The sequence below is a fragment of the Methanosarcina sp. 2.H.A.1B.4 genome (assembly GCF_000979385.1).
In the GTDB taxonomy this organism is placed as follows: domain Archaea; phylum Halobacteriota; class Methanosarcinia; order Methanosarcinales; family Methanosarcinaceae; genus Methanosarcina.
The window spans coordinates 1-55,104 of sequence record NZ_JJOV01000073.1; the positions used below are offsets into that span (position 1 = coordinate 1).

Here is a 55,104-nt window from a genome sequence, read left to right on the forward strand (position 1 = left end):
ATATTTAACAATTGACAGAATCAATAACGGTTAACAGTTTAGGTTGACGCTTATATCCCCTGAGCTAAAGACTCAGGGGTTTTACGCTTCGTAATATAAATAAGAGAAACTTATCTGAAGAAATCCGGAAAACAATAGATAGGTAAATAAACCAAATCACTTAAATAATTACAAAGTGTATTCAGTGAAGAAATTAATACAGTTAGGGAATTACAGGGAGTGAGTACAGGGAAAAACGATAACTGATAATCACCTTCGCGCCCACCAAGGTACAAGAAATTAACCAGGTAATCCGCGAACAGGAAACCCCAAATTTCTACAAAAATAATTGATATGTAGCGTTGATTCGAAGCACTCCGAATGAATTATAAGGTACAGGAGAAAAACGGGGGAAGAATATGAACTCAAAAGAATTCAAAATACACAGTTCTTCTAAGGTTTATGGAACCTCTATAATCGGAAAGGACACAGTAATTCTGGAGAATGTAATACTGGGGTATCCAGAACACAGAGTCCTCATGGAGATCCTCAAAAAGGATGTAGAGATAGAGGCCTTTGATTTTCCGGGTTGCATTATAGGTCCAAACTCGATTATAAGAGCAGGTTCGACAATTTTTTCCAGCGTAAAGACCGGAAAAAACTTCAAGACCGGACATAACGTAATGATCAGGGAAAACACACAAATAGGGGACAATGTACTTATCGGAACGAACGTTATCGTAGATGGAAACGTGAAGATAGGAAACAATGTAAGTATTCAGGGAAACGTCTATATCCCAACGAATGTGGTTATCGAAGACAATGTATTTATCGGACCATGTGCTGTTCTTGCCAACGACAAATATCCCATCCGTAAAAAATACGAACTTAAAGGCCCTGTTTTGAGAAAAGGAGCATCTGTAGGCGCTAACGCGACCCTGCTTCCGGGAGTGGAAATAGGGGAAGGAGCAATGGTTGCCGGAGGAGCCCTTGTGACAAAAGATGTGCCTCCGTGGAAGCTGGCGATCGGTGTACCTGCCAGAATACAGGAGCTTCCTGAAGATCTTAAAGAGTTAAACCGAATATAAACCTATCAAAAAATCAAAGTTAAGTAATATTAAAGTTTTATTAAGATAATTATAAGAGGTCCAAAAATGATCCCAATCGCCAAGCCCCTGCTGGGCAAGGAAGAGATTGATGCAGTAACGAAGGTCCTGAGCTCAGGTATGATTGCACAGGGACCAAAAGTAGAAGAGTTCGAGCTTGCTTTTTCTGAGTACACCGGCTGCGAGTATGCAGTTGCTGTAAACTCCGGCACTGCAGCCCTGCATATCGCACTTCTTGCCCACGGCATTGGAAAAGAAGACGAAGTAATTACAAGTCCCTTCACCTTTATTGCCACTGCAAATAGTATTCTTTACACCGGGGCAAAACCTGTTTTTGCAGATATTGAACCGGATACATATAATATAGACCCCGAAAAAATCCAGGAAAAGATTACTTCAAAAACAAAAGCCATTATGCCTGTCCACCTCTACGGACACTCTGCAGATATGAAAGCCATAATGGAAATCGCTGAAGACCACAAGCTTGTCGTGATTGAAGATGCCTGCCAGTCCCATGGCGCAGAATGCCTCGGGAAAAGGGTTGGCAGTTTCGGGACCGGAGCATTCAGCTTCTACCCGACTAAAAACATGACAACAAGTGAAGGCGGGATGATTACAACAAATGAAAAGGAAATCGCAGAAAAATCACAGATGATCAGGGCTCATGGCTCAAAAGTTCGCTATCTGCATGAAATGCTGGGCTTTAACCTGCGCATGACTGACATTGCAGCTGCAATCGGGCTTGTTCAGCTCGAAAAACTGGACGGGTTTACTGCTACCAGGCAGAAAAACGCAGCCATGCTTTCAGCCGGACTCAAAGGCATTTCAGGGCTTGTACCTCCAGTAACAAAACCTGGCTGTACCCACGTTTTCCACCAGTACACAATCAGAGCTCAAAAGAGGGACGAACTGGCAGCTTTCCTGAAGGAAAAAGAAATAGGAACCGGAATACACTACCCGATCCCCATCCACAAACAGCCCTATTATATGGAACTCGGGTACAAAGATTCCCTGCCTGTCTCGGAGAAAGCAGCAGAAGAGGTTCTTTCCCTCCCTGTACATCCGTCTTTATCCGGAGATGACGTGCAGAAGATAGTTAAAGCAACCAGAGAATTTTATTCAAACGATTGAGTAATTCCCGGGCAGTAACCGCATTCTCAGAAACAGGAAGTGAAACCTTGATTAGAGTAGGAGTAATAGGCACAGGCGCCATGGGACAGAACCACGTCAGAATCTACAGCGAGATGGAGGGCGTGGAGCTTGCCGGAATATCAGATGTAGACCAGACCAGAGTCGAAGCCATGGCCGCTCAGTTTAAAACGAAAGCCTATACAGATTACAAAAAAATGTTTGCCGAAGGCCTTGATGCAGTAAGCGTCGTTGTGCCCACAAAACTGCATAAACAGGTAGTCCTTGACGCCCTGGACGCAGGCCTTCATGTCCTTGTAGAAAAACCGATTGCAGACACGGTTGAAAACGCGAACCTGATGATAGAAGCTGCAAAGAAAGCAGATAAGGTGCTAATGGTAGGGCATATAGAACGTTTCAACCCTGCAGTTATAAGGCTCAAAGAAATCATAGATTCGGGCACTCTTGGCAAGATAGTATCCATCTCTACCAGGAGAGTCGGCCCCTACAACCCGAGGATAAGGGACGTTGGAGTAATTCTGGATATCGGTGTTCACGATATAGACGTCATTTCATACCTTTACGGCAAAAAGATCAGGGGTGTTTACGCCATTGCAGGCGCAGATATCCACTCTTTTGAAGACCATGCCTCAATTATCCTGCGCATGGACCATAATTTTGCAGGCGTTGTTGAAACAAACTGGCTTACTCCCCATAAAGTAAGGCAACTGACAGCAATAGGGGTCAAGGGAGTAGCCTATCTGGACTACATCGACCAGACAGTCGAGCTGCATGACAACGGCTGGATCAGAAAAGCCAAAGTCGAACCAAGCGAACCTCTGAAAAACGAACTCGTTTATTTCATAGATTGTATTAAAACGGGCAAAGAACCTAACCCCTGCGGCGAAGATGGAAAACATGCCCTTGAAGTAGCAATGGCAGCCATCAGGTCCTACGAAGAAGAGAGATTAATTGAAGTCGGGCAGTAAACCGCATAAAAGCCAGAACGGTGATGGAAGTGAACTGCCCCTGGTCTAAACCCGGGGGTTTTACGCTTCGTTCTATAAAAATCCGAATGCATCAGAGAAATGGAAGAATATCTTAAAAACAATACTGGAAAGTGATAAAGCATGAGCAAATTGGAAAAACTTCTAAAGGAACGCGGCCCTATCAAAAAAATAGGAGTACTTGGCATGGGTTATGTAGGAATCCCTGCAGCCGTCTTATTCGCAGATGCTCCCTGTTTTGACAAAGTACTGGGCTTCCAGCGCGACTCAAAAAGCTCAGGCTACAAGATTGATATGCTCAACAGGGGAGAAAGCCCGCTCAAAGGGGAAGAGCCAGGCCTTGAAGAACTCATTGAAAAGGTCGTAAAAGCAGGCAAGTTCGAATGTACCCCCGATTTCTCAAGGATCTCCGAACTTGATGCAGTCACACTTGCAATTCAGACTCCTTTTGCAAATCCCAGAGACCTTATACCTGATTTCAGCGCTCTCATAGAGGGGATCAGAAACGCCGGAAAATATCTGAGACCGGGTATGCTTGTGGTCCTCGAATCCACAATCACTCCGGGAACAACCGCAGGAATGGCAAAGCAGATCCTTGAGGAAGAGTCCGGCCTGAAAGCAGGCGAAGATTTTGCCCTGGCCCATGCCCCTGAAAGGGTAATGGTAGGCAGGCTTTTGAAAAACATCAGAGAACACGACCGGATAGTAGGCGGAATTGATGAGGCAAGCACAAAAAGGGCTGTTGAGCTTTACTCACCGGTGCTCACTGTCGGAAAAGTTATCCCGATGAGTGCAACTGCAGCCGAGGTTACAAAAACTGCGGAGAACACTTTCCGCGACCTTCAGATTGCAGCAATCAACCAGCTTGCCCTTTACTGTGAAGCCATGGGCATAAATGTCTATGACGTCAGGACCGGGGTTGACAGCTTAAAAGGCGAGGGTATAACAAGAGCTATCCTCTGGCCCGGAGCAGGGGTTGGAGGCCACTGCCTGACCAAAGATACATACCACCTGGAAAGAGGGGTCAAGATCGGGACTGGACAGCTGGACTATCCCGAAGGTGCGGATTCAATCTACGTGCTTGCCAGAAAAGTCAATGACTTTATGCCTTCACACATGTACAACCTGACTGTTGCAGCCCTTGAGAGGCTTGGAAAGGAGATGAAGGGCTCAAAGGTTGCAATGCTCGGCTGGGCATTTATCAGCGACTCGGATGATGCCAGGAACACCCCGTCAGAACCGTACAGGGACCTCTGCCTGAAAGCTGGGGCCAGTGTTATGGTACACGACCCATACGTTGTCAATTATCCGGGCGTCGAGATTTCGGATAACCTGGAAGAGGTTGTAAAAGGTGCGGATGCTGTAATCGTGCTTGCAGGACACAGCGCCTACTCTGATGTGACAGCTGATTGGGTGAAAAAAGTAAGTGGGAAAAAGAATCCGGTAATTGTTGATGGAAGAAATGTAGTTGAGCCGGATGAGTTTATTGGAAAGGGGTTTGTGTATAAGGGGATTGGGAGGGGAGATAAGAATTCACATGAGATAATATAAAGGGGAAAAATTCCCCTTTTTAAGAAGAATTTGTTTTTTATATCCGGGAAATAGGGCGATAATTATGTTTGAAAAACTGAAAGAAAACAAGGAACTCTGGGAGCTCTTTACCAGAAAGGAAGAGTACGACCTGATCTTTCGCGACAGGTATGAAAGGTTTCCGTACTATCTAAGCAGCCAGAGAAGTATTTTTGAACCGAGAGTTTCCAAATTTCTATTAGAAAACGGGCTGAAACCGCAGTATCCGGACGGAAAAAAGTTTGCGGTCTGCCTCACACACGACATCGACGCGGTTTACCCGGAAAAATTGTATCCGATTATCGGGTCTATTAAAGCTCTTGCCAGAAAGAATCTGACCGAGACGATGAAAACCCCTTTTTCCAGGATTTGCAAGAAATGTAATCCATGCTGGAACTTCAGGAAAATAGTGGAGCTGGAGGCAAAATATGATGCAAAATCCAGTTTTTATTTTCTTGCCCTGAACCCTGAAGAAACGGACTTTAATTATAACATTAAAGACCTTGAATCTGAAATGGGCTTTATATCCGACAGTGGATGGGAAGTTGGCCTGCATGGGGGGCATGAATCTTACAATAGCCTTGAAGACATCAAAGAAAAAAAAAGTCGGCTTGAGAAAGTCTTGGGAAAAAGGGTTATCGGGTACAGAAATCACTATTTAAGGTTTAGCGTACCGAATACCTGGGAATTGTTGAGTAAAGCGGGGTTCAAATACGACACCACACTGGGGTATCCAGACTGCGCTGGCTTTAGAAATGGGATGTGCCATCCTTTCAGGCCTTTTAATTTGAATGAGGGGCGCCAGATCGACATTATGGAGCTTCCACTGGTGATAATGGACCGCTCACTTTTGAAAGACTACATGCGCCTTGATGTTAAAAAAGCCTGGGAATGTACGAAGTATCTTATCGATACTGTTGAACGGTATAACGGCGTGATTACTATCCTCTGGCATAACAACACATGCATTGAGGGAGAGACTCTTAAATATTACGAGAAAGTCCTTGAGTACTGTGCCAGCAAAAACGCCTGGATTACCAGCGGAGAGGAAATCTATAACTGGTGGACCAGTCAGATTGAGCCGGGGATCTAAAAACAGTGCCATGTTGCTGAATAAATCATAGTTGCTAAATAAATTACGATAATATAAGGATCAATTAAAAGTAAGGATCAATTAAAAGTAAGGATCAATTAAAAGACTAAATTGATCTTCATTCACAAAAAGAATAAAACAACATCAACCGGCAGCTAAAAGAAAATTCTTTTTTGCCAGAGATATGGCTGCCTCAAGTGGATTAACTTGATTGATGTTGGTTCCAGGAACTTCGGCTGTTAAAAAGTTAACAGTGAATTTCTGTTAAAGGTTCAATAATTATTTTACCCTTTGAGCCCAGGGGCTATAATCTCTGGTAAACGGGAAAAGGGAACAAATACCTGGAGATGCCGGCTGGATAAAAATCCCATACTTTATGAGTTTTCGGGGTCCAGGCTGTCACTACTGGGAGAAGGGGACTGTTGAGTCGGATGAGTTTATAAGGATAATTTGTGTATAGGAAATTGGGAAGGGAGAAAAGGCCAGGGTAAAAAGTAAGGAAAGGCCAGGTTACTGAAATTCTGAAGAATCAGGATTCTTAAAAGGGCAAATATAACCACAGGAACAAGTATAACCGCAGGAATTTAAACGATTCACTTCAGAGATTTAAAAGCTTCCAGTTATCGGGCCTGAAAAACAATATCCCTTGCCAGGGTAGTGGCTATGGATGAAAAGAAAGCAGATGTGGCAAAAAAGCCATATAAAAAAGAAAAGAAGGCAAGTTTTGTATCAGATGTGCTGACACTCGCAGGCGGAACAACCTTTGCTCAGATCCTTACGATTCTGTCAGCTCCTGTTCTGACCCGCCTTTACGGACCGGAGGATTTTGGAGTCTGGGCTCTGTATATTTCTATCACGAGCATTATAAGCGTTATTGCATGCCTGAGGTATGAGTTATCTATAATGCTGCCTGAATCAGACGAGGAAGCAATAAACCTTTTAGGGCTGAGTTTCCTCGCAGTCTTTTTTGTTACCGGTTTAACCGTGCCAGTTATCTGGTACTTCAAAACCCCGATAATTGACCTTTTGAATGCCCCGCAGATAGGGGATTATCTCTGGCTTGTCCCCCCGTTCGTGTTTGTAAATGGAGTTTTTCTCGCACTCAACAACTGGAACTCAAGAACAAAACTCTTCAAGAGGCTCTCCTTCTCAAGGGTTTTCAGTTCGGTTTCGACCACTGCAACCCAGATCATCCTCGGGCTTGCAGAACGCCCCCCAACTGCAACTGGTTTAATCGGCGGCAGCCTTGCGGGCCAGTCTGTAGCAACATTCGTGCTTGGAGGGCAGATCTGGAGAGATGATAGAAACCTGATAACAAAGAGCTTGAGCTGGAAAAAGATATATGAAAGCTCTATACGGCACCGCAAACTTCCACTCATAGACAGCTGGTCTGCCCTTATGAACTCAATCTCCTGGCAGCTTCCGGCTTTTCTTCTTTCAGCCTTTTTCACTCCTGCGGTGGTTGGCTTTTATTCCCTGGGATTCCGCCTGCTCCAGTTACCTATGAGTTTTATTGGAGGTTCAATCTCACAGGTCTTTTACCAAAGGGCATCAAGGGCAATATCCGAAGGCACCCTCAGTACTCTTGTTGAAAGTGTATTCAGAATGCTCGTGCTCATAGGCATGTTCCCTATATTGATTCTCACAATTGTCGGAAGCGATGTCTTTACCGTGATTTTCGGGAGTGCCTGGACAGAAGCAGGAGTCTACGCCCAGATCCTGAGCCTCTGGGCTTTTATATGGTTTATCTCATCCCCCTTAACCACAATATACCTGGTAGTAGAAGAACACCATTTCGGCTTCAACTACAATTTCTTCAACCTGACAACCCGCTTCCTGTCCCTCACAATTGGCGGCATGTTCGGAAGTGCCCGTATAGCTCTTGCCCTCTTCTCCATATCAGGCATTGTAGTGTACGGCTACCTGTGCCTGAAAATGATGTACTACTCCGGGGTAAAGACATCAAGAGCCCTGAAAATAGTATTCTCAAACCTGGTCCTCTTTATCCCTGCAGGAGCAGTCCTGATAGCTCTCAAAACCGCAGGAATAAACCAGGTCCTTCTGGTTGTAATCTCCGGTTTGATTATCTGCATTTATTATCTGTATATACTGAAAACGGATAAACAGGTAAAAGAGACAATAGGGGAACTCAAATTTCCGGGAAAAACGTAAAAAGCGTAAGAACTCATCACAGGTAATCAATGGGATCGCATTCAAAAGGTCGCGCTCAATATACACGCCTGATGAGAAATACTGATAACCATGCGATTCCCATTAATAACCAGATTCAGATTCGGCGGCAAGTCGTATAAAAATCAAGGTAAAATATAAATAGACTTTTCTGAGAGATATCATTGTGAATGCCAGCCTGTAGTGAAATTCTTTGCTGCCTGAAGCCCAGGGTATTAAAAAGAAAAACAATATAAGCATGTTGATTTATCTGCAGATTATCTGAAAGTTATGTGATTCAAATTAAGACAAAAATATTGAAAAAGGAGATTCGGACTTTTGCTTTCTGAGGGGATTACATTCGTGAAATTCGCTTCCGCGTTTATCCAGAACCGGAGTAATAGAAAAAAGCTGAAACTGCTGTTCTGTCTTTCGGTACTTCTATGCCTGATCCCCTTTCCCGGGAATGCTGCAACTAACAGCTGGGAACTTATCCCTGAAAACCCGGTAGTTGGGGACACAATAGAGATCAGAGGAGCCGATTTCGCAGGAGAGACAGCAGACGTGTGGGTGTCCTTTGAAAAGGATGTCCGGGTCTCGGACGGCAAATACGAGTATCTGCTTGACGACGTAAAAATCCCGCCCGGGTTCAACAACCGTTTTACTGTGCAGGCAATAGGTGTCGATGACCTGAACGTGAGAGTAAAGATGATTCTCTGGATAACCATAACTGGAACTGCAAAAGAAGGAGAGGCCACGGTTTCCCAGGCAGGCGTCCCCCCGGGGACTTACAAGATCAGGCTTGACGGGAAATCAAATGCCTCTGATGTCAAGCTCAGGATTACAGGTTTCCAGCAGGTGAAGGTGGATTCAGGGAATTTCAGCTATAAGTATGACACTAAATCGATCCCGGCAGGCAATTTTGAGATAAAGGTAGGGGACGTTACAAAGCAGGTTACCCTGCAGCCGGCAGAAAGCCTGCCTTCGGATATAACACCCTCTTCGGAACAAAAAGAGGGCCAAAAAGAAGATTTATCCCGGGACTGGAAGGGCTCAAACATATGGATAGAAGGGATCTTAGCCGGAATGCTACTACTTCTGCTTTATTCAAGGATTAAAAAGCGTTAAAGTTATGGAGTTCTGGAAGACAAAAAGAGTATTTAAACACTTAAAATATTAAACACTTTTAAGATTAAATATTTTAAATGTTCCGGAACCCCTTGCAAATCTCTTTAATGGCGAACATGTATTTTTAAATAAAGATATGAATGTTGAATAATATTTAATTAAAAAAAGATTAACAGCTAAAGCCCTGAAAAAGAGTAAAAAATCTGGAATTAAGCAGGGAAGAGAATAACTAAGGGGTAGTAGTAATGAAAAAAAGAACGGAAATATATAATGGAATTTATGGCAAAACATTCAGGTTAGCCCTGACAGTTTTGATGCTTACTTTTTCACTCATTTCAGTATCAGCGGCATTTTCCGAAGAAGAGCCCTGGATTGCAGTTCTCGAAAAAAATGATAACAGCGTTTTTTTTGCAGACCATAATGAGAGCCTGACGGAAGGCGGCTGGATCCTTCTCAGCGGAGGAGAGGAAATTCAGCTCCCACAGCCTCTTAATTTTACATACAGCGGGGCAAACAGCCTTCAAAGTGCGGGAACTACTCTTGAACTGAAATCAGGGGTATCCGCCGGAGATGATACGGAACTTGTACTTACATACCCATACTCCACCCATCCCTTTTACACTGAAAACAAGAAAGTGAAGATGGATTTCAAAGGACCTGCAGCTTTCGGGAAGCAGAAAGTGAATATTTACCTGGTCCAGGGGCTTGATGTGAATTCCCTTAAAGACGCCTTTACGGATCTCAGGGATGGGAACGCCGGGAGCTTCAAGGAAATCTTCGATAGTAGCACGGGTTCTACAACTCTGGTAACCACCACAGTCCTGAACGAAACCGGGGACCTTTCCGCCCCCCTGACCCTTGACCCCCTTCCAGCAGGCAGTTACGGAGTACTCATAATGCTTGCAGGCAACGAAAATGAAGAGCCTGAGGCGGAGAGGAAGGTCCTTTCGGCAACCTGTTTTGAGGTACTGGAATACGAACTGAAAGTAGATTCCCCAAACAAACTCGAAGAATGCGAAAATCTTGAAGTCAGCCTGAACCTGAAAAAGGCTCCGGCTCAGGGGAGCTACACATACGGGGCCCTGCTGATAAGGGAAGATGCCTACCGCGCAGAAATAAATGTCAGCTCAAACGGGACAGTGCACGGGACCGATATCTTCGTTAACGGAATCGATATCATCAATGAATTCGGCATTAATTCTACAAACTACGATTCCAAATTCAGCAAAGATGAACTCACGACCGAAATCCAGACCATGATCGGAGAAGGCAACGGTACGATAAGCATAGGAGACGAGAACCAGACCACCCTCTCCCTGACAACCTTTGACCTCCCTCCCGGAGACTACCTCCTCTTTGCAGCTGCCTATGAAAACGGCAAAGGCCTTACAGGCATAGCCCAGAAAGAGCTGGCGATATGTGCCCCCAAAAAATCACATGGGTCAGACAAAAAACAAAAAGTGGACTCAAAAGCCACCGACCTTTCAATAGAGGATAAAAGTCCTTCCACCCTGGAAACCGAGCAGTCCATTCTTGATACCGCAAGTTCACTCGGACTCGAAAACCTCGACCCCCAGATTCGGGGAGAAATTCTCCAGGCAGAAAAGGTTATAAAAAATCCCCCTAAACTGGCGTCCTTCATCATAGGCTTTGCGGGAACGCTCATAATAGGGATTATGATACTGAAGAGAAGGCACTGAAGCCGGAAAAAAAGCGGAGGAAAGTTCGGGCCTTGAGAGAGCGACTGAAGAAGATCAGGAGCAATCTAACCGGGAGCCTGCCGGTTTTTATTTTTTATTTTTATTTTTCTCCCGGCCCGGCAACCTCTGCAAACTTGCCCGGAGAGATTCTAGCCGGGTTTTAACGGACTACCTATGAGACCTTGAAAACTGCACAAAAGTAGGTCTCAAGCACCTGTGGTCCTTTCAAACCCTCAACTTTTCAGGCGCCTTCTCCAAAAGCCCTGGCTTTCATAAAACCTCAGCAAGAACCCACAGAATCTTTAGCTCAGAGGTAGTTGACTACTGAGCCAGATGTTTTGCTCAAGCAGTATTTCAGGGAATGACTTTTGCTTTAATAAGAGATAACTCGCGTTCTATGGTGGAAATCCTTTCATCAAGATGGGACCTGAAATTATCCCGGCTTACGCGGATTTCGTATGTTATTTCCACCCTGGCCTGATCGATTTTATTGCCCAGCACATCAATTTTCCCGCCGAGGGATTCAATTTTCCCACCGATGGAATCCATTTTTCCACCGATAACATCAATTTTCCCGCCGATTGAGTCCATTTTCCCGCCGAGAACATCAATTTTCCCGCCGATGAAGTCCATTTTCCCGCCGAGGTTTGAATTCATTTCTCGAATATATCTCGCAGCCGCGTCCATTCTTTCATAAGTTGCGGTGGTCAGATCCTCGTCTCTGATAAGCTCAAATGCTGTATACTCACCTGTTGGCTTTTTGTAGACCACATCAATATTTTCTACACGAATGGGATATTGAGTAATGTTAATTTTTGTGAGCAATTCACGAATGGCGTCTTCGTTTCCCTCACAAACAACCTGTACTGTCCCGTCATCAAGATTTTTAACGTATCCATTGAGATTCAGATTAAAGGCAATCTCATCAATGAAATCTCTGAAACCTGCTTTTTGGACTCGACCATATACTTTGATCTCGGCACGTTTCTCCATATGAGACTTATTTTTCGTAACAGGAGATAAACCTTGTTATCATTTCTCTCTCAAAGTACCCGAGTCCCATACAACCATTCCTGAAGTCTCGAAGGTTCCATGAAAAAACCCTCGATTAACGCGAGTAAGCAGTATCGTGATGCGAAAAACTAACCAGGGTCACGGAATTTTCGTTCTCGTCTACGTTGAAGATCAGGACAAAGCTTTTAAGAATATGCACTCTGCGCAGACCACAAAGGTCGTTTCTCAAAGGTTTGTAGTGAGAGGGATTTTCACAGATTTCTTGTATTTTTTTGGTCAAAGAGTGTTTTAGTTGTGCATTATTCTTACATGCTTTGTTGATCTCTTTTTTACAGGAAGGAACTATAAAAAGGGTGTATGGCATTCCGATCACTCAAAGATGTCAGAAATGTCTTTAACCTTCATGGAGGTTTCTTTTTTCGAATTTTCTAATTTTCGCGCAAAATCCTTTTTGAAAGACATTTCATCTACAGGGTGCCAATCAATTTTATCGCAGAACTCCGCGTCTTCGTCAGATAGTTCTCCGGATCTTAAATATTTCTCAAATATTTCCCTTTTCCGGAGGGAGTGTCTTGCAACCTCAGACCATTTCACCCAGGAAAAATGCTCCATCCTCCTGTAAAGGTCATCTGTAACAGGTATTGTAATCGTTGACATCACAGATCACCTCTTTTTTCAAGGGCTTCAAATTGTTCAAGGTTCTTAAGTTTGTCCTCAATCCCCTTCCTGGCTACCTCTACCCAGTTAATATCAGCCATTGAATCAAGCTCTTTTTTGAGGTTGTCGGGAACAGAAATAGTGAATCTTTTCATAATATTCCTCTTTTACATAGATTTGTGTAATTGCATATACTTAAACATACCCACGGCGTTGCTTAATACCCGAGATTTAAAACTCAGTTTTTATTTTTCTCCAGTCCCGGGCACCTCTGCAAACTCACCCGAAACAACCTTAAGAAAGAAAACACGAAAAAAGAAGAGCCCGGGATTTGCATTACAGCTTCCACGCAGCAATTTTTAGGGAAAGGCCGGCTGCCTGCAGCACCCGGTGAGAGCTCCGGGACAGAAAACGAGGTTAAAAAAGGCTTGCAGGATTGAAATTACCAGCTCTTTTCCCTCTGCACCCGTATTTCATCAACAGCCGGAAAATCAGTCCACCGGTATGAGATCTCCAGAGGCGTCCATCAGGCCATCCCATGTCCACTCAGAGTTTTCAGAGCCCTTTAAGAGGCAGCAAAACCATTACTTTATATACGAATGACCATAAATTCAAAATGCCATGAAACTGCAGGACCAGCGTGAAGTTGATATATACATCAAAAAACTGCAGGAAATGCTTCCTGAATTAAAGAAGAAGTACCCTATCAAATATATGGGAGTTTTTGGTTCATACGTCCGGGGAGAGCAGAGGCTTTCAAGCGATCTGGACATCCTGGTGGAATTCAACGGGTCCATCACGCTGCTGGGTTATGCCAGGCTTGAGAATGAGTTGTCGGATAAACTTGGAATAAAGGTCGATCTTGTATCAAAAACTGCCCTGAAACCCAGAATCGGCAAACACGTTCTTTCAGAGGTGGTTGAAGTATGACTACCCGAGTTGCAGGGGATTACATAGAAGACATACTTAATGCTCTGCTCGATATTCAGGAATTCATCGCCGAATATTCCTATGACCGGTTCGTCAATGATAGAAAAACACAAATATGCCGTGATCAGAGCTATAGAAATCATAGGCGAGGCGTCTAAGAACGTACCTCTGGAGATAAGGGAAAAATATCGGGTTATCCCATGGAGAGAGATGGCTACCATGCGAGACAGGCTAATTCATGGTTATTTTGGTGTGGATCTGATAATTTTATGGGACACTGTACAACAGGATATTCCACCCCTTATCCCGATGTTCAAATCTATCCTTGCTGAAATTGAATGAACAGGATCACCCTATTAAAGAGGGACAAAAAGGCGGATAAGTAGATGTTTCAGCCTAATTTTAAATATACCAATAAAATCGTACGTCTGCTTGCGAGGGCTCAGGCTGCCCGGGAAGTCATCATAAACAGCCCTCTCATCCCGGCCTGGGAAAAGCAGCTTCAGCGAGAAGCCCTGATCAGGCAGACCCACCACACGACAAGCATCGAGGGTAACCCGCTTACTCTTGAAGAAGTGGGGATGGTCATTGATGGAAAGGATATCCTTGCTCATGAGAAGGACAAAAAAGAAGTTTGGAACTATGTTGATGTACTTGAATACATAGACAGCCTGGAAGAAAACCCCAAAATTACCGAAGAAATTCTCCTCGAAATCCACAGGCTTACGGTAAAAGGCGTCCTGCCCGAAGATTCTGCCGGATACTACCGAAAAGTCCGGGTTGTTGTAGGAAATCCGAAAACTGGCAAGGTCACCTATACTCCGCCGGGACCTGAAGAAGTCCCTGCGCTTATGAAAGCTCTTGTCGAGTGGCTGAATAGTGAAGATGCCCTCGACCTCATGCCTGCCGTACAGGCAGGAATAACCCACTACGAACTTGCCCGCATCCACCCTTTCGTTGATGGCAACGGGAGAACTGCAAGAGCTCTTGCTACTCTTATTTTAACAAAAAGGGGCTTTGACATAAAGAAGTTTTTTGCCCTGGAGGAATACTACAATGAGGATCGTCCTGCCTATTACTCAGTCCTTGCCAATGCCGACGCAAAAGCCGGAGACCTTACCGAATGGCTGGAGTATTTTATTTTTGGCATTGCCGTAGAGATATCAAGGGTTGAAAAAACAGTCCTTAAACTCAGCAGTGACCGCTCAATAAAAGAAAAATACGGCCAGATAGGACTCGACACCCGGCAGATAAAGGCTATCGAATATCTCCGGATGAAAGGACAGATCACAAATAAAGAATTCCAGCATATATGTGATGTGAGTGCCTCCACAGCAAAACGTGACCTTCAAGACCTGGTTGACAAAAAAGTCCTCAGACAAGTGGGTGAGAAGGGACAGGGTATTTATTATGTGCTTAATTTTTGACCCTTAGACCCATTAATGACCCATTCATGACCCATTAATGACCCATTCAAGACCGGATTTTGATTTAAAAGAGGGTTTTAAGTTTCAATTATTATTTTTGTCCAGTCCCGGGTACCTCTGTAAACTCACCCGAAGCAACCTTAAGAAAAAATACGCGAAAAAAGAAGAGCCCTGGGTTTGCATTACAGCGTCCAGGTAGCAATTTTTAGGGAAGGACCGGCTGCCTATGGCACCCGGTGAGAGCTCCAGCACCTGAAAACCAAAGAAAAAAAGTTTGCAGGACCGAAATCCCCAGCTTTTTTCCCTCTGCGCCCGCATTCCATCAACAGCCGAAAAATCAGTATACAGATCCGGGATTGCCTCAGAGGTATTCATCAGGCCCTCCCAAACCTGCTTTGAATCTTTTTTGTCTGATGCCATGCTTGAAACCCAGTTTCCTGATTTCGGAAAGTTCACGAGATAGACCCACGTGACCCACTCATTTCCCCTCATTTTAGATGCGTGATCAGGCCAGCTATCGAATGCAGCATAATTCCGGTCAAAGCCATAAAGGACCCGGTGAGGGTCAGCAGGATCATCAAAACTGCGGGCCCGAAGTTAAGGTTCCCACCAAGGTAAAAGGTCCGCAAAAAACCGAAGCCCATGTATAACCCGCCTGCGCTGAGGAGAGAACCGGGCAGGGTGAAGCAGTACAGGGGCTTATTATATTCGATGTCCTTAAAAATCCTGAACAAAACACCCAGGCCGTGCCTTACAGGATGTTCGGTTGAGCCGTCGACGTCGTACCTGACCTGGATCTCCACTTCTGTTACCCTTAACCCGGCCCTGCCGGCGTCTGCGAGCATTTCACTTTCTATTGCCATGCCTGTGGCGTTGAAGCGGAAGATATCTTTTGTGGAGGCGGAAAAGGCGCGGAACCCGCTCTGGGAGTCGGTAATATTGACTCCGGAGTTCAGGACCGTAACCTTGTCAAGGATCGTCTGACCTATGCGCCGGTAGGCTGGAGTGTCGGTGGCGCGACCATTAAGATAACGGCTGCCATTCACCATGTCTGCAACGCCCTCCAGGATGGGAGCAACGAGCTTCGGGATATCGGCAGGGTTGTGCTGCCCGTCCGAGTCCATGGTAACTATAATATCTGCATCCCCGGCGGCCTCAAACCCGGTCTTAAAAGCCATGCCCTTGCCCAGATTGGGGAAATGCACAATCACTTCAGCCCCGGCGTTTGCAGCAACCTCGGCTGTCCGGTCCGAGCTGCCGTCGTCAATAACTATCACCCTGTCAGCATACCTTCTTGCAAGCAGGACAACGCTTCCTATGGACACTTCTTCATTATAAGCCGGCAGGAGCACGGTTATGTTATGGGAACCATCCTGCCTTTCTCTTAAAACCTCATGCGGCATAAGAAATCGATAAGTTCTCCCTGTCGCCAGCTCTGCACCCGTTTTAATACACCCCTTGTTGGAAGAATAAACATGTAATTTAAATTATATATTAGATCTTGTGATGAAAAGCAACACTTTAGTCCAGAACACTATGTAACTCTCAAAAATCGGCACCATGAGACTAATTAGCTAAGACGAAGCAATTTGCAAGTATAAATACTAATCTAAAACGACTAATTAGAATAAATATATATATTACTGTGAGGAGAAATGCTCGTCGCGATTATTGAGATTGCCTCAAGGATAAAAACACGCATAACCTGAGAACCTCATTTAGAGAAGGTTATCTGACGGACAACCTGCCGGGAAAAAATGGAATAAAACCTTTTGAGGAAATAATTCAAAAACGCCTGAAATCTATAAAACGCACCCAAAAACCTCGATTTTGCATTCTTATAAATCATTGACGATTTCTTAAAAACGAATGGTTCTATGTATTTTCCTTTAAAGCGCAATTATTCAGTACAATTCTGAAAAACTTTTCAGGTCCAGGATTTATTTGAGAAAATCATATTGCAATAGCTTTATTAAAAAAGTCACAATGTAGCAAAATTATGACTATGAATTATAAGATGCTATGAAAAAAAATCACGTCTGATAAGTAATACACAAGAATCAAAGAACTTAAATAATTATAAAGTGTAATTCACTAAAAATTAAGAAAGTAAGTGACTATTTCCCGGCAAGGACGCGCTAAAAATATGAAGATTGCAATTATTCTCGGCACAAGGCCTGAGTCAGATATAAGATTTAATCAGAAAAATAGTCACTTAAATTGAAAACTTTTGGAGAAAAAGTTATGTCCTCTCAAATTAAAAATAATTTTATTAGCCCAGAAAGTCTCCAGAATGAAAGGGGCTCACCCATAGATCTTACTTCTCGTATTACAGACTACTCAATTAGCCCAGAAGGAGAAGAATTTCCATTACCTGAACCTGAAGAATATGAAGAAGAATTCAAAAGAATTGAATCACTCGTAAATCAGGCCCGGAACGAAGGAAAAGAAATTGTTGTCGTAATGGGAGTGGGGTTCGTCGGAGCTGTGATGGCTGCGATCATTGCAGATACCAAAGACGAAAACGGGAACTACAGTAAATTTGTAATCGGTTGCCAGAGGCCAAGCCCCCGAAGTTACTGGAAAATCCCACTGCTCAACAGAGGCCAATCTCCTGTAAAATCAGAAGACAAAGAAGTAGATGAGATTATAAAACGCTGTGTTCTTGAAACAAAAACACTGGTATCTACATACACAAACGACTGCCTGAAGCTTGCTGACGTTGTTGTGGTAGATATTCAGTGCGATTATGTAAAATGTGAACTTGGAAACGTCAGAACCGGCGAAACCGACATGGCTGCCCTTGAAGCTTCCATGAAAACAATCGGAGAAAATATAAGTCCAGACTGCCTTGTCCTGATCGAAACGACCGTTGCTCCGGGAACTACCGAATTCGTTGCCCTTCCTCTTCTGAAAAAAGCCTTCTACAAGCGTGGAATCGATTCAACTCCTCTACTTGCACACAGTTATGAGCGAGTCATGCCAGGAAAAGATTACGTTGCAAGTGTACGTGACTTCTGGAGAGTCTGTGCCGGCTGCACCGACGAAGCAAGAGTAAAGGTTGAAAAATTCCTCAGGGAAGTAATCAACACTAAAGACTATCCCCTGACAGTGATGGACAGGCCGATAGAGTCCGAAACTGCAAAAATTATTGAAAATTCATACCGTGCAACAATACTCGCATTTCTCAATGAATGGAGCCTTTTTTCCGAAAGAAACGGTGTGGACATCATAAAGGTGGTAGATGCAATAAAAATGCGTCCAACCCACAGCAACATGATCTTCCCCGGACCGGGAATCGGGGGTTACTGCCTCCCAAAAGACGGAGGTCTGGGTTACTGGGCTTACAAGCACATCCTTGGCTTTGAAGATGGGGATGATGTATTTAAGATCACTCCCACATCAATTGATGTCAACGACACCAGAGCCCTTCATGTAGCCGAACTCACAAGGGATGCTCTCAGAAACATGGATCGGTACATTGCCGGAGCAGATGTCCTGATCTGCGGAGCCAGTTACAGGCAGGATGTAGGCGACACCAGATACAGCGGAAGCGAAATTGTCGTAAGGAAACTTACTGAAATGGGCGCTGAGATGCGTGTCCATGACCCTTACGTGGACCACTGGTACGAGATGGAAAGCCAGGACACTTATCCGGCATCCGGCCAGTCCTGGAAGCGTTTCTTCAGGAACCAGGACAATTTGACTGAGCTAAAAATCGAAGAGGACTTTTCAACAGCTATTAAAGGTATAGAAGCCCTGATCCTCGCAGTTCCACATAATGAATATCTTAACCTTGAACCTGAAGTTATCGTAGAGATGGCAGGCGGGCCTATCGCAGTGATTGACTGCTTCGGGATAATATCCGATGAAAAAATAAGAAGATACTTCGAACTTGGCTGTGAAGTCAAAGCCCTCGGAAGAGGCCACATCCAGAGAATTAAAAAAGAAGTGCAGAAAAGAAAACTCCAAAGACTTTCATAATTTTACAATTTTACAGAGGGGATTATTTGAAAAATAAAAATGTAATAGTCACGGGCGGAATGGGCTTCATTGGCTCCCACCTTACTGAAAAGTTGCTTGAGGATAATGAAGTAACAGTAATTGATAACGGAATAACCGGCAGGATGGAAAACATCGAACACCTGTTAGACCACAAAAACCTCACCCTGATAAAAGGCAGCATAGTGGACCTGAACCTGACTGAAATATTCCAGGGAAAAGATTATGTCTTCCACCTCGCAGCCATCCCCAGCGTTCCTAGAAGTGTAAAAGACCCCTACAGTTCCAACGAAGCAAACGTAACAGGCACTCTGAATGTCCTTATCGCTGCAAAAGACGCGGGAATCAAGAAAGTCGTAATTTCGTCCTCTTCTTCAGTATATGGCGACACTCCAACTCTTCCTAAAATAGAAGATATGCCTGTAAATCCCCAATCCCCTTATGCAATTACAAAAGCTACCGGTGAAATGTACTGCAGGGTTTTTGAAGAACTCTACGGGCTTCCAACAGTTTGCTTGAGGTATTTCAATGTCTTTGGGCCAAGACAAGACCCGACATCCCAATATTCTGCTGTAATTCCCAAATTCATAACAGCAATTGCAAATGATAAAAGCCCTCTGATTTATGGAGATGGAGAACAGAGCAGGGATTTTACTTTTGTCAAAAATGTTGTTGATGCAAACATACTGTCCTGTGAATCCGATCAGACAGGAATTTTCAATATTGCATGTGGAAGGAGAATTACGGTCAATCAACTTGTAGATTACATAAATGAAATACTGGGAAAGGAAATAAAATCAGTATATGCAGACCCAAGACCTGGAGATATCAAACATTCTCTGGCAGATATTTCGAGAGCAGGAAATTTTGGATACAATCCAAAAGATGAATTTAAGGAAGAATTAACTACAACAGTAGAGTGGTTTGAGCGAAAATCTCCATAAAAATACTATAAAACCGAATGAAGATGTCTATCTCAAAGGTGAATGTATGAAAGGGATAATTCTTGCTGGTGGCAATGGTACTCGACTTTATCCAATGACAAAGTCAGTATCAAAACATCTTTTACCAATTTACGATAAGCCTATGATTTATTACCCTCTGTCAGTTTTAATGCTGGCTGGAATTCATGAAATATTAGTTATTTCAACCCTCAGAGATATCCCTCTATATAGAGATTTACTTGATGATGGAAGTCATTTAGGCTTAAAAATTTCATATAAGATACAGGAACAACCAAGGGGAATTGCCGAAGCTTTTTTAGTTGGTGAAGAATTCATAGGAAATGATAACGTTGCTTTAATTTTAGGGGATAACATATTTTATGGTCAAGGTTTGGTTGAACATTTAAAAGAAGCCGAATCTAATAGAAAAGGAGCAACTATTTTTGGATATTATGTAAGTAACCCAAAAGATTTTGGCGTTGTAGAATTCGATAAAGGCAGAAATGTAATTTCAATTGAGGAAAAACCAGAAAATCCAAAATCAAATTATGCGGTCCCCGGCCTGTATTTTTATGATAATCAAGTAATAACAATAGCAAAAACTATAAAACCTTCGGCTCGAGACGAACTTGAAATTACTTCTGTAAACAACGAATACTTAAAAAGAAAAGAGTTGCGGGTTCAGTTGTTAGGACGAGGCATGGCGTGGCTTGACACTGGAAGCTGTGAAGGTCTTCTAAAAGCAGCAAATTTTGTAGAATCCATCCAAACTAGACAGGGCTTATACATAGCATGTTTAGAAGAAATTGCATTCCGTAAAGGATACATCGACAAAGAAAGTTTATTAAATCTTGTGGAGCCGTTGAAAAACACCGATTATGGAAAATACCTTATATCTCTATTTAAGGGGGTTTAAACATAGTAACGGTTTTAGTAACAGGAGGAGCAGGATTTATCGGAAGTAATTTCATAAGGTTTATGCTTGATAGTCACAAAACTTACAGCATTATCAACCTAGACCAATTAACATATGCAGGGAATTTAGAAAACTTAAGAGACATTGAAACTAATGCAAATTATTCCTTTTTTAGAGGAAATATTTGTGATAGATCTTTAGTTGAAAGAATAGTGTCAGAAAATAACATTGATTATATAGTCAATTTTGCTGCCGAATCACATGTAGATCGAAGCATAAAAGATCCTGAAATTTTCATCAAATCAAATGTACTGGGTACTCAAGTATTATTAGACGCTGCACAAAAATACAATCTAAATAAATTTGTACAGATATCCACTGACGAGGTTTATGGTTCCTTAGGTAGCACGGGATATTTCACAGAAAATACTCCACTTTCCCCCAATAGTCCATATTCAGCGAGCAAAGCGAGTGCTGACTTATTAGTGAGAGCTTATTATAAGACATTTGGTTTAAATGTGAATATTACGAGATGTTCAAACAATTATGGTCCTTACCAATTTCCAGAAAAGCTAATCCCATTGATGATTTACAATGCTATAAATGGGAAAAAAATTCCGGTATATGGTGATGGATTGAATATTCGTGACTGGTTGCATGTGAATGATCATTGTTCTGCAATTGATTCTGTACTTCAAAATGGCAAAATTGGAGAGGTATATAACATTGGGGGAAACAACGAGAAGACAAACATTGATATTGTGAAAACAATAATAAAAATTCTTTCAGAAAAACTTCCCGAAAGGGATATATCAGAATCATTGATCTCTTTTATTGAAGACAGAAAAGGTCATGATCGCAGATATGCGATCGATGCAACAAAAATAGACCAGGAATTGGGCTGGAAACCTCAAATCGTTTTTGAAGATGGAATAAGAATGACTGTTGATTGGTATTTAAACAACAAACACTGGTTAAATTCCATCATAAATGAAGATTATAGAAACTATTACCAGAAAGTGTATGGTGGATTGTGAATATTCACATTCCGTATATAGGATACAGATGTAATTATAAAAAATGTATTTACATTAATTATCATACTGGCTTATAAAAAATCCAGTTTCACTAATTGACAGGGTGGGAATATGAGATGATCAATATCACTAAAACACATTTGTCTGATCCCATTAAGCTAGACAAATATGAGGTAATTAATGTCACTAAAACATATTTACCTGATCGCACTAAGCTAGACAAATATATAGACAAAATTTACAGCACCGCATGGCTGACCAATAATGGACAATTAGTAAAGGAACTTACCGCAAGGCTTGAAGAATACTTAGGTGTCCAAAACCTGTTACTTGTATCAAATGGAACTCTTGCCTTACAAATTGCATATAAAGCTCTTGGAGTAAGTGGACAAGCAATAACTACTCCATTTAGCTTTGTAGCTACTACCAGTTCTCTCGTATGGGAAGGCATTGAACCCATTTTTGTGGATATAGATCCCAAAACATTCTGTATCGATCCATCCAAAATTGAAGAAGCTATAAAACCAGAAACTACAGCAATAGTACCAGTACATGTATTTGGCAATGCCTGTGATGTGGAAAAAATTGAAAAAATTGCACAGAAGTATGGTTTGAAAACTATCTATGATGGAGCACACGCCTTTGGAGTGCAATATAATGGTGGAAGTCTGCTGTCCTACGGTGATGCAACAATACTTAGTTTCCACGCCACCAAGCTTTTTCACACTATAGAAGGCGGAGCTATCATCTTCAAAAACAAAAAAGACCTTGAGAAAGCTAAGCTGATGATTAACTTTGGCATTGCTGGTCCAGATTCGGTCACAGAACTGGGCATAAACGCTAAAATGAATGAATTTCAAGCTGCAATGGGTCTTTGTGTTCTGGATGAAATGGATACAATATTGGAACAAAGAGCTGAAATCTGGAGCCACTACGAAAACGTTCTCAAGGATCATGTGCAACTACAAAAGCGCAACTCTCAATGTAACAATAATTACAGCTATTTTCCAGTGCTTTTCGAAAGCGAGGGAAAGCTTATGGAAGTCAAAAATGCTATGAATGCTGCTGGTATTAATCCAAGACGATACTTTTACCCCTCTTTAGATACACTTGAATATCTAGAACCACATACCCCTCAAACAGAATCAAGGGACATTGCGAGCAGAGTTATGTGTTTGCCACTTTACCCCGGTTTGTCAATAAATAAAATAGAAGAGATAATTAAAATATTAAATATGTAATGGAGTGAATATGAATATATTATTAATCGGGCAATGTACCCTGCACTGGGGAAGGATGGAATTTGGAAATATTGGAAACTATTATATAATCGAACCTTTTGTTCGGGAACTGCATCGAGTATTTCCAAATGCAACGATTAAGACAACATTTCAGATGTCAGAGGAGTTTTGTATTCGAGAGAAGATAACGGTTTTACCAATGGATTATTATTACGGATGGACAGGAAACGACCTCGATGTGGCACTTAAGGAGATCGAAATTGCTGAAAAGTATGCTATAACAGGAATGTTTGAAGAAGTAACACCCTATATTGAAGCTGTAATGGATGCTGATCTAATAATTGATTATAGTGGTGATATATGGGGAGATAATGCAAATCTTTTGGGAAGAGATAGATTCCTAGTTGGTTTGTATAAGGACCTTGTGGCTCAAAAACTTTCCAAAACTATAGTTATGCTCGCAGGTTCTCCAGGCCCATTTTCAGACAATGAATCAAAAAAAATAGCTAAAGAAGTATTTAAGGGCTTTGATCTCGTTACCAACAGGGAACCAATTAGCAAGGACATTTTGAATAAAAATGGTTTTGATGTGGAACATGTTCAAAGTTTAGCGTGTCCATCTTTTTTATTTGAGCCCTCCAAAGATAGTTATGTTAACACCCTGCTAAATAATGAAAAAATCCTTGGAAGTTGTGAACCAATTGTAGGATTTGTATTATGCGGCTGGAATTTTACTCAAGGACCATTCGATAAATGGCCAAGGGATGATGAAGAGTATACCGTTTTTGCAGAAGCAATTGAGTTCATCAGCGAGTCTATAGGCGCAAAAGTATATCTTATGTCACACTCAAACGGATTCCCAATCCCACCAAAAGAGTTCAAACTCATTCATGGTAGAGATTATCCTATAATCAAACAATTACAAAGGATTATAAATGATCGAGGCATCGCAAAGAATGTTTTTGCATTGGACGAGGCATATGATGCATGGACAACCAAAGCTATCATTGGACACTTTGACATGCTAGTCGGTGGAAGAGTTCATTCTACTGTTGCTAGTACATCGCAATGTGTACCAACCGTCATCATTGATTATGGGCATGAACCTAAAGCTCACAAACTAAGAGGCTTCGCAAAAGTTATTTCAATGGATAATTATGTTGCCAATCCTTCAAAAAAACACGACTTGATAAACAAGATAGACCAATGCTGGAATGACAGAGTTATCATTAGAAGAATACTTGAAGAAAAAATCCCCCTAGTTAAAAAGATGGCTAGTCAAAACTTTGACCTTCTACCAGGATTGATTAAATAATAGAGGTTGTTTTATGAAAATAGGAATAATGCAACCATATTTTTTGCCATATATTGGTTATTGGCAACTTTTGAATACAGTGGATAAATTTGTAGTTTACGACAATATTCAATTCACCACAAAAAGCTGGATACGCCGCAATCGCATCCTTCAAAATGCAAAAGATACCCTTTTTACAATTCCCCTTAAATCCGATTCTGATTATTTGGATATTCGTGAAAGATTCATCTCAGATCAATACTTTGACAAAGATGCAGGGAAACTTATCCGAAAAATCAAAGATACTTATCGAAAAGCGCCATATTTCAACGAGGCAATGCCAATTATAGAAAAATGTTTTATTTATCAAGAAAAAAACCTTTTTACATTCATTTTTAACTCAATACAGAAGATTTCCGAATATTTAGGAATAACTACTGAAATTATCGTTTCATCTCAGATAGAAATGGATCATTCGTTAAAAAGTCAAGAAAGAGTAATAGAGATCGGTAGAAATTTATCGGCCACCATATATATAAATCCAATTGGAGGCTTAGAGCTCTATGATAGTAAATCATTTGAATCCAATGGGATCGACCTCAAATTCATAAAATCAAAAAATTGTGAATATAAACAATTTGATAATGAATTTGTACCTAATCTGTCAATCATAGATGTGATGATGTTTAATTCAAATGATGAGATTAAAAAAATGCTTAATATGTACGAACTTATTAGGAATTAAGAAATGTCACATGAATTATCTTTAAAATATATCGAACTTGATAAAAGTGAATTCAGTTCAAAAAAAGTAGAGAATTATTTCAACGAGATGTGTAATTATTTTATTCCACCGTTAAATCAAATGGTCGATATAAATAAATATTCAGATAAACTTGTTCATAATGCTGATTGTTTTTTTATTCAAAATCATAGAAAGAATATCGGTTTTTTAGCAATTTATACAAATGATTATTCTAGAAAAATAGCATTTATTAGCTCTGTGTCTATTGTTCCTGAATATCAAGGCATTGGGATATCTCAGAAATTGATTGATTTTTCAATTGAGCATGCAAGAAAAAAAGGGATGAAATATATAAAACTTGAAGTAAATGAAAACAACATAAAAGCAATAAAACTTTATAAAAAAAATAGATTTAGTGTAAAGTCAAATGACAACAGTAGTCTCCTAATGATCAAGAATATATAACTATATTCATCAAAAAGAGACCTATCACATGTACATATAGGTTATACAGAGTTATTTTTCAAATGGTGTAGTTAATATTACACTCAAATTTTTTAAAAAATGATTGTCAGAGTTGTCTTCCAAAAATGTGAACAATATGAATTCCACCAATACCCTCCGCCACAAAACGATTACAGGGATAATCTGGACTTTCTTTGAGCAAACCTTTAGAGTTGGGATTCAGACCATCACTACAATTATATTAGCGTGGTTCCTGCTTCCAGAAGATTTTGGTCTTATGGCCATGATCACAGTCTTCTTTGCTATTGCTAACTCTTTAATAGATTCCGGCTTTAGTCAAGCCCTCATTCGTAAAAAAGAGGTTAGCCAAACTGATTATTCCACGGCTTTCTATACAAATCTAGTGTTGGGACTTTTAGTTTACGCACTTCTTTTCGCCTCTGCACCCTTCATAGCCAGTTTTTATGATGAAACAAGATTAATAGTGTTGGTTCGTGTAGTGGGATTGGTAGTGATTACCAATTCATTTCAACTGGTGCAGGTAGCAGACCTTACCCGAAAGTTGAACTTTAAAGTCCAATTCAAAGTGACTCTGCCTTCCGCGATATTTTCCGGTGTTGTGGCCGTTTTCATGGCAGCAATGGGTTTTGGAGTATGGAGTCTGGTAGCTCAGATGCTAATATCATCTTTTGCTGCTACAGCACTTTACTGGATTATTAATAAATGGAGGCCCAGCAAAGACTTTAGTGTAGAATCACTTCATGAAATGTTTGGCTTTGGTTCAAAACTATTAGCATCTGGCCTGATAGATACCGTTTTCCAAAATATTTATGTAATAGTTATTGGCAAACTCTTTTCAGTTACACTGGTGGGATACTATTTTTTTGCTCAGAGAATTCAACAGCTTGTTGTAAAACAATTAACAGGTGCAGTACAAAAGGTTACCTACCCAGCACTATCATCCGTACAGGATGATAATACAGCACTTAAGGCATTTTATCGGAAAATTATTCAGATTGTTGCCTATATTGTCTTCCCTTGTATGATAGCTCTTGCAGTGCTGGCTAAACCTCTATTTAGTCTTATGCTGAAGGAAGACTGGTTGCCTGCAGTACCTTATTTACAGCTGTTATGCATAGCAGGTTTGTTGTACCCCCTTCATGCAATCAACTTGAATATTCTCAAAGTCAAAGGTAGATCGGACCTCTTCTTGTATTTAGAGATAGTTAAGAAACTCATGATTGTGATAATTATATTGTTTAGCATACAGTTTGGTATTTTTGGAATTCTAATAGGACAGATAATTAGTTCAGCTTTGGCTTATATCCCCAACAGTTATTTTTCAATTAAACTGATTAACTACTCTGTACCGGAACAGTTACACGACTTTATTCCCACACTTCTATTAGCTGTTACAATGGGCGTTTTTATGCATTATGTAGGCTTGGTTCTACCACTTGGTGGATTTGTGTACCTTTTAATGATTGGTTTATCAGGTGGTGTATTCTATGTGTTAACCAACTATTTGTTAAAAATGCAGGCACAGGCATTACTGTTACAAATAATTAAAGAACAATACATAAAAAAAGCGTGAGAATCATGGATGAAGCCCAAGAACCATTAGTTAGCATTTGTTGTATCACATACAATCAAGAGAAGTACATAAGAGATGCCATTGAAAGTTTTCTCATGCAGGAAACGGACTTTCCCTTTGAAATTATCATACACGATGATGCATCAACAGACGGGACAGCGGATATTATCAGAGAATATGAAAAAAAATATCCTAGGATAATAAAGCCAATTTATCAGACAGAAAACCAGTATTCCAAAGGAATAAAAGTAACATTATTGGCATGTAAAGAGTCGAAAGGCAAATACATCGCATTTTGTGAGGGTGATGATTATTGGACCTATCCATTGAAATTACAGAAGCAAATTATGGAGATGGAAAAACATCCTGAATGTCACATAAGCTTTCATCCTGCAATCATAAAGTGGGATGATGGGAGTAGAGTGAATCAAACGATGTGCTTGCATTCTAAAAAACATACAGTTTTTACAACAGAGGAAGTAATTTTAGGTGGAGGGGGAGGCATGCCTACAAACTCTATTATAATAAATAACTTGGTTATGCCTAGAATTATTTCTTTTTTTGAGATGGCAAAAGAAGCACCATCTGGAGATTATTATATACAGATACTAGGCGCAGAAAATGGTGGGGCTTTATATTTAACTGATATAATGAGTGTTTATAGAAGGGGAGTTCCAGGTTCTTGGACGGAGAGAATCGAAGAATCTTCCGATATATATTCATGGTTGGATCCTTCAATAACTGCTATTAATAAAATAGATAAATTTACGAATTATAAGTACTCCAAACAATTTATTATGAGGAAAAAGCAGTTGGTTTTGAGAGGATTAAAGTCTACACATATCGATAAAAACATAAGGGCAAATTTATTAGAATCTCATAAAGAGTATATAACTGTTAAAGATAAAATATTGTGGCATACAACATATAAACACCCAAAAATCATAAACTTACTTTCGATTGTCAAGGCCGGTGAATAATTCCTCATTTTAGCCGGATTAAAATTCCCCAATTTACAATCCTTGAGAAAAGCTCGAGGATCATAAATAATGCTGAAAACGGAGGTGCGACAAGAAGCTGAATTATGGATTGCTACAAGCTATCCTATTTGCTCAGGATATCCCTATCGCAGCATGCATTTTGGTAACAAAATTGTGTGAAGCCTGCAAGACAACGTGGAAAAGATCAAAAACCTAATTTGATCAATCTGCAAGGGAAAGACTATCATGGAGAAACGAAAGTTGAATTATCGTAAGGATCGTAATCAGCGACAAGTGAAATGGGTTGATACACTTGAACCAACAGGTAAGGAACCGAATTATACTGGCTCTCCGAACGGTATAATGAGCAAACAAAATGTTCCCGCTCTACAGATAACTCCTAAAATGGTCATATTATCCATAAATTCAGAACTTGGAAAGTCCCATGTGCTCCCACAATAATAATAAAAAAAAGGTAGGAATTTCGCGAGAAACAACAATGGCACAGGGGATAAAGGAAACGGTAAAAAGCGAATGGCATTCTGTAATGGAATGCATAGAGGTTCAGAATTTGCCTTATCCCGAAAGGGAGCAGACTGTGTGCCACGAAAGCGCACCCATGCGGCAGTTTTGTCGCATTAGTGTGCTATACTGCATAGAAGATGAGGGTGGGCCCCTCGGACTCGTTATACAGGTAATGATTCCAAACCACCATAAGCTGCTTTGGTCAAAAGCCACGGTAGTGAGCGTTATGGTAAAAGGCGAGGCTTGACTTCGTCAGGTACGTGCTATGGAGACGAATGCAAATGAACCAATGTTGACGTGTCGAAACCTTGATGATGTCATCAAAACCAGGGTGAGTCTGTAACCTGGGATGAGTCTGGAAGATACCCTGTTTACTGACCAGACGGTGACCGGCATAAAGTTGGCGTGAACTTAGCACAGGCTTCTTTGTGGAACGTGGGAACCTGCACATCGATGTTAAGAGAAACCTCCAAGCGGCGGACCCGCAAGGACTAAAGTATCAATGCGATGTGCAGGGACGGAACAATTCGTAGTAGTGATGAAGCTTCTGTAATGAAAGTGGAGCGAAGGGATTGTGTTATCCAGTTTTGAACAGCGGTCAACCTTGATCAATCAAGGGAAGAACCGATGGACAAAACAAAGCCTTATGGACTGGATAATGGGAGCCGGATGAGTCGAGAGGCTCAAGTCCGGTTCTGAGAGGGCCTAGGGGTGAAATTCCCCTGGGCTACTTACCTGCCGTAGGTGTTCTATTACATGAAAGGAAGCAAACTTATGAATGCAGGATACTCAACGACACCATTAGGTGAGAGGCTTGCAGACAATTCAACCCCGGTCAAATGGGAACAAATCAACTGGAAAACAGTAGAAAAGAATGTTAATAAGCTGCAAGCCCGGATTGTAAAAGCAGTTAGACAAAATAAGTGGCACTTAGTTAAACGACTACAATACTTGCTTACCAATTCTTTCCATGCCAAATTACTGGCAATAAAGAAGGTGACACAGAACAGAGGTAAAAGAACAGCTGGAATCGATGGAGAGAAATGGACAACATCAAACTCCAAGATGAAAGCTGCTCAAAAATTATCAGATAAAAAGTACAAAGCTCAGCCATTGAGACGGATCTATATTGAGAAACAAGGAAAGAAGAAAAAACGCCCATTAAGCATTCCTACAATGTACGATAGAGCAATGCAGGCACTGTATGCTCTTGCTTTAAATCCAATAGCAGAAACTACAGCAGATAGAATATCTTATGGATTTCGTAAATATCGAAGTTCACAGGATGCACAAGCTCAACTATTCACATGTCTGAGTAAAAGAAACTCTGCTCAATGGACTCTTGAAGGTGACATTAAAGGATGTTTTGATAACATAAATCACGAATAGCTCTTGAACAACATTCCTATGGACAAGTCAATATTAAAGCAATTCGTTAAAGCTGGTTTTGTCTATAACAGACATCTGAATCCCACCAAAACAGGTACTTCCCAGGGTGGAATTATATCTCCAATTTTGGCAAATATCACATTGGATCAGACTTTCCGCATATCTCGGATTATTATTCAGACATTTTTATTGGAAAACTGTAAATAATGTAACTCGCTATTGAATTTTTGAATTTTTATGCACATTACTACTAACGCCCTAGACCATCACGGTATAGTTTGTGGATTTTTCGATGAACTTGAAATTGGAAGTATTATCGATGAAGTGCTTCCCAAAGTTGGGCAGCATAAGTTAGCTCATTCAATAGTGATAAAGGCAATGATTCTTAATTGCCTTGGATTCACTGACAGTAGACTTTACTTGTACTCTCAATATTTTGAAAATCTTCCCGTTGAAAGATTACTTGGTCCTGGAATTAGTGCATCAGATCTTACTGATGACGTTTTAGGGCGAACTCTTGATAAGATATACGAAGCAGATCCCACTCAACTGTTCATGAAACTTTCCATGAAAATGATGGAAATTGTGAACCTGAGGTTAGATCATAATTAAATGGAAAATCAAGGGGGTCGAAATGTGTGCTGTTGACACACGATGTTATTTCGATCAAAACATCTGAAGACCCTTCCTCAAAATCGTGAGACTCCAGATATTTCGAGGAGTTTAAAATATTGTTTCTCTACATCGTGAGCCATAGATTCATAAGACCTGTTTTCTACAACCCATTTATATCCATTTTTGCCCATTTTATTCGCAATTTTAGGATTGTTTAATAAATGAATAATTCCACGAGCAAAAGATTCCGACTTAAACTCAACTAAAATACCGCCGCCACTTTCTTCAATAACTTTTTTTTGCTCGGGAATTTCCTTGTTTGCAACAACTGGCTTGCCCATGACCATATATTCAAATAGCTTTGTAGGGGAACTTACTTTGTAAATATCCAAAGGCCTAATTGGAGATAAACAAATATCTGCAGATGAAATGTAATAAGGTATTTCAAAATAAGATACCTGCCCTGTAAAAATGATATCTTTGCTGAATCCTAGTTCTGCAGATAATTCTTCGAGATGCAATCTATCGTTCCCATCACCGACCATTAACAATTTTGTATTTGGATTTGTTTTCTGGACTTGTGTAAATGCATGAATTATTGGATCAAGTGATCTTAGTTTATCCATGGATCCAATGTAGAGAAAAACCTGAGAGTCACTTAAATGATGTTTATCTCGTATCTTTGAACTATCTATTTTAAAATCGAATAGTTCTGGGTTCACACCCATTGGAAGTGGCATCATCTTCGATTTGGGATATCCTTCTTCCATTAACTTGGATTCCATCCATTCGCTTATTGGGAATACAAAATCTGCTTTTTTTAAGACGTATTTTAGAATAGAAATCCGAATTTGGCCAAAAAAGTAAAAATAATTTGTCTCTAATTTTTGTGATTTAAACGCTTCTTGTGGAAATGAATATTGGAAAACAAATGGAATATTATGTTTTTTCTTGAAATATAAAGCTATTAAAGCGGCAAAAACATCGTTTCTTACTTGGATAAGATCATATTTTTCATTGTCGTGTATTTTTAATAAAAGGTGATATTCATTCATATAAAATCTGACAAAATTAACAATTTTTTTAAAGATGGAAGGGTAGACGCAGTAAGGAATCAGATGTATCGTAACTTGATTATATTTTATTTTTTTGAGTTCCTTAGTTTCAAGAGATGGAGAGATCCATATAACTTTATGACCAAAAGATGGTAGGTATTTGCCATATATTTCGGAAACTTCAGGCCTTGCTGGCATTTCTGGACTATAAGTATTTGAGGTCAGCAAGCATACATTTAATTTTTTGTCACTCATCTTAACGTCCTTATATATGATATATTTCAGATTTTTTTTATTGTATATTTTATTCATACCACCATGAACAGCAGAATACTCTTTTACATAAAAAATAATTTTATCAATGACCAATTCTCCATTTACAATATATTTATTGCTACGGGAGCGCGGAAGATCACGAATACCCCAACCTTCAGAAGCTATCCGACAATTACTATCAGTAATAATCGAATTCCTTTTTTTTCGATTTAAATGCTTTAGATACTTTATTTATTAAATGTTTTTGCCCTGAAATTGAATTTTCGGACAGCTTCTTTAGGGTAGGGTGGCTGCACGCAACTTGATGTTTTGGTTTCTTAACCTTTTCATTAGATAAATGAGGTCCAAGTAGTTCTATGGTCAAAGAAGGGTAGGTATTTCCCATTATCGATGTGCATTCAGGCCTTGATGGCATATTTGGATCAAAATAAGTTGATAATACTAAGTATCTATTTAATCTACATATTTGCATGTTATCAGCTTATGTAAAATAAACCAACTGATTTGCAATCATAAACTTTATTAAATCCATGTTCTTCGAGCTTATTACTAGGACTATAATCTAACCTATAAGGTGCGTTATATACCTTAAACGAATTATGTTCAATATAATCCCGAATTAGAATGTATTTTGTGCTAGATTCACTATAATTTCCGCTATAAAGTTCATAATCGAGGGGAATAATAGTTATATTAATAGGTAAGAAATTTAGAGCTACTAAATATCGATCACTTCCAATTGATCCATCAAATACATCTGATATCGTATAGATAGCTTGAAACTCTGATTCAGTAAATGATGCTCTATAAGAGCTATTAGGAGAAAAAATCTGATTATCGTTATTTGCTGGTGGACTCATGATTAAAATAAATGAAAGAGAAATAATAAAAACTGCTACTAAAGCTGGTTTAATGGAAATATTTCTAATGCTGTTATATATTGATAATAATGATACTGCAAGAGGGATTGATAAAAATATTTGGGCAAAATACCACCATCTGTGTTCAATAATAGAATTCTCGGAAATCAATGAAAAAAATCCCAAAAATAAGGGAGTTAATCCAACAATTGCAATAGCGAATGTATTATGAGTCCCGTACTTTTTTGAAATCATATAAAAGCAACCAATAAAAGATAATGCAAAAAATAAAAACATACCCATATTATTGAAAAACTGCTCTGCAATTGGTACAATTGGTCCCGAGAAAAAAACTTCGCTTGTAGTATCTATGAAACGATCACGACTAAAACCCCAGATTAACAATTTACCTATTTCACGTAGTACAAGACCAGAAGCAAAACTCCACCATGCAAACATTGATACTGTAAATAGAGTTGAATACGTTAAAGAAATCGGCAAATCTTTCTTAAAGTAAATAAAATTGTACAAATTAAACGTTGCCCAAAAAACAAAAAAACTGATAGTTGCAAACATTGAAGTTATTGCGTGAGTCAAAATTACAGTTGCAAGCAATAATATTGAAAGAACAACAGGAGATATGCTGTTATCTTGCTTTACTTTTAAAAATAGGTAAAATATAATTAAAATAAATATTTCTGCAAACGAGTTTGGGATTGACCAGTAACTCATGAAGATGTGATGATTAGCAACGACTACAAATAATGATGCAAACAAACCAATTATACGATTGTTAAACAAGAATTTTCCCAGCAGGTAGATAAATACTACATTACATATGATTTGTGATAAACTAACAGATAGCATTGCAGCAAATTTATAACTAAGTCCTGTAAGTAAAGAAGTTGTGCCAATAAATAGATGAAAAATTGGAAGTTTTGAATAACCAGAGTGTTCTGGTATAAAATGCACATTTAGTATTTCTAAAGTAAACATTTGATGATACCAAGGATCAACTCCAACCAAGCTAGGAAATATTAGTAATTGAGACCATGCGACAGAAATTCCAATAAGTATTATTTGGAACAAAATTAGACAATCTTGTTTTTTTGTGGAAAATGATTCAACAACTATAGCGCCTACCATTAGAGACATTAAAACAAAATATATAAGAGGTCTTTCATATAAATCTGACCTAAAATGAAGTGATAAAATGCTCAATAAGAAAAGAATAAAGAAAAGGCAAACAAATAGCAGATTTGTTGAAGATGTTATCGGTTGAGATAATTCCAAAGATGTATTTTTCCTGATTTTGAGCCATACTAAGCAGGAAATGAAAGTAAGAACTCCAGTAAAAGCGTATATCGCGCGACCAATATTTACACTTGTATAAATAATCAATAATACCGAAAGTATCGCACCTGCAATTGGAAGCGTTCGATCTAATTCTTGATAGGAAAAAAGGTTTGCAGATTTCATATTTAATTCCAATTTATATATTTTCAATTATTTGTCTATAGTTCTCTGTAGCAAATTCGTATGTAAATTTTGTACAGATAAGTTTTCGTGCATTCTCAACAATCAGTTCTAAATCCGGATGTTCCAGGGCTCTAATAATGCTCTTCGCAATACAATCGGGTGAATTATCTTTCATTATAAATCCAGTCTCACCATCTTTAATTACATCAGGTATTGCTCCGACAGAAGTTGCAAGTACAGGTGTTCCACATGCCATTGATTCTAACATTAGATTAGGAAGCCCCTCGGTATAAGATGGTAAAACAACTAATTTTAAGTTATTTAAGTAGTTTGGGAGATCTTCATGTTGAATCCACCCGGTTATTTCCACCCGATTGGCTAATCCATTTTTATCCAAAAAATCAATTATTTCACTTTTTAAATTGCCATCTCCAATCAATAAAAAATTTAAGCAATCCGTCTTTTCCAACAATAAAGGAATAGATTTTACAAAATTCATAGTGCCTTTCTCATTACTGAAACGACCAATATAACCAATTGAATTATTTTTTTCAGAAAAATGTTTTTTTACAAAGAACTTATTGAAATCTAAGAAATGTCTATGAGAAATGGATATTTTGTTGATATAACTATTTAAATTCCATTGTTCTACAAAAATATGGGAATAAAGAACAATACGGTCGGATAAATTACAATTAATTTTTGAAACAATAGATGCCAGATTAAAAAACATATCATTCTTAGATTTAAGGCTTTGAGTAATGGAACCTGGATAAATCAGCACAACTTTTTTATTTAATAATTTGGAAGTCAACATTGGGAATATTAAAAATTCCCCTCCAATAAAAAAAACCCATATGTCTACACTCTTGTATATTTTCACTATATTATATGAAATTTTTAATTGTGTTCGAATGTATTTTAACACCCTTGTAAATACGTTCGTACCATATTCATGATCTATCCCATAAGTAATAAATCGTCCATCGTTTCTAAAATATAAATATCCATCATTTCCAGTTATAAGGTACGTTTCTCTAGAAATTGAACATATAATATCAAGGAGATTTGACAAGGGAGTAATCCCCGCGTTACCGATTGGAAAAGTAAGTACCCCAATATTCTTATTTTTCATTTGGTTACACCTTAATACACAATATTCTTATAGATATTTTCTACTTTATCAGCAATCTTCTCCCAAGAAAAATCATTAGCTTTATACTTTGCATTTATTCCAATACTCAGTCTTACTCTTTCATCTTGCAGAAGATAAATTATTTTTTTCGAAAGATCGCTTTCATCATCACATATAGTGAATAATCCATTATACTCATCTTCAATTATTGCTTTAAGCGATTCTAATCTACTTGCAATTAAAGGCAATCCCATGGCAGATGCTTCCAATAAAGACATTGGGAAAGCATCTAACAAAGATGGTAAAACAAAAATATCCGCCGATTTATAATACATCATTTTTGTATTGTTATCAGCAATGAATCCAGTGAAATTCACATTCATTTCAATACCTAGTTCTTGAGATAAACATTTTAATTTTTTTTTGCATGCCCCGTCGCCAACAAAAATGACATAAGAATCTGGAATTTTTTTAATTACCTTTTTCATAGCTTTAAGCAAAACATGAGGAGCTTTTTTTTCCGTCAAGCTTCCAACAAAAAGAATAATGTTCTTATTTGCAGGCAAGCCTAAGATATCTCTACATTCAGACTTAGAGGATGAGATATCAAAATTATCGGTACAAATTCCATTTGGGATCACTTGAATTTTATTTTTATAGTTACTTAAAAATTTAGACGAGTTAACAAATTCAGACGACAAAGCAGTTATCACATTTGCATCTTTTAAAATTTTTGGTAAAAAAACATTGAAAAAGCTCATGCTTACTTTTTTAATCATGCCGCCTTTTGACTCGGGTTCACCATGGTATGACAAAACAAAGGGTTTTTTCTTTATTTTAGCATAAAGATATCCTGCAATGGCTCCTGGGGGCGAACCTCTTTGAATATGTAATACGTCAACATCATGATACAGAGGCTTGAATAATAAACTTATTGAAATTTCAGTATGTTCCACTTTTATAGATCGTGGATATCGATATACAGTAATATTTTCATACTGCTGTACTTCTTGTGTATGATCCATAGAAGTTGTGAAAATTATGATCTTATGCCCCTTTTTATTAAGTAGTAAAGCCAATTGATATGTAACTTCTTCAACTCCCCCCCAAGACATGCTTTCTTTTGTATCAGGATGACGCTCAAATGGCCATTTATAGGGAAATCCCGTTGTAAAAAATCCAATATTCATATCATATCAACTCAGATAGATACATACGAATCCACCTTTTGAATAAATAGTCAGAATAATATTTTGCTACAACTGGCCTTATTAATTTAAAGACTTTCCCGCCATCGAGCAACGAACATGTTTCACGCCAACGTATTAACAACCATTTAATTGCATACAAAGCTAAGATTTTATTTATAGATTCATATTCATTTCCAAAATAAGACATTAAAAATGTTTCTTTGAGATTATTATAGTCTTTGCCGATGTACGCGTCAAGATGCCCCCAAGGTATCATATCAATAGATACAACAAAACGAGCTATATCATCCATTTGTGAACCGCGTACTATTTCTGTCGGATCCAAAAAACAAACCGAACCATCATTGTTAATTAGAAAATTTCTCAATTCAAATCCACTTAAAGTATAGACACATAAATCCCCAATTTGTTGTTTGTTTTGAGATAAAAACTGGGGCAGAATTTTGTTCAATGTGAGGTATAAATCCTCACAATACATAGATAACCACTCCAGTAAGTTCTCAAAAAGAGCTCTTTCATCATTGTAAAAAATTATTTTATCACAATCATTTGCTATTTTGCAGCCATGAAAATAATTTAGCCATTTTCCAACCGCAGAGTAATAATTCCCCAGATATTCAGGGGACTCTTTTGTACTTTTATCATAGAGCGATTCGCCTTCGAATTCCTTTGTAATAATACAATTGAATTTTTGACTATAACCTAGCAATTCAACTACTCTCAATTCAGACGGAGCGTCACCAAACATTTCATTTAACTCAATCAAACAATCAATTTCATTTGATGCTATCAATTGATTCTCTTCATCGGAAATATCATGTAAAATATCTGATGACATTGAGTGGCATTTTGGAATTTTCGCATAGCATGTATAACCATGTTTCTTGAAGATGATTATATATGACCAATATCTTATCTTGAAATTATTATTACGAATATTCTGTATAACGTCCTCGTCAAAAATATTGGTTGCAAAAGTATTATGGGATGATTTTGTGGTATTAATTTTTGAAAAGGCAGTACTCATTTAGATTCCCCGAGTATTATACTATGACCGAGTACAGATATTTATGATATAATGTCATTAACACTCGGCGATTCTTCGAAAAATATCCGTCTTCAATTATCCAGTTTCTTGAATTTTATAATTGCTATTTATCATGCTCACAAATGTATTTTTCACACCACATTTCAAATATAAGGATGCTCCATAATTTTTAGCTAGGATAAAGTTATATTTGTATTTGTTTCCTTCTTGATCCATCTTTTGCAGTAGAATTCGGAACAAAATCATTCATTATAATGCTTTCATCAAGGTCCAGATCATGTATTTTTTGGACAATTCCATCCTTATCCAAGCCGCTGCCAACCATAGTAAGGGATACATCAGGAGGTTTGCATTTCAAAATCTAACATCGGCGATATTTTTAAATAGAGTTATAAATTTTCAAACAAGATTCTGATACTTTATTCCACGTATAATTATTAAAAACGTACTTTTTACCATTAATACTCAAAGTACTAGCTAACTCATTTTCGTCGAATAACTTGATTATCTTTTCTGCGAGTTCATGTTCATTTTTAGGAGGTATCAAAATTGCCATCTCTTTAAAATGACTACGAATGCCTGGAATATCTGTAGAGATTACCGGTGTATTAAAATACATTGCTTCCAGTATTGTGGTAGGTAGACCTTCTGATAACGAAGGTAAGATGAAAATGTCAGATAATTTGTAATAAGAGAAAAGAGATTCATCAGATAAACCACTTAAAAACAGAACATGATCTGAAACTCCGGTTTCCTCACATAACTGTTCAGCAGTTTTCTTGTATTCTCCATCACCAATTAAAACAAAAAGAACATTCTTATTTTTCTTTACAACTATTCCGATAGACTTTATCAAATATTCAATACCTTTTCTCGGAATTATTCTACCAACGTAAAGCACTAGCTTTTTATCTACAAATTTGCTGCGCAATTCATTATAAATTTCGGAATTAGAAACACATGTTTCCAAATAATCCACATCTATAGCGTTTGGTAAAATCAAGATTTTGTCATCATTGATACCAAAACCGGCTATGTAGTTTTTATCATCCTCAGAAAGAGCAATAATTTTTGTTGCAGAATTAAATATAAATCTTCCAATCGTTTTGCTATACAATTTTTCAAATAAATCTTTAAATGAAGACCCAAATTTGAGTTGTCCATGACATGTCAATACGATTGGTTTTTTAAGAACTGTATTATACAAACATGTCATCAAAGAGACAAAACTATGCTCATTATGTATATGAATAACATCAAAAGACTTCATTTTATTAAAAGCGTTTAAAAAATCAATAGAAATGGGATTATTCAAAGGAGCTGAAATCATATTGAAACGATGAACTGGAATCTTTTCAATTAATTCAAATCTCGGTAAAGCTAAATGGTTTGTTGTAAAAACTTCTACATGGTCACCATGTTTAGATAATTTTTTGCTTAATTGTAAAACATACCGCTCTTGACCAGCTAGATAGGGATAAAAATAAGGACATACTTGTAAAATCTTCATAGTAACCAAACTCGTATTTGTAAATCGTATACTTCCTTGAATTAGCCTGCTGCCTGAAAATTTAATTTTTAAGTTTTAAGCTGCCTTCAAGCAGTCTTCGCTTCCCTCAGGACCGTAGACATCGAATGCAGCAAAATCCCTGTCAGTGACATAAAGGTCCCTACAAGAATAAGCAGGATCATGAGCATTGTCGGGCCAAAATTCAGGCTCTCTCCCGCAACAAAGAGTTGCAAGAAATATGCACCCATAGACAGGCCGCCTGCTCCGAGGACAATGCCAGGGGCTGTCAAGTAATATAGAGGTCTGTTGAACTCGACGTCCTTTAAGACCATGACAAGGACACCTAAACCGTGTTTTATCGGGCTTATGGTTGAACCGTCAACGTCGTAGCGGACTCCGATTTCGACTTCTGTTATACGGAGACCGGACCTGCCTGCATCTGCAAGCATTTCACTCTCTATTGCCATGCCTTTTGCATTGAAGCGGAAGACGTTTTTTGTTGAGGCTGCAAAGGCGCGGAAACCGCTCTGGGAGTCTGTGATCTTCAGGCCGGAGTTCATATTTGTAGCGGTGTCAAGGACAGTCTGGCCGATCCGGCGGTAAATGGGAGTGTTTTTGTCGTGGTGGTTCAGGTAGCGGCTACCGTTGACCATCTCGGCGTAGCCGTCGATGATGGGGGCTACCAGCAGGGGGATTTCAGCGGGGTTGTGCTGGCCGTCCGAGTCCATGGTAACAATAACGTCGGCTCCGAGGGCGGCTGCGGCTGTAAAGCCGGTTTTGAGGGCTGCTCCTTTGCCTTTGTTGACCTCATGCTCAACCACATGAGCTCCTGCGTTCCTGGCGATTGTGGCGGTGCGGTCTGAGCTGCCGTCGTCGACCACGATTACGTTATCTGCGTAATGCCTGGTAAGGAGGACTATGCTGCCGATGGAGACTTCCTCGTTGAAGGCGGGGAGGACCACGGTTATGTTTTGAGGGGTTGTGCCTCTCGCATCCTGACTTTCCTCATTTTTTGTTATTGGCTGGGCACCCTTGCCCAGAAGCAGTTCACTATTCATTCGAATAACCCCGGAATAATAGATTTGAAGATTGACTGAAATTAAAGAGAATTGACAATATATAAAGAAGCCTATGAATGTCAAACGCGAGTGATAACTATTCAGGCACCGAAAATATAAAGACCAACAAATAAATTTGCTTGAATGCTCCGGTTTGTATACCTGAATAGCGATTTAAGTAAATTATCCCCTACTTTAAATAATTATTATCTAGTAAAGTAGATAAATACATATTTTGGCCGATAATTATCTGTCAAAGCGAATAATTAAGCGGACTCGATCTGCCTGGTAGCTCCTGCCATGGAATGCGCTACAATTCCCCTGAGGGTCATGTATGCGCCTATAAAGGACAGGAAGACCATAAGGAAGGGGTGCCCGAAATTAAGGCTTGCACTTTCGGGTTTATGCGCTGAACGTTATTGCCCATAAACTGTTCAGCGCTCGTTTTGAAAACCTCCTTTGAAAGTTGATGATGAAAATTTTTAGATAGATACTTTAGAGAGATGATTATAAGCTACGTGATTTTACTGAGATAATGACGGTTTAAATTTTGTAGGTGAGTATAATTATTTGAACACTGTCTGGGAGAGGTCTATATAAACTTTTTGATTTGAACTCAAAATATAATAAAAATAAAGAAATAATAAGAAGAGGAGAACCAGTGTTTAAATAAAAATAATATAATAGGATTAAACTAACAGTTGTAGAAAAAGGGCAATGTTGTAGGGATTGCAAAAATCAAGACATGAGAAAAAAAATATAAGTGTAATCCAAAAACATGATTATCCGCCCCTATAATTACCTTGCCACATCTAAAGGCGAGACTTCAAAAAGCCTCAAGAGATATTTCTCATCGGTATGGCCCCTGTGAGCCAAATCTCTCTGAAGGGCACTTGCCGCATTTTTATGTGGCGGTAAAATAAGAAAAAATAAGACTCTCCAGGCGAAAGATGAATACCTGAAAAATGAATAAGTTAAGTTTGTTTTTCGACGGAAAGGAGAGAAATGCCTGGAAAAATAAGAAGGGTAATCAAGAAATTGCCATTAAAAAAATAATTCAGTCCCAAAAAAAATAATTCAGTCCCAAAAAAATAATTCAGCCCCCCGGTATAGATGAAAAGAATTTAAAAGAGGGGCTGAAAGCAAATAATTAAACGGACTCGCTCTGCCTGGTAGCTCCTGCCATGGAATGCGCCACAATTCCCCTGAGGGTCATGTATGCACCTGCAAGGGACAGGAAGACCATAAGGAAGGTGTGCCCGAAGTTAAGGCTTGCACTGCCCAGGAAAACGGTCTCAAGTAACTTGAAACCCATATAGAAACCGCATGTTGCAAGGGCAAAGCCCGGCACCGAGTAGAAGTACAGGGGCCTGTTGGCTTCCATATCCTCACCCACGGCCTTCAGGGCTCCGGTGATGTACTTTACCGGGTTTCTGGTTAAGGTTTCGGAGGGCTTGAAAGCTCCGATCTCGACTTCAGTTATGCGGACGCCTGACCTGCCTGCATCGGCAAGCATTTCGTTTTCTATGGCTATCTTTTTGCCGCTGAACCGGAAGATGTTTTTTGTAGAGGCTGCAAAGGCACGGAACCCGCTCTGCGAGTCAGTAATCTTGAGGTCAAAGTTCATTTTTACAGCGTTGCCCTGCATGGTCTGGCCGATGCGGCAGTAGATGGGGGCGTTTTTGTCCGGATAGTTAAGGTAGCGGCTGCCGTTTACCATCTCGGCATTTCCTTTAATGATAGGGACAACGAGCTTGGGGATGTCAGCAGGGTTGTGCTGGCCGTTCGCGTCCATTGTAACTATAATATCTGCGCCGAGGTCGGCTGCAGTTTTAAAGCCGGTTTTGAGGGCTTCGGCTTTTCCCTTGTTGGTTTGGTGAGCCACTACTTCAGCTCCGGCTTTCCTGGCGACTTCAGCTGTCCGGTCAGTGCTGCCGTCATCGACAACGATTACATTATCGACATAAAGTTTGGTGAGAAGGACCAGGCTTCCGATTGAGACTTCTTCATTGTAAGCCGGAAGGATAGCGGTTATATTTTGAGAGGATATCCCCCTGAAACGTTGGTTCTCTTTATGGGTTAGGTACTGGGTACTGTTGCCCACAAGCAGTTCGTTACTCATTTGTATGACCCCTTTGAAATTTATATTATGAAGTTTGTATTATTAAGTAGAAATTATAGCGGCTAAAAGCCACTTAATGCCAGTGATGGCCTGATTGTTTGAATTTTTAAAGGTTGGTTTGAATACCAAATGCACTTAAATTTTTTATAGACTTGAATCTGGGGCACGAATATATAAATATATTGACAGCCACACTGTGACAGAATTATAAATGAGTTATAATAATATCGGTAGAGTCTTTAGTATGATAAATATAACATTATATGATTGAGATACGCGCCTGCAAAAAGCATAGGAAATCTGAAGATAAAAAGTATAAGTAATCAAAAATAAAAAAAAGATTCCGAAAAAAACAATATCATAAGAACACGAGATTCTGCGCTCTGGTGCCGCAGGCTCTCCCGGATACCAGGGAATTTATTTCAAGGGGTCTGAAACTTTAGAGCTCAACTCAACTCCATCTCCCACTTGCCGCATCTGCAGAAGAGAGGAAAAAAAATGAAACCGGTGAATATGAAAAAAATCAAATTGAATCTGTTTGCCCGGGCTTGACGGGAAAAGCATACTCTGAAATTAAGCAAGTTTAAGCAAAAAGTCGTCCTCTGATACATGGTTGAGCTTTTTATGTTATAAATTCAAGCCCGGCTATTGAGTTCATTTATCTTATTTACGCAGGCGGGCTCAAGCCTTGCACAGTGCGTGAAAAGAAAGAATATGAGATACCATTTGCGGCCATTTAGGAATAATCCCAGCTAATTAATCAGGGAAACACCGAATGCTTGAGGAAAAGTGACAGCTCCCCCGAATAAATTCGCAGACATATTTGCAGCTTCCAGAACAAAACTTGACAATAGAGTACAGGTTGGAAAGTACAAAAACGTCATCAATCAGCGCATTGTTGAAGAGTTGGCGACGGTATCCCGCATTAAAACGACAGGGATTAGCCCTAGAAACCCCTAAAAAGAGCGAAAGAATAAAATGTATGAGAAAAAGATAGTTACTCTCCTGAAAGAAACTGGAGAAATATAATAATTTTTTAAATTATACGCCGGATGACCTTAATGACCGGAAAAAAAGTTCCATCAGACCTCTTGACCGTTATTGGGCTTGTGATCCTTACCGATCTCTTTGTACTTACGCCCGGATTAAGTGAAACTGTGCTCCGCAATATACTTGGCCTGCCCCTTGTACTTTTCCTGCCCGGGTATGCCCTGATTGCGGCACTCTTTCCTGCAAAATCCGACCTTGACGGGATCGAAAGGACAGCCCTATCCTTCGGGCTGAGCATTGCAGTCGTGCCCCTGATTGGCCTCGGCCTTAACTACACCCCCTGGGGAATAAGGCTTCTACCAATCTTGATAAGCCTGTCACTGTTCACCATTGCAATGTGCGGGCTTGCATACCTGAGGCGGGCAGGACTTCCCGAAGCCGATGCTTTCGAGGTGCCCTTCAAAGAAACAGCACTCGCGCTTAAAGCCGAAATCCTGGAAAAACCTGAACCGGGACTCGACAGGGCTCTCACAGTTATTCTGGTCCTGTCCATCCTCCTTTCTGTTACAACTCTGTTCTATGTAGTTGTCACCCCAAAAGAAGGGGAACACTTCACAGAGTTCTACGTCCTCGGACCTGAAGGGATGGCTGACAATTACCCGACAAACTACACACTCGGAGAGAGCGGGACAGTAATTGTTGGGGTCGTAAACCATGAATACAGGCCAGTAAATTATACAATGGAAGTAAGGCTTGAAAACAAAACCCTGCCCCTGCCCGAAGATCTGCAACAGGTAACGCTTGCCCATAACGAAACCTGGGAAGAACCTCTAACACTCACTCCACCGGTCGAAGGAAAGGATATGAAACTTGAGTTCCTGCTCTTCAACGAGACCGACAAAAACACGCCCTACAGGGACCTCCACCTCTGGATAAATGTAAACTCAACAGATGGCTGAGGGTGTAAAAGTCCCGGAGCCTGCAAAAACGTGACTTCGGAAGCAAAGGTCCCCGGAATCCTCAGGCTAGCAGCCTTAAAGATTAAATGCCAGCTGCCTGTTCAAGCTTTACTGCCTGCATTCCAGGGCTTTCCGTGGAAGAAACTCAATCATCCAGACTGAGCCCCCATGTCCGGTCAGTCGGAGAAGCTGGGCAGAGGGCCATATGAGTGAAATACGTTTGCACTGGTCCTGTGGATTTGTGAACTTTTTTACTTTTGGATTTCAATATTTAACTCGGAACGGAGGCCAGTGAATATTTATAAAGACCTCACCTTTTTCAGTAGCCATTGAGTTCACAAAAGTTAAAGCTCGCTATTTAAGGGGGTTTACTGTCTACGAAACTTTATATAACATTTACAATAAAAACGTGTATGATATGAGAGCCGCATGGTCTCCCTGAGACTTTATAATAAAAAACCAGCAAAAAACCTTTAATAAGAGATACACCGAATAGATCTGAACCCGCCCCGATTTGAAAGAGGAGTAATTTCAGTGCAAAAATTAATTAAATCTCATAAAAGTCAAAAAGAACTGAATATTCTAATTGTCGTTTCAGTTCTGATTCTGGCTTTACTGGCAATTTCTCCAGAAGCCGCATCAAGTAGCAACCTGGAGTTATCACCTTCTCCAGAGATGGGGCCCGTTTCAGAGCATATAAGTGCCGAAGCCCCGGAAGAGACAGGAGATTCCGGAGTTATTTTAAACTCACATGAAGATCCCGAACCACTCCAGAAAATCGAACAGTATGTAGACATTGTCTATACGGTAGGGGGAATAGGAGCAGCAGTTCTGATTCTTCTCGCATATTTACGCATGACTTCGGGAAATCCCGTAATTATAAAAAACCCCCTGAAAGATCTCCCTCCACTAAAAATCTGGAAAACAGCCAGGCCTGAAGAATCTGAAGAAACTGACCAGGAAAAACTCGAAGCCAGAAAACTCAAGCTCTTTACTGCAGTCCCTGTCCTGAGCATAACCTTTGCCGAACTCCTTATCTTTTCAGGCAGGATGGGAGCAGCTGTCTGGATACATATAGGCACCACGATTGCCCTTTCCCTTTCCAATATCTTCATAAAAGACCCCGAAGTCCACAAAATCCACCAGGCCCTGATGTTGCTCCCGGTGCTCAGGCTGATAAACCTTTCAATGCCTATCTTTTATGATACCACCCTTTATACCTTCGTTTTCATCTACGGCCCCCTGGCAATTCCTGTGGCAGTCATTGTACTGCACCAGCGGGATTCCCTTGAACAGATAGGGATTACCCTGAAGCACATAATACCCTACATGATTCTCTCAGTCCCAATGGGTCTTATACTCGGGCTTGGAGAGTATTTGACCATCAGGACAGGTTACCTGATCCCGGACCTCACCTTTATAAACCTGCTTAAGCTCACCATTGTAATGGTTTTTTTCGTGGGCCTTGTTGAGGAAGTGATCTTCAGGTCAATCCTGCAGACCCGGCTCGAGAACGCCCACGGTATGTGGGCAGCCCTTATAATTTCAAGCCTCCTGTTCGGGCTCATGCACTCCGGATACGGTACTATTCAGGAAATCCTCTACACTGGCTTTGTAGGATTTATCATGGGCCTTGCCTTCCATAAAACAAAAAGCCTGCCCTTTATTGCTGTGCTCCACGGCTTTGTCAATGTATTCCTTTTCGGGATCCTGCCTCACCAGCTAAGCCTTTGGCCGGGTTTCTGAACCCCAACAGAAATCATAAAAACTCTTTTTAGGAAAACTTTCCCGGAGCTATTGGTACTCTGGGCCCCCCCTTTTTTAATTATGCTTCGGGAAAAACCTGATAGACCCTATGAAGGAAAAACGGGAAAAAGAGAGCCTTGAGTAAAACCTGAAAAAAGGTCATCCATGGGGAGAAAACAGATGGCTCTTCGTTGTTTTGTGTGGATATCCTCAGAAAAACCAACGCAGTCTTGAATTGAAAATCAGCAGGTCAAATCGAAAAAGATACTCATTTTATTTTGTGACAACGCCTGCGAGCCAAAAAGAGAAGTAAAACCAGTCAGGGCATGAAAAAATTAAATGAAAAAATTAAATGGAAAGGGAATTTTTTCAAAAACAGAAATTAAATAATCTCGGCAACCTTGAAAACGACTATCCCCGCAAAACTCAAAAGTAAGGGAATAATTGCCAGATTAAAAGAGCTGTTAAGAGATTTATTCCAGGATTTCGATGCGGAAAGGACTTCCTTTAGAGATAGGAGAGCGATAAGCCCGATAACCACTGCGGCCCCATACTGAGGAAGTCCCGGACTCGTAACCATGGAAATTGCACTTGAAGAGATAGCGCTTGAAGAGATAACGCTAGATGAAATTACGCTTAGCAACATACGAACACCCCTGTAAACATTAAAGCATATACCCGGATACTGAAGAATCACTGGTATAATAATAAACTATTGGAATAAAGTTATATCACTGACATAATGCTGCAACATACTATAAAATACTTATTACTAATTCTAAATAATAAGAGTAAGTAGGTCCCCCAGCAAGCCCGGCAAGTCATCTGAGTACGTTTTTAAAATAAGGAAGAGGTGATAAATGGATAGAGTTATGAGACGTTTGGAATTATAACACACAAATAACCATCAATAGAGAGAAAATACGGAATATAAGAAACCCGAATTTCACAAAACCCGGGCTCCAACAAACAAAATTAATTAAATAACTGATGTAAAAAAATAGACAATAAAGCTGTGCAAAAAATCCGGCACATATTCCTTGCAGACAGTTGTTATAAAGTCCCTTAAGGCAGTCAATCTTTTATTCAGCGCCTCTCCAGTCTCAGTCTTGCCCTGACTTTCATATTTAACTGTACTCAATATTGTTTACTTTTCTCTGCTTTTTTAGCCTTTGAATATTCTCACGTCTCAGTCCTTCATGTACCCCTGATTCCTGGCTCTTGACCCTGAATGCTTAAAATACCCCAGGCTTCGATCCGCCTTATTTTTACCAAAAAGGACTGAGAAACAGAACAAAATGGGAACAACCAGAGAAAAACTTGAGAAAACCCTGAAAAAGAAAATCGTAACTAAAACACCGAGAAAAAAAATCACTAAAAAAGAAAATTGTAGTGCAGAAATGCACAAAAAATGGTTAGTTGTGGTAAGAAGGAGGGGAGGATTCCGGAAACCCGGAATTTATACTACCTCTCCAACCTTGAAAACAACAATTAAAGCAAAACAGAAGAGCATAGGCAGGATTGCCAGGTTAAAAGAACTGTTAAGGGCCTTGTTCCAGTGTTCGGATGCCGAAAGGACCTCCTTTAAAGAAAGAAGGGCAATCAGCCCGACAACTACCGCTGCACCATACTGAGGGAGCCCGGGACTTGTAACCATGGAAATTGCACTCGAGGAAATTGCACTCGAGGAAATTGCGCTCGATGAAATTGCACTTGATGAAATTATGCTTAATAGAATACAGATACCTCCCATAAATAATAACTTAGATATACTCAAGATTTTGTGAAATTAGTCATATAGGAAGAGTGCATACTATAAAAAAGTTTCCTGAGATATTAAACGATTGAGATATAAAATATAGTAGAGTAGTATCATAGACACATAGACCAGAACCCCACATAGGGAGAAGAATACAGAGAAGAATCAGTACCTAAAGAAGGACATAGAGTATCATACAGAAGGTTATGAGATAAGAATGTTGAGAAGCTTATAGAATAAATGCGAGAAAAGGATATAAACATCAAATAACATTACTAAAACGTTTGCCAAAAAAAGAATAGGAAGTGAAAATCGGAAGTATGCAGTCATGTTAATTTAAAAAATTGGGGAGTCGGTAGAACTCAGGATATACTATTAAAAAACAAACAGAATAGAAAATCATATAATTGAAATCCAGAGAATTTAACTCACTATCAATAGAAATTTATATAACATTCACGGTAAAAATCTATAGAATGATAGTTCTTTAGCATTATTATAAATGTATAATTATGACCTAGTTATCACAAAAATTTAAATAGATACATAATAAAAATAAGTAGTATGTCCTTGTTTGAAAAGGAGTAAATCCCATGAAAAAATTCATTCATCCCCCTAAAAGGCGAAAAACATCTGCCTTTATAATCCTCTCCCTTTCGGTTCTTATTCTGGCTTTACTTACAATCTCACCTGCAACTGCAGCAGTTAACAGCTGGGATTTATCCCCCGAAAACCCCGTTCTTGGAGATACCCTTCGAATTAAAGGGAGTGCATCTCCGGAAGAGGAAATCGAAGTACAGGTAACTTTTGAGAAGGCCGTTCCGGTATCCGGAGGGGAGTATGAGTACATATTGGAAGGCGTGAAAATCCCTGACGGTTTCAAAAACCGCTTCACAGTCCAGGCTAGCGAAGCCAAAAACCTCAATGTCAGGGTAAAAATGCTAATCTGGGTGACTAAAAGTTCAGAAGCTTCCGGAAACACTGCAACTGTGACGCAGTCAAGTGTCCCTCCGGGAACCTACCAGATAAAGATGGATGGGGATACCAGAGGAGGAGCCTCAACTGTGACCCTGAAAATCACAGCTGTCCAGCAGATACAAGCTGATTCGGATGGTGATTTCAGTTATTCTTATAATACAAAAGCCGTTCCTCCGGGAGACTTTGAAATAAGTGTCGGGGGCATCAAGAAAAAAGTAACCGTTCAGCAGGGGAAGATCCCAGCTGTGACTCCAGCCCCTTCAGAGGAAACAGAACCTGAACCCGTAGAAGAGACCGGGGAAACAGAAGATACTGAAGACAGCTTAAATCCAGCCCAGCCCCCTGAAAACGGAAATGAAACATCTGTTTTAGATATAGAAACTCAGGGGCCCAAAGCTGCTGAAAATACAGGACTGTCTGTAGATACAGCTTATATGCTGGGAGGAATGGGAGCAGCCGTTCTAATCCTTATCATGTATTCAAAAAGAAAATGAAGCAAAAATAGGAATTTCAGCCCATAGCATGCAAACAATTTGCTATCCTGAAACTGATGAATCAAACAGATTCAATGGGAATATGGAGGAATGTAAATTGAGAAAAAGTCTATTGATACTTATATTAACGATATTCATATTAACCTCTGCACCGGCAATGGCGGGGGGTGGAAAAACAGATGTAAACCAGCTCGGCAACATAAACTTTACCGATAAAGTGGTTTACTTCCAGAGCCATACAAGCGACCCGGCCGAAGGGAACTGGATCACAATGGGATGCCCAAATGAAGGTAGAAGAGTCCAACTTCCTCAGCCGATAAAACTCACTTATAAAGGCCCTAAATATGTAGAATATAGCGGGGCTTCCGGGACCTTAAATAAGGGAGAAAAAGAAAGTTATACGATAACATACCCTTCAACTGATTCTTATACCACCCTCCCCGTTTACCTCCCTGATGAAGATGTGAGCATGTCTTTCCACGGAGAGACCGGTCTTGAAGGAGAAAACGTAGATATCTACCTGTTCAAAGTGACCTCGGACTGTGCATACGGGCTTCTTGATGCCTTCCAGGCAGGAGATATCGAAAATTTAAACACCCTTTTCCAGGACAGCGTTGATGGAGAATATGAAAAGTATTCTACTCAACTCGGAGATTGCGGCGATTTATCAGACTATGACCTTGGATGCCTTGGTGCAGGCCAGTACTGCATAGTTATGGTTCAGCAAAATGATGACGGAAGCATGACAGTCCTTTCTTCAACAGTTTTTGTGGTTGTGGAATCTGAACTGTGCGTCTCCTCCCCTTCAAGTATAAAAAAAGGGGATGAACTGGACATAAGCATAACAGGAGCTACCAACGAAAACACCTGCACCTACGGAGCAGTCCTCATAAAGGAACAGGCATACAAAGCAAACATAGAAATCAACTCCGATGGCACCAGGGACGGAACTTCAGTAATAGTAAACGATCTGGACCTTATTGATGAATTTGACATAACCTCCTCAAACTACAGGTCTAAACTGACCAGGAACGAGCTTCAGAAAGAAATCCAGACCCTTATAGGGGAAGGAAATGGAGCCATAGCAATAGGGGAATCTGGTCAGAAAAAACTGTCACTTACCGCATTCGATCTGCCTGTAGGCTGCTATTACCTCCTTGTGGGCGCATATACCCCCGAAAAGGGACTGGTAGGGCTCTCCCAGATGGCAGTCGAGATTAAATCAAACGGAAATTCAAACGGTGGCGGCAATTCAGGAGAAAACAACGGAGGAAAAGGAGGCAAAGGAGGAGGCAGCGGAGGAGCAGGAGGTTCCCCTGAACCTGCGAAAAATGTCAAGTCAAAAGAGCTCTGCCAGCAGTTTGTCTCAAATGGCCACAGGATAAAGTTTGAGTTCACAAAGGGAGCTACCTCTGTCGGTTATGTGGAGTTTGGCGCCAAAAAAACCGCAGGCAAGATAACAGCCATTATTGAGGAACTGAAAGGAAAATCCCCACTTACTCCCACCGAGCCTGAAGGAGAGATCTACAAACACCTTAATATCTGGGTAGGAAACGGCGGCTTTGCAAATTCAAACAACATTGAAAACGCCATTGTGGGCTTCAGGGTAAGCAAGGAATGGATAACTGAAAACCACATTAACACGGATGCAATAACCCTTCAGCATTTCAACGGAGATCAATGGGACTCCCTTAAAACGGACAAAGTAGACGAAGATGATGAGTATCTCTATTTTGAAGCTGAAACTCCGGGCTTTTCCCCATTTGCAATTACAGCCAGCAAGAATATCCTTGAGATTGGAGAAAAAACAGGAGACACTGAGGTTCAGTCAACTTCAGATGCAGGGCAACAAGACAATTCAGGGTCAGTTATGGAATCTGAGATGTCTTCTAAAGAAAACGGAAAAACTGGATTAAGAATTGCCAGTTTCTTTATAGGTTTCCTTGTAATCGTTCTGACGGGGACAATTATAAAGAAGAAAATAGACCAGAACAATGAAGATGGAGATGAAGATTCTGAAGAGTAACTGGAGATTTTGAAAAGTAAGGACGAACAGGAGATATTATTTCTCCTGTTTAAATTCGATATTTAAAATTACCATGTTGAATAATTGATCCGGTTTTAAAAAATCAGGCCCTTATATACTTAAAGAAGGCTTTTTAATCCCTGTTCCAGTTCGATCTCTCCTTTCCACCAGCCGGCAATTTTTGAGACATCTGCCCTTGAGTCCCGAACATCTCCTGCCCTTGATGCGGCATGGATGATCTGGCTTGAGGAGCCGGTTAGTTTAATAATATTCTCAGCAAGCTCCAGGACTGTTACGCTTTTTCCCATAGCTACATTGAAGACCTGACCATCCCCATGCTCGAGGGCTGCTACGTTTGCCCTGACAACATCCCTGACATGCACGAAGTCCCTGCTCTGGAGTCCGTCGCCGTAAATGACAAGGTCTTTTCCTGCCTTTGCCCTTTCCAAAAAAAGGGGGATAACGGCTGCGTACGGAGATTTAGGGTCCTGGCGCGGACCGTAGACATTAAAGTAACGCAGGCAGGTAGTCCGAAGCCCGTGGTCCTCATAAAACATTCTTGCCAGATACTCACCGTCAAGTTTGGAGATTGCATAAGGTGAGGCAGGTTCAGGATACATGCCCTCGCTTTTAGGAAGTACAGGGTTATTCCCATAAATTGCAGCTGAGGATGCAGTCACAAATTTTTCAACTCCTGCCCTGACGCATGCCTGCAATACATTAAGTGTTCCAAGAGTGTTTATCCGGAAAGCCTCGACTGGCTTTTCACAGCTGAGAGGCACCGATACCAGGGCAGCTTCATTGAAGACGCAGTCCATGTCCGAGACCGCCTTTTCAACTACAGCGGGATCACAGATATCCCCCTGGATGAATTCAACATTTCTGTGCTGAGGGATATTTCGGGAAAAACCAGTAGTAAGATTGTCAAGGATCCTTACACTATGACCTGCTTCTGAGAAATACTCAGCTAAATGGGAGCCTATGAAACCTGCTCCTCCTGTAATCAGCACTTTCATGTTTCGAGAAAAGGAAGAGGTATAAAATAAAATTTTCCGTGCGAGCCTGAAAGTTCCTTAGTTCGGGAAAAATAGTGAAAGATATAAGAAATGATTATCAGGAAAAATCCCTTCAGAAGGGAAAAAATTTTCATAGAAAGAAGCCTTATGGGTACAGGGGAATTAAAAAAATTGGGAATTCGGGTCTTCACGATAAACCAGAAACTGAGAAGTAAAGTACAGTTAGCCATACAGCTTTACAGTTAGCCATACAGCTTGAGGGGGCTGGATAATTTCCAGAAAATGTTTCTTCAAATTAGTGGCTTACTTACCAGTTTATTAAGCCGATTTACTCAATCGATTATTCCTTTCAGGTTTTCCATTATTCTGCAGTAACAATCTCTGAAGAGAGAATGCTGGCTGAGTAAAGTGGGGAAAATGCAGCAGGGTAAAATGCGGCATGTGTATAAAAAAGATAGGAATATATGCATAAATCAGCATAAATCGAATTAATTATAGAAGATTGGCGGAAAGCTTACATAACTATAAATTGTAGGAAGAGGGAATACTAAATATTTTAGCAGTGATAAAAATGGCTGGAAACAGACAATCTCCTCTGGATCTGCTGCTTGTGGCAGGTCTTGTGATCCTTACTGATATCTTCATACTTGTGCCCGCACTCAGCGGAAGCTTTCTGCGTACAATCTTTGGACTTCTTCTGGTCCTTTTCTTGCCAGGATATGCCCTGATAGGGGCTCTACTTCCTGCAAAAAAAGACCTTGACGGAATTGAAAGAGCCCTGCTTTCCTTAGGATTAAGCATTGCCGTGGTCCCACTCATGGGCCTTGGAATGAACTACACTAACTGGGGAATCAGGGAAGTTCCCATCCTCGCAGGGCTTTCAATTTTTACAATTCTCATGTGCGGGGCGGCATATTACAGAAGACGCCAGCTGCCTGAAGCTGAAGCTTTTGAAGTCCCGGTCAAAGCCTCTATCTCTGCTCTGAAGGCAGATCTTCTGGGAGAAACTCGGGGGGAAACCAGATCCGGAGCCGACAGAGCCATTTCAATGTTACTGGTAATCTCGATTCTGGCCTCTCTTGGCAGCCTTGCTTATGTCATAGGAAATCCCAGAGAAGGAGAAGCGTTCACCGAGTTTTATATCCTGGGGCCTGACAGAATGATTGAGAACTACCCCACAAACTATACACTAGGAGACAGTGGAACAGTTGTTGTAGGGATTACGAACCATGAGTACAGGACTGTGGATTATACAATGGAAATCAGGCTTGAAAATCGTTCCCTGCCTCTTCCGGAAAACCAGAAATATGTCAACCTTGACCGTGACGTATCCTGGAAAGAGCCAGTTACTTTTACTCCGCCGTTTGAGGGAAAGAACATGAAACTGGAATTTCTGCTTTTTAATGAAACAGAAAAAAGTGTGCCTTACAGGAACGTGCATCTCTGGATTAATGTCACAAAGGAGGACTGAAGATGGCATCTCCAGACTATCCATCTTCAGAACTGGAAGCAGGACAGATCTCTTTGCCGGAGCTTGGGAAAATGTTTAAAATGCAGACCGATGAAAAAACCGGATTCTTAAAAAAGATGTTCTCTGCAGGAGCTCCCGTTATTGCTATTGCTTTTGCCGAACTGTTAATCTTTAGCGGAAGAATAAAAGAAGCCGCGATAACCTATACGCTGATTCTCATCATCCTTTCACTTTCAATAATGGTCTCAAAAAAAATGGAGATACGCAAAGTTCACCAGGCACTTATACTCCTGCCCATTCTTCGCATGGTAAACATTTCAATGCCGATCTTCTTTGAAGCCACCCTTTACTCTTTCGTATTCATATATGTACCTATGACAATTCCGGCAACTATCATATCCATTCATCAAAAAATCCCGGGAGAGAGGAAAAAAGATTTACTCAGGAAAATGTGGATTTATCTGCCTTTTTCTGTCCTTGCAGGCTTGATCTTTGCAGAGGTAGAGTATTTATTAATCCAGACCAGCCCTCTTATCCCGGATCTATCCCCTGTTCACCTGCTGGAACTCGCAATTATAATGATTTTTGTAGTCGGCCTGATAGAGGAATTTATCTTCAGAGGGATTGTCCAGACAAGGCTGGAAGAGTTTTTAGGGCCTGTGGGAGGCATCCTGCTTGCAAGCCTGTTATTCGGGATAATGCATTCAAGTTATGGCACCCCTTACGAGATGGCATACACATTTCTTGCGGGAGGCGCACTTGGGTATTTATTTTACAGAACAAAAAGCTTTTCTCTCGTAGTAATGATTCACGGTTTTATAAACATATTTTTATTCGGGCTAATTCCACACCTGGGTCCTGGATTGGGACTGATATAAACACTGTTGAAAAAAGTATAAAAGAAACTATACATAACATGGCGCACAAATTAATTAAGTTGGGTGAAAATTAAAAGCCCATGCAAAATCAAAGTCGTTACTATATCAACAGATGAATTTCAACAGATGAATTTCAACAGATGAATTTCAACAGATGAATTTGAGAATAAATTAAAAAGGAAAATCGGAGAAGTTACCAGAGTTGCAAACGAAAATATATGGAATCGGAAAACACCAGAGTGTGGGAAGAAAGTACAGGAAAAGATGGGATGTAAATATGTGAACTACCACTCAGCTAAAGACTGAGTGGCTTCTTGGTTCATTCCTCCCTCTATTGAGGGCAATTCCCCAAGCTCTTCCCCGCGTTCCGCAGGTGAAA

Annotated in this window: 51 protein-coding genes and 1 pseudogene; 33 read left to right on the forward strand and 19 right to left on the reverse strand. The window is 40.2% G+C overall.

Features of this window, described 5'->3' with window-relative positions:
* Positions 1–398: 398 nt before the first annotated feature.
* The 8 genes from EO92_RS11050 to EO92_RS11085 all read left to right on the forward strand — a co-directional run bounded on the left by EO92_RS11050 (position 399) and on the right by EO92_RS11085 (position 10,879).
* Complete coding sequence (locus EO92_RS11050; protein ID WP_048171596.1) at positions 399–1,067, forward strand: acyltransferase; 669 nt, start codon at positions 399–401, stop codon at positions 1,065–1,067.
* A gap of 66 nt (positions 1,068–1,133) precedes the next feature.
* Positions 1,134–2,216, forward strand: coding sequence for a DegT/DnrJ/EryC1/StrS aminotransferase family protein (locus EO92_RS11055; protein ID WP_048171598.1), 1,083 nt, complete (start codon positions 1,134–1,136; stop codon positions 2,214–2,216).
* Between the two features lie 47 nt (positions 2,217–2,263).
* Positions 2,264–3,202, forward strand: coding sequence for a UDP-N-acetylglucosamine 3-dehydrogenase (locus tag EO92_RS11060; RefSeq protein WP_082108070.1), 939 nt, complete (start codon positions 2,264–2,266; stop codon positions 3,200–3,202).
* A 141-nt stretch (positions 3,203–3,343) separates the two neighbouring features.
* On the forward strand, positions 3,344–4,771 hold the full coding sequence (locus EO92_RS11065; protein ID WP_048171600.1) for a nucleotide sugar dehydrogenase: 1,428 nt from the start codon (positions 3,344–3,346) through the stop codon (positions 4,769–4,771).
* Between the two features lie 64 nt (positions 4,772–4,835).
* Positions 4,836–5,882 carry a polysaccharide deacetylase family protein gene (locus EO92_RS11070; RefSeq protein WP_048134927.1) on the forward strand — a complete coding sequence of 349 codons (1,047 nt, stop codon included), beginning with the start codon at positions 4,836–4,838 and terminating at the stop codon, positions 5,880–5,882.
* Between the two features lie 663 nt (positions 5,883–6,545).
* Positions 6,546–8,054, forward strand: coding sequence for a lipopolysaccharide biosynthesis protein (locus EO92_RS11075; RefSeq protein ID WP_048171602.1), 1,509 nt, complete (start codon positions 6,546–6,548; stop codon positions 8,052–8,054).
* Positions 8,055–8,414: 360 nt separating this feature from the next.
* Positions 8,415–9,179, forward strand: a complete 765-nt coding sequence (locus tag EO92_RS11080; protein ID WP_235283302.1) for a hypothetical protein — start codon at positions 8,415–8,417, stop codon at positions 9,177–9,179.
* A gap of 245 nt (positions 9,180–9,424) precedes the next feature.
* Entirely contained in the window at positions 9,425–10,879 is a 1,455-nt protein-coding gene (locus tag EO92_RS11085; protein WP_048171604.1) for a TIGR04279 domain-containing protein, read from the forward strand.
* 354 nt (positions 10,880–11,233) lie between these two features.
* Here the strand turns inward: EO92_RS11085 and EO92_RS11090 are convergent, their stop codons facing one another.
* The 4 genes from EO92_RS11090 to EO92_RS18310 all read right to left on the reverse strand — a co-directional run bounded on the left by EO92_RS11090 (position 11,234) and on the right by EO92_RS18310 (position 12,705).
* Positions 11,234–11,872, reverse strand: coding sequence for an acylphosphatase (locus EO92_RS11090; protein ID WP_048171606.1), 639 nt, complete (start codon positions 11,870–11,872; stop codon positions 11,234–11,236).
* Between the two features lie 115 nt (positions 11,873–11,987).
* A complete protein-coding gene (locus EO92_RS17205; protein WP_082108072.1) occupies positions 11,988–12,257 on the reverse strand; it encodes a type II toxin-antitoxin system RelE/ParE family toxin in 270 nt (89 codons plus the stop codon).
* Between the two features lie 5 nt (positions 12,258–12,262).
* On the reverse strand, positions 12,263–12,550 hold the full coding sequence (locus EO92_RS11095) for a hypothetical protein (RefSeq protein ID WP_048171607.1): 288 nt from the start codon (positions 12,548–12,550) through the stop codon (positions 12,263–12,265).
* Positions 12,550–12,705: a hypothetical protein gene (locus EO92_RS18310; protein ID WP_200896771.1), complete on the reverse strand. Its 156-nt coding sequence runs from the start codon at positions 12,703–12,705 to the stop codon at positions 12,550–12,552. The genes EO92_RS11095 and EO92_RS18310 overlap by 1 nt, the downstream gene beginning before the upstream one ends.
* A gap of 466 nt (positions 12,706–13,171) precedes the next feature.
* Here EO92_RS18310 and EO92_RS11100 point away from each other — a divergent pair, with 466 nt between their 5' ends.
* The 3 genes from EO92_RS11100 to EO92_RS11110 all read left to right on the forward strand — a co-directional run bounded on the left by EO92_RS11100 (position 13,172) and on the right by EO92_RS11110 (position 14,907).
* Positions 13,172–13,480 carry a nucleotidyltransferase family protein gene (locus EO92_RS11100; RefSeq protein WP_048171610.1) on the forward strand — a complete coding sequence of 103 codons (309 nt, stop codon included), beginning with the start codon at positions 13,172–13,174 and terminating at the stop codon, positions 13,478–13,480.
* A gap of 96 nt (positions 13,481–13,576) precedes the next feature.
* Complete coding sequence (locus EO92_RS11105) at positions 13,577–13,822, forward strand: DUF86 domain-containing protein (RefSeq protein WP_235283303.1); 246 nt, start codon at positions 13,577–13,579, stop codon at positions 13,820–13,822.
* Positions 13,823–13,866: 44 nt separating this feature from the next.
* Positions 13,867–14,907: a Fic family protein gene (locus EO92_RS11110; protein ID WP_048171612.1), complete on the forward strand. Its 1,041-nt coding sequence runs from the start codon at positions 13,867–13,869 to the stop codon at positions 14,905–14,907.
* An 84-nt stretch (positions 14,908–14,991) separates the two neighbouring features.
* Here the strand turns inward: EO92_RS11110 and EO92_RS11115 are convergent, their stop codons facing one another.
* Entirely contained in the window at positions 14,992–15,282 is a 291-nt protein-coding gene (locus EO92_RS11115) for a hypothetical protein (protein ID WP_156165797.1), read from the reverse strand.
* A 113-nt stretch (positions 15,283–15,395) separates the two neighbouring features.
* On the reverse strand, positions 15,396–16,310 hold the full coding sequence (locus EO92_RS11120; RefSeq protein ID WP_048171616.1) for a glycosyltransferase family 2 protein: 915 nt from the start codon (positions 16,308–16,310) through the stop codon (positions 15,396–15,398).
* 841 nt (positions 16,311–17,151) lie between these two features.
* Here EO92_RS11120 and EO92_RS11125 point away from each other — a divergent pair.
* The 13 genes and pseudogenes from EO92_RS11125 to EO92_RS11190 all read left to right on the forward strand — a co-directional run.
* Positions 17,152–18,891 carry a nucleotide sugar dehydrogenase gene (locus EO92_RS11125; protein ID WP_082108064.1) on the forward strand — a complete coding sequence of 580 codons (1,740 nt, stop codon included), beginning with the start codon at positions 17,152–17,154 and terminating at the stop codon, positions 18,889–18,891.
* A gap of 26 nt (positions 18,892–18,917) precedes the next feature.
* Positions 18,918–19,853 (forward strand): SDR family oxidoreductase, encoded by a 936-nt coding sequence (locus tag EO92_RS11130; RefSeq protein WP_048171617.1) that lies wholly within the window; start codon positions 18,918–18,920, stop codon positions 19,851–19,853.
* Positions 19,854–19,899: 46 nt separating this feature from the next.
* Positions 19,900–20,769, forward strand: coding sequence for a glucose-1-phosphate thymidylyltransferase RfbA (gene rfbA, locus EO92_RS11135; protein ID WP_048171676.1), 870 nt, complete (start codon positions 19,900–19,902; stop codon positions 20,767–20,769).
* 2 nt (positions 20,770–20,771) lie between these two features.
* Positions 20,772–21,806, forward strand: coding sequence for a dTDP-glucose 4,6-dehydratase (gene rfbB, locus EO92_RS11140; protein ID WP_082108067.1), 1,035 nt, complete (start codon positions 20,772–20,774; stop codon positions 21,804–21,806).
* 116 nt (positions 21,807–21,922) lie between these two features.
* Positions 21,923–23,047 (forward strand): DegT/DnrJ/EryC1/StrS aminotransferase family protein, encoded by a 1,125-nt coding sequence (locus tag EO92_RS11145; protein ID WP_048171621.1) that lies wholly within the window; start codon positions 21,923–21,925, stop codon positions 23,045–23,047.
* A gap of 55 nt (positions 23,048–23,102) precedes the next feature.
* On the forward strand, positions 23,103–24,362 hold the full coding sequence (locus tag EO92_RS11150; protein WP_082108075.1) for a polysaccharide pyruvyl transferase family protein: 1,260 nt from the start codon (positions 23,103–23,105) through the stop codon (positions 24,360–24,362).
* Positions 24,363–24,375: 13 nt separating this feature from the next.
* Positions 24,376–25,086, forward strand: coding sequence for a WbqC family protein (locus EO92_RS11155; protein ID WP_048171625.1), 711 nt, complete (start codon positions 24,376–24,378; stop codon positions 25,084–25,086).
* Positions 25,087–25,089: 3 nt separating this feature from the next.
* Positions 25,090–25,551, forward strand: a complete 462-nt coding sequence (locus EO92_RS16730) for an N-acetyltransferase (protein WP_052734342.1) — start codon at positions 25,090–25,092, stop codon at positions 25,549–25,551.
* A gap of 136 nt (positions 25,552–25,687) precedes the next feature.
* Positions 25,688–27,145, forward strand: a complete 1,458-nt coding sequence (locus EO92_RS11165; protein ID WP_048171628.1) for a lipopolysaccharide biosynthesis protein — start codon at positions 25,688–25,690, stop codon at positions 27,143–27,145.
* Between the two features lie 5 nt (positions 27,146–27,150).
* Positions 27,151–28,125 (forward strand): glycosyltransferase, encoded by a 975-nt coding sequence (locus EO92_RS11170; protein ID WP_052734343.1) that lies wholly within the window; start codon positions 27,151–27,153, stop codon positions 28,123–28,125.
* Positions 28,126–28,570: 445 nt separating this feature from the next.
* On the forward strand, positions 28,571–28,897 hold the full coding sequence (locus EO92_RS11180; protein WP_048171632.1) for a hypothetical protein: 327 nt from the start codon (positions 28,571–28,573) through the stop codon (positions 28,895–28,897).
* A gap of 509 nt (positions 28,898–29,406) precedes the next feature.
* A complete protein-coding gene (locus EO92_RS11185) occupies positions 29,407–30,039 on the forward strand; it encodes a reverse transcriptase N-terminal domain-containing protein (RefSeq protein WP_052734344.1) in 633 nt (210 codons plus the stop codon).
* 237 nt (positions 30,040–30,276) lie between these two features.
* A pseudogene (locus tag EO92_RS11190) lies at positions 30,277–30,636 on the forward strand (DUF4277 domain-containing protein); the annotation flags it as partial.
* A gap of 92 nt (positions 30,637–30,728) precedes the next feature.
* On the opposite strand, the gene EO92_RS11195 reads toward EO92_RS11190, so the two are convergent.
* The 10 genes from EO92_RS11195 to EO92_RS11230 all read right to left on the reverse strand — a co-directional run bounded on the left by EO92_RS11195 (position 30,729) and on the right by EO92_RS11230 (position 42,408).
* Positions 30,729–32,078 (reverse strand): glycosyltransferase family 4 protein, encoded by a 1,350-nt coding sequence (locus EO92_RS11195; protein ID WP_048171635.1) that lies wholly within the window; start codon positions 32,076–32,078, stop codon positions 30,729–30,731.
* 85 nt (positions 32,079–32,163) lie between these two features.
* Positions 32,164–32,400: a hypothetical protein gene (locus EO92_RS17815; RefSeq protein ID WP_156165799.1), complete on the reverse strand. Its 237-nt coding sequence runs from the start codon at positions 32,398–32,400 to the stop codon at positions 32,164–32,166.
* 61 nt (positions 32,401–32,461) lie between these two features.
* A complete protein-coding gene (locus EO92_RS11200) occupies positions 32,462–34,324 on the reverse strand; it encodes a hypothetical protein (RefSeq protein WP_156165800.1) in 1,863 nt (620 codons plus the stop codon).
* 13 nt (positions 34,325–34,337) lie between these two features.
* Positions 34,338–35,459 (reverse strand): glycosyltransferase family 4 protein, encoded by a 1,122-nt coding sequence (locus tag EO92_RS11205; RefSeq protein ID WP_048171639.1) that lies wholly within the window; start codon positions 35,457–35,459, stop codon positions 34,338–34,340.
* 11 nt (positions 35,460–35,470) lie between these two features.
* A complete protein-coding gene (locus EO92_RS11210; RefSeq protein ID WP_048171641.1) occupies positions 35,471–36,649 on the reverse strand; it encodes a glycosyltransferase family 4 protein in 1,179 nt (392 codons plus the stop codon).
* Position 36,650: 1 nt separating this feature from the next.
* Positions 36,651–37,697, reverse strand: a complete 1,047-nt coding sequence (locus EO92_RS11215; protein WP_048171643.1) for a hypothetical protein — start codon at positions 37,695–37,697, stop codon at positions 36,651–36,653.
* A gap of 205 nt (positions 37,698–37,902) precedes the next feature.
* Positions 37,903–38,076 carry a hypothetical protein gene (locus tag EO92_RS17820; protein ID WP_156165802.1) on the reverse strand — a complete coding sequence of 58 codons (174 nt, stop codon included), beginning with the start codon at positions 38,074–38,076 and terminating at the stop codon, positions 37,903–37,905.
* A gap of 21 nt (positions 38,077–38,097) precedes the next feature.
* Positions 38,098–39,228, reverse strand: coding sequence for a glycosyltransferase family 4 protein (locus EO92_RS11220; RefSeq protein WP_048171645.1), 1,131 nt, complete (start codon positions 39,226–39,228; stop codon positions 38,098–38,100).
* Between the two features lie 86 nt (positions 39,229–39,314).
* The gene (locus EO92_RS11225) at positions 39,315–40,286 is read right to left on the reverse strand and encodes a glycosyltransferase family 2 protein (RefSeq protein ID WP_048171646.1); all 972 of its coding nucleotides are present in this window, start codon (positions 40,284–40,286) and stop codon (positions 39,315–39,317) included.
* A gap of 1,150 nt (positions 40,287–41,436) precedes the next feature.
* Complete coding sequence (locus EO92_RS11230; RefSeq protein ID WP_048171648.1) at positions 41,437–42,408, reverse strand: glycosyltransferase family 2 protein; 972 nt, start codon at positions 42,406–42,408, stop codon at positions 41,437–41,439.
* 789 nt (positions 42,409–43,197) lie between these two features.
* Between EO92_RS11230 and EO92_RS17825 the strand changes: the two genes are divergently transcribed.
* From EO92_RS17825 to EO92_RS11240, 3 genes are all read left to right on the forward strand, one after another.
* The gene (locus EO92_RS17825; protein ID WP_156165803.1) at positions 43,198–43,368 is read left to right on the forward strand and encodes a hypothetical protein; all 171 of its coding nucleotides are present in this window, start codon (positions 43,198–43,200) and stop codon (positions 43,366–43,368) included.
* 101 nt (positions 43,369–43,469) lie between these two features.
* A complete protein-coding gene (locus tag EO92_RS11235; protein ID WP_048171651.1) occupies positions 43,470–44,357 on the forward strand; it encodes a DUF1616 domain-containing protein in 888 nt (295 codons plus the stop codon).
* 534 nt (positions 44,358–44,891) lie between these two features.
* Positions 44,892–46,103, forward strand: coding sequence for a CPBP family intramembrane glutamic endopeptidase (locus EO92_RS11240; protein ID WP_235283304.1), 1,212 nt, complete (start codon positions 44,892–44,894; stop codon positions 46,101–46,103).
* 382 nt (positions 46,104–46,485) lie between these two features.
* Here EO92_RS11240 and EO92_RS11245 read toward each other — a convergent pair whose 3' ends face one another.
* Together EO92_RS11245 and EO92_RS17210 are read right to left on the reverse strand one after the other, a co-directional pair.
* The gene (locus EO92_RS11245; protein WP_048171652.1) at positions 46,486–46,749 is read right to left on the reverse strand and encodes a hypothetical protein; all 264 of its coding nucleotides are present in this window, start codon (positions 46,747–46,749) and stop codon (positions 46,486–46,488) included.
* 813 nt (positions 46,750–47,562) lie between these two features.
* On the reverse strand, positions 47,563–47,760 hold the full coding sequence (locus tag EO92_RS17210) for a hypothetical protein (protein WP_156163931.1): 198 nt from the start codon (positions 47,758–47,760) through the stop codon (positions 47,563–47,565).
* Here EO92_RS17210 and EO92_RS18820 point away from each other — a divergent pair.
* The 3 genes from EO92_RS18820 to EO92_RS11260 all read left to right on the forward strand — a co-directional run bounded on the left by EO92_RS18820 (position 47,759) and on the right by EO92_RS11260 (position 51,360).
* Positions 47,759–47,890 (forward strand): hypothetical protein, encoded by a 132-nt coding sequence (locus EO92_RS18820; protein ID WP_255350346.1) that lies wholly within the window; start codon positions 47,759–47,761, stop codon positions 47,888–47,890. The genes EO92_RS17210 and EO92_RS18820 overlap by 2 nt on opposite strands.
* A 565-nt stretch (positions 47,891–48,455) precedes the next feature.
* Entirely contained in the window at positions 48,456–49,334 is an 879-nt protein-coding gene (locus EO92_RS11255) for a hypothetical protein (protein ID WP_235283305.1), read from the forward strand.
* Positions 49,335–49,431: 97 nt separating this feature from the next.
* The gene (locus EO92_RS11260) at positions 49,432–51,360 is read left to right on the forward strand and encodes a TIGR04279 domain-containing protein (protein ID WP_235283306.1); all 1,929 of its coding nucleotides are present in this window, start codon (positions 49,432–49,434) and stop codon (positions 51,358–51,360) included.
* Between the two features lie 119 nt (positions 51,361–51,479).
* Here EO92_RS11260 and EO92_RS11265 read toward each other — a convergent pair whose 3' ends face one another.
* A complete protein-coding gene (locus EO92_RS11265) occupies positions 51,480–52,376 on the reverse strand; it encodes an NAD-dependent epimerase/dehydratase family protein (protein WP_048171656.1) in 897 nt (298 codons plus the stop codon).
* 74 nt (positions 52,377–52,450) lie between these two features.
* On the opposite strand from EO92_RS11265, the gene EO92_RS17830 reads away from it, so the two are divergent.
* From EO92_RS17830 to EO92_RS11280, 3 genes are all read left to right on the forward strand, one after another.
* Positions 52,451–52,591 (forward strand): hypothetical protein, encoded by a 141-nt coding sequence (locus tag EO92_RS17830; protein WP_156165805.1) that lies wholly within the window; start codon positions 52,451–52,453, stop codon positions 52,589–52,591.
* Between the two features lie 356 nt (positions 52,592–52,947).
* Positions 52,948–53,847, forward strand: a complete 900-nt coding sequence (locus EO92_RS11275) for a DUF1616 domain-containing protein (protein WP_048171663.1) — start codon at positions 52,948–52,950, stop codon at positions 53,845–53,847.
* A 2-nt stretch (positions 53,848–53,849) separates the two neighbouring features.
* On the forward strand, positions 53,850–54,725 hold the full coding sequence (locus EO92_RS11280) for a CPBP family intramembrane glutamic endopeptidase (RefSeq protein WP_048171666.1): 876 nt from the start codon (positions 53,850–53,852) through the stop codon (positions 54,723–54,725).
* The last annotated feature ends 379 nt before the right edge of the window (positions 54,726–55,104 follow it).

Excerpts from the sequence above, each read along its gene's own strand:
- rfbA (WP_048171676.1), top strand. The coding sequence starts at position 19,900 with ATGAAAGGGATAATTCTTGCTGGTGGCAATGGTACTCGACTTTATCCA.
- EO92_RS11200 (WP_156165800.1), bottom strand. The coding sequence starts at position 34,324 with ATGAAATCTGCAAACCTTTTTTCCTATCAAGAATTAGATCGAACGCTT.
- EO92_RS11185 (WP_052734344.1), top strand. The coding sequence starts at position 29,407 with ATGAAAGGAAGCAAACTTATGAATGCAGGATACTCAACGACACCATTA.
- EO92_RS11230 (WP_048171648.1), bottom strand. The coding sequence starts at position 42,408 with ATGAGTAACGAACTGCTTGTGGGCAACAGTACCCAGTACCTAACCCAT.
- EO92_RS16730 (WP_052734342.1), top strand. The coding sequence starts at position 25,090 with ATGTCACATGAATTATCTTTAAAATATATCGAACTTGATAAAAGTGAA.
- EO92_RS18820 (WP_255350346.1), top strand. The coding sequence starts at position 47,759 with ATGGAAATTGCACTCGAGGAAATTGCACTCGAGGAAATTGCGCTCGAT.
- EO92_RS11110 (WP_048171612.1), top strand. The coding sequence starts at position 13,867 with ATGTTTCAGCCTAATTTTAAATATACCAATAAAATCGTACGTCTGCTT.
- EO92_RS11245 (WP_048171652.1), bottom strand. The coding sequence starts at position 46,749 with ATGTTGCTAAGCGTAATTTCATCTAGCGTTATCTCTTCAAGCGCTATC.
- EO92_RS11180 (WP_048171632.1), top strand. The coding sequence starts at position 28,571 with ATGTGCTCCCACAATAATAATAAAAAAAAGGTAGGAATTTCGCGAGAA.
- EO92_RS11050 (WP_048171596.1), top strand. The coding sequence starts at position 399 with ATGAACTCAAAAGAATTCAAAATACACAGTTCTTCTAAGGTTTATGGA.
- EO92_RS11220 (WP_048171645.1), bottom strand. The coding sequence starts at position 39,228 with ATGAAGATTTTACAAGTATGTCCTTATTTTTATCCCTATCTAGCTGGT.
- EO92_RS11165 (WP_048171628.1), top strand. The coding sequence starts at position 25,688 with ATGAATTCCACCAATACCCTCCGCCACAAAACGATTACAGGGATAATC.
- EO92_RS11205 (WP_048171639.1), bottom strand. The coding sequence starts at position 35,459 with ATGAAAAATAAGAATATTGGGGTACTTACTTTTCCAATCGGTAACGCG.
- EO92_RS11125 (WP_082108064.1), top strand. The coding sequence starts at position 17,152 with ATGTCCTCTCAAATTAAAAATAATTTTATTAGCCCAGAAAGTCTCCAG.
- EO92_RS11225 (WP_048171646.1), bottom strand. The coding sequence starts at position 40,286 with ATGAATAGTGAACTGCTTCTGGGCAAGGGTGCCCAGCCAATAACAAAA.
- EO92_RS11095 (WP_048171607.1), bottom strand. The coding sequence starts at position 12,550 with ATGTCAACGATTACAATACCTGTTACAGATGACCTTTACAGGAGGATG.
- EO92_RS11120 (WP_048171616.1), bottom strand. The coding sequence starts at position 16,310 with ATGCCGCATGAGGTTTTAAGAGAAAGGCAGGATGGTTCCCATAACATA.
- EO92_RS11280 (WP_048171666.1), top strand. The coding sequence starts at position 53,850 with ATGGCATCTCCAGACTATCCATCTTCAGAACTGGAAGCAGGACAGATC.
- EO92_RS11275 (WP_048171663.1), top strand. The coding sequence starts at position 52,948 with ATGGCTGGAAACAGACAATCTCCTCTGGATCTGCTGCTTGTGGCAGGT.
- EO92_RS11265 (WP_048171656.1), bottom strand. The coding sequence starts at position 52,376 with ATGAAAGTGCTGATTACAGGAGGAGCAGGTTTCATAGGCTCCCATTTA.
- EO92_RS17210 (WP_156163931.1), bottom strand. The coding sequence starts at position 47,760 with ATGGTTACAAGTCCCGGGCTCCCTCAGTATGGTGCAGCGGTAGTTGTC.
- EO92_RS11155 (WP_048171625.1), top strand. The coding sequence starts at position 24,376 with ATGAAAATAGGAATAATGCAACCATATTTTTTGCCATATATTGGTTAT.
- EO92_RS11085 (WP_048171604.1), top strand. The coding sequence starts at position 9,425 with ATGAAAAAAAGAACGGAAATATATAATGGAATTTATGGCAAAACATTC.
- EO92_RS11070 (WP_048134927.1), top strand. The coding sequence starts at position 4,836 with ATGTTTGAAAAACTGAAAGAAAACAAGGAACTCTGGGAGCTCTTTACC.
- EO92_RS11075 (WP_048171602.1), top strand. The coding sequence starts at position 6,546 with ATGGATGAAAAGAAAGCAGATGTGGCAAAAAAGCCATATAAAAAAGAA.
- EO92_RS11145 (WP_048171621.1), top strand. The coding sequence starts at position 21,923 with ATGATCAATATCACTAAAACACATTTGTCTGATCCCATTAAGCTAGAC.
- EO92_RS11105 (WP_235283303.1), top strand. The coding sequence starts at position 13,577 with ATGATAGAAAAACACAAATATGCCGTGATCAGAGCTATAGAAATCATA.
- EO92_RS11150 (WP_082108075.1), top strand. The coding sequence starts at position 23,103 with ATGGAATTTGGAAATATTGGAAACTATTATATAATCGAACCTTTTGTT.
- EO92_RS11235 (WP_048171651.1), top strand. The coding sequence starts at position 43,470 with ATGACCGGAAAAAAAGTTCCATCAGACCTCTTGACCGTTATTGGGCTT.
- EO92_RS11255 (WP_235283305.1), top strand. The coding sequence starts at position 48,456 with ATGAAAAAATTCATTCATCCCCCTAAAAGGCGAAAAACATCTGCCTTT.
- EO92_RS17815 (WP_156165799.1), bottom strand. The coding sequence starts at position 32,400 with ATGCCATCAAGGCCTGAATGCACATCGATAATGGGAAATACCTACCCT.
- EO92_RS11090 (WP_048171606.1), bottom strand. The coding sequence starts at position 11,872 with ATGGAGAAACGTGCCGAGATCAAAGTATATGGTCGAGTCCAAAAAGCA.
- EO92_RS11170 (WP_052734343.1), top strand. The coding sequence starts at position 27,151 with ATGGATGAAGCCCAAGAACCATTAGTTAGCATTTGTTGTATCACATAC.
- EO92_RS11215 (WP_048171643.1), bottom strand. The coding sequence starts at position 37,697 with ATGAGTACTGCCTTTTCAAAAATTAATACCACAAAATCATCCCATAAT.
- EO92_RS11115 (WP_156165797.1), bottom strand. The coding sequence starts at position 15,282 with ATGAATACCTCTGAGGCAATCCCGGATCTGTATACTGATTTTTCGGCT.
- EO92_RS11100 (WP_048171610.1), top strand. The coding sequence starts at position 13,172 with ATGAAACTGCAGGACCAGCGTGAAGTTGATATATACATCAAAAAACTG.
- EO92_RS11210 (WP_048171641.1), bottom strand. The coding sequence starts at position 36,649 with ATGAATATTGGATTTTTTACAACGGGATTTCCCTATAAATGGCCATTT.
- EO92_RS17205 (WP_082108072.1), bottom strand. The coding sequence starts at position 12,257 with ATGCCATACACCCTTTTTATAGTTCCTTCCTGTAAAAAAGAGATCAAC.
- EO92_RS18310 (WP_200896771.1), bottom strand. The coding sequence starts at position 12,705 with ATGAAAAGATTCACTATTTCTGTTCCCGACAACCTCAAAAAAGAGCTT.
- EO92_RS11055 (WP_048171598.1), top strand. The coding sequence starts at position 1,134 with ATGATCCCAATCGCCAAGCCCCTGCTGGGCAAGGAAGAGATTGATGCA.
- EO92_RS11065 (WP_048171600.1), top strand. The coding sequence starts at position 3,344 with ATGAGCAAATTGGAAAAACTTCTAAAGGAACGCGGCCCTATCAAAAAA.